This window comes from Microbulbifer halophilus, from assembly GCF_026183675.1.
GTDB lineage: Bacteria > Pseudomonadota > Gammaproteobacteria > Pseudomonadales > Cellvibrionaceae > Microbulbifer > Microbulbifer halophilus.
In genome coordinates this window covers 55,940-113,610 of record NZ_JAPIVK010000013.1, presented here as the reverse complement: position 1 = coordinate 113,610, position 57,671 = coordinate 55,940, and the positions used below count along the sequence as shown (strand labels likewise).

Annotated in this window: 46 protein-coding genes (2 of these 46 running past the window's edge); 17 read left to right on the top strand and 29 right to left on the bottom strand. The window is 64.6% G+C overall.

Going from position 1 to position 57,671, the window contains the following annotated elements; genetic code table 11:
* Both tsaE and OQE62_RS08935 read right to left on the bottom strand, forming a co-directional pair.
* Positions 1-345, bottom strand: the 5' portion of a protein-coding gene (tsaE, locus tag OQE62_RS08940) for a tRNA (adenosine(37)-N6)-threonylcarbamoyltransferase complex ATPase subunit type 1 TsaE (protein WP_265721678.1). It extends 159 nt beyond the left edge of the window; 345 of the gene's 504 nt are visible here — the first part of the coding sequence; the start codon lies at positions 343-345; the stop codon falls past the left edge of the window.
* Complete coding sequence (locus tag OQE62_RS08935) at positions 342-1,823, bottom strand: NAD(P)H-hydrate dehydratase (protein ID WP_265721677.1); 1,482 nt, start codon at positions 1,821-1,823, stop codon at positions 342-344. The genes tsaE and OQE62_RS08935 overlap by 4 nt, the downstream gene beginning before the upstream one ends.
* A gap of 162 nt (positions 1,824-1,985) precedes the next feature.
* Between OQE62_RS08935 and queG the strand changes: the two genes are divergently transcribed.
* Positions 1,986-3,089, top strand: coding sequence for a tRNA epoxyqueuosine(34) reductase QueG (queG, locus tag OQE62_RS08930; RefSeq protein WP_265721676.1), 1,104 nt, complete (start codon positions 1,986-1,988; stop codon positions 3,087-3,089).
* A gap of 52 nt (positions 3,090-3,141) precedes the next feature.
* On the opposite strand, the gene orn is transcribed toward queG, so the two are convergent.
* Positions 3,142-3,681, bottom strand: a complete 540-nt coding sequence (gene orn / locus OQE62_RS08925; RefSeq protein WP_265721675.1) for an oligoribonuclease — start codon at positions 3,679-3,681, stop codon at positions 3,142-3,144.
* Positions 3,682-3,771: 90 nt separating this feature from the next.
* On the opposite strand from orn, the gene rsgA reads away from it, so the two are divergent.
* The 5 genes from rsgA to OQE62_RS08900 all read left to right on the top strand — a co-directional run bounded on the left by rsgA (position 3,772) and on the right by OQE62_RS08900 (position 7,993).
* The gene (gene rsgA / locus OQE62_RS08920) at positions 3,772-4,800 is read left to right on the top strand and encodes a small ribosomal subunit biogenesis GTPase RsgA (protein WP_265721674.1); all 1,029 of its coding nucleotides are present in this window, start codon (positions 3,772-3,774) and stop codon (positions 4,798-4,800) included.
* Between the two features lie 3 nt (positions 4,801-4,803).
* Positions 4,804-5,598 carry a sulfurtransferase gene (locus OQE62_RS08915; RefSeq protein ID WP_265721673.1) on the top strand — a complete coding sequence of 265 codons (795 nt, stop codon included), beginning with the start codon at positions 4,804-4,806 and terminating at the stop codon, positions 5,596-5,598.
* 251 nt (positions 5,599-5,849) lie between these two features.
* On the top strand, positions 5,850-6,701 hold the full coding sequence (asd, locus tag OQE62_RS08910; RefSeq protein WP_265721672.1) for an archaetidylserine decarboxylase: 852 nt from the start codon (positions 5,850-5,852) through the stop codon (positions 6,699-6,701).
* Positions 6,702-6,788: 87 nt separating this feature from the next.
* A complete protein-coding gene (locus OQE62_RS08905) occupies positions 6,789-7,037 on the top strand; it encodes a hypothetical protein (RefSeq protein ID WP_265721671.1) in 249 nt (82 codons plus the stop codon).
* Positions 6,986-7,993: an MFS transporter gene (locus OQE62_RS08900; protein ID WP_265721670.1), complete on the top strand. Its 1,008-nt coding sequence runs from the start codon at positions 6,986-6,988 to the stop codon at positions 7,991-7,993. Before OQE62_RS08905 ends, OQE62_RS08900 begins: the two co-directional genes overlap by 52 nt.
* On the opposite strand, the gene OQE62_RS08895 is transcribed toward OQE62_RS08900, so the two are convergent.
* The 11 genes from OQE62_RS08895 to OQE62_RS08845 form a co-directional block, all read right to left on the bottom strand.
* Entirely contained in the window at positions 7,990-9,393 is a 1,404-nt protein-coding gene (locus OQE62_RS08895; protein WP_265721669.1) for an HD-GYP domain-containing protein, read from the bottom strand. The genes OQE62_RS08900 and OQE62_RS08895 overlap by 4 nt on opposite strands.
* A gap of 138 nt (positions 9,394-9,531) precedes the next feature.
* Positions 9,532-10,611, bottom strand: a complete 1,080-nt coding sequence (gene hemE, locus OQE62_RS08890; RefSeq protein ID WP_265721668.1) for a uroporphyrinogen decarboxylase — start codon at positions 10,609-10,611, stop codon at positions 9,532-9,534.
* 398 nt (positions 10,612-11,009) lie between these two features.
* Positions 11,010-12,428, bottom strand: a complete 1,419-nt coding sequence (locus OQE62_RS08885) for an FAD-dependent oxidoreductase (protein WP_265721667.1) — start codon at positions 12,426-12,428, stop codon at positions 11,010-11,012.
* 14 nt (positions 12,429-12,442) lie between these two features.
* Positions 12,443-16,894: a glutamate synthase large subunit gene (gene gltB, locus OQE62_RS08880; RefSeq protein WP_265721666.1), complete on the bottom strand. Its 4,452-nt coding sequence runs from the start codon at positions 16,892-16,894 to the stop codon at positions 12,443-12,445.
* Between the two features lie 295 nt (positions 16,895-17,189).
* Positions 17,190-18,275, bottom strand: a complete 1,086-nt coding sequence (gene aroB, locus OQE62_RS08875) for a 3-dehydroquinate synthase (RefSeq protein ID WP_265721665.1) — start codon at positions 18,273-18,275, stop codon at positions 17,190-17,192.
* Positions 18,276-18,354: 79 nt separating this feature from the next.
* Positions 18,355-18,882: a shikimate kinase AroK gene (aroK, locus tag OQE62_RS08870; RefSeq protein ID WP_265721664.1), complete on the bottom strand. Its 528-nt coding sequence runs from the start codon at positions 18,880-18,882 to the stop codon at positions 18,355-18,357.
* Entirely contained in the window at positions 18,879-21,143 is a 2,265-nt protein-coding gene (pilQ, locus tag OQE62_RS08865) for a type IV pilus secretin PilQ (protein WP_265721663.1), read from the bottom strand. Before pilQ ends, aroK begins: the two co-directional genes overlap by 4 nt.
* Before the next feature lie 3 nt (positions 21,144-21,146).
* Positions 21,147-21,674, bottom strand: a complete 528-nt coding sequence (locus tag OQE62_RS08860) for a pilus assembly protein PilP (protein WP_265721662.1) — start codon at positions 21,672-21,674, stop codon at positions 21,147-21,149.
* Positions 21,671-22,291 (bottom strand): type IV pilus inner membrane component PilO, encoded by a 621-nt coding sequence (locus OQE62_RS08855; RefSeq protein ID WP_265721661.1) that lies wholly within the window; start codon positions 22,289-22,291, stop codon positions 21,671-21,673. The genes OQE62_RS08860 and OQE62_RS08855 overlap by 4 nt, the downstream gene beginning before the upstream one ends.
* A 15-nt stretch (positions 22,292-22,306) precedes the next feature.
* Positions 22,307-22,885 carry a PilN domain-containing protein gene (locus tag OQE62_RS08850; protein ID WP_265721660.1) on the bottom strand — a complete coding sequence of 193 codons (579 nt, stop codon included), beginning with the start codon at positions 22,883-22,885 and terminating at the stop codon, positions 22,307-22,309.
* A gap of 2 nt (positions 22,886-22,887) precedes the next feature.
* Positions 22,888-23,964 carry a pilus assembly protein PilM gene (locus tag OQE62_RS08845; RefSeq protein ID WP_265721659.1) on the bottom strand — a complete coding sequence of 359 codons (1,077 nt, stop codon included), beginning with the start codon at positions 23,962-23,964 and terminating at the stop codon, positions 22,888-22,890.
* A gap of 252 nt (positions 23,965-24,216) precedes the next feature.
* Here OQE62_RS08845 and OQE62_RS08840 point away from each other — a divergent pair, with 252 nt between their 5' ends.
* The gene (locus OQE62_RS08840; protein WP_265721658.1) at positions 24,217-26,880 is read left to right on the top strand and encodes a penicillin-binding protein 1A; all 2,664 of its coding nucleotides are present in this window, start codon (positions 24,217-24,219) and stop codon (positions 26,878-26,880) included.
* A 124-nt stretch (positions 26,881-27,004) separates the two neighbouring features.
* On the opposite strand, the gene OQE62_RS08835 is transcribed toward OQE62_RS08840, so the two are convergent.
* From OQE62_RS08835 to pilG, 6 genes are all read right to left on the bottom strand, one after another.
* Positions 27,005-27,487: a chemotaxis protein CheW gene (locus tag OQE62_RS08835; RefSeq protein WP_265721657.1), complete on the bottom strand. Its 483-nt coding sequence runs from the start codon at positions 27,485-27,487 to the stop codon at positions 27,005-27,007.
* Positions 27,488-27,557: 70 nt separating this feature from the next.
* Positions 27,558-33,728, bottom strand: coding sequence for a hybrid sensor histidine kinase/response regulator (locus tag OQE62_RS08830; protein WP_265721656.1), 6,171 nt, complete (start codon positions 33,726-33,728; stop codon positions 27,558-27,560).
* A gap of 157 nt (positions 33,729-33,885) precedes the next feature.
* Positions 33,886-36,030: a methyl-accepting chemotaxis protein gene (locus OQE62_RS08825; protein ID WP_265721655.1), complete on the bottom strand. Its 2,145-nt coding sequence runs from the start codon at positions 36,028-36,030 to the stop codon at positions 33,886-33,888.
* Positions 36,031-36,205: 175 nt separating this feature from the next.
* The gene (locus tag OQE62_RS08820) at positions 36,206-36,748 is read right to left on the bottom strand and encodes a chemotaxis protein CheW (protein ID WP_265721654.1); all 543 of its coding nucleotides are present in this window, start codon (positions 36,746-36,748) and stop codon (positions 36,206-36,208) included.
* A gap of 16 nt (positions 36,749-36,764) precedes the next feature.
* Positions 36,765-37,127 carry a twitching motility response regulator PilH gene (gene pilH, locus OQE62_RS08815; RefSeq protein WP_265721653.1) on the bottom strand — a complete coding sequence of 121 codons (363 nt, stop codon included), beginning with the start codon at positions 37,125-37,127 and terminating at the stop codon, positions 36,765-36,767.
* A 284-nt stretch (positions 37,128-37,411) separates the two neighbouring features.
* Positions 37,412-37,807 (bottom strand): twitching motility response regulator PilG, encoded by a 396-nt coding sequence (gene pilG, locus OQE62_RS08810; RefSeq protein ID WP_265721652.1) that lies wholly within the window; start codon positions 37,805-37,807, stop codon positions 37,412-37,414.
* A gap of 348 nt (positions 37,808-38,155) precedes the next feature.
* Between pilG and gshB the strand changes: the two genes are divergently transcribed.
* From gshB to OQE62_RS08770, 8 genes are all read left to right on the top strand, one after another.
* Entirely contained in the window at positions 38,156-39,112 is a 957-nt protein-coding gene (gene gshB, locus OQE62_RS08805; RefSeq protein ID WP_265721651.1) for a glutathione synthase, read from the top strand.
* Between the two features lie 69 nt (positions 39,113-39,181).
* Positions 39,182-40,090: an energy transducer TonB gene (locus tag OQE62_RS08800; RefSeq protein WP_265721650.1), complete on the top strand. Its 909-nt coding sequence runs from the start codon at positions 39,182-39,184 to the stop codon at positions 40,088-40,090.
* A gap of 42 nt (positions 40,091-40,132) precedes the next feature.
* The gene (locus OQE62_RS08795; protein WP_265721649.1) at positions 40,133-40,717 is read left to right on the top strand and encodes a YqgE/AlgH family protein; all 585 of its coding nucleotides are present in this window, start codon (positions 40,133-40,135) and stop codon (positions 40,715-40,717) included.
* A 167-nt stretch (positions 40,718-40,884) separates the two neighbouring features.
* Positions 40,885-41,337: a Holliday junction resolvase RuvX gene (gene ruvX, locus OQE62_RS08790; RefSeq protein WP_265721648.1), complete on the top strand. Its 453-nt coding sequence runs from the start codon at positions 40,885-40,887 to the stop codon at positions 41,335-41,337.
* A gap of 78 nt (positions 41,338-41,415) precedes the next feature.
* Positions 41,416-42,333, top strand: a complete 918-nt coding sequence (hemC, locus tag OQE62_RS08785; protein WP_265721647.1) for a hydroxymethylbilane synthase — start codon at positions 41,416-41,418, stop codon at positions 42,331-42,333.
* A 3-nt stretch (positions 42,334-42,336) separates the two neighbouring features.
* Complete coding sequence (locus OQE62_RS08780; protein WP_265721646.1) at positions 42,337-43,110, top strand: uroporphyrinogen-III synthase; 774 nt, start codon at positions 42,337-42,339, stop codon at positions 43,108-43,110.
* 128 nt (positions 43,111-43,238) lie between these two features.
* Entirely contained in the window at positions 43,239-44,606 is a 1,368-nt protein-coding gene (locus OQE62_RS08775; protein ID WP_265721645.1) for a uroporphyrinogen-III C-methyltransferase, read from the top strand.
* The gene (locus OQE62_RS08770) at positions 44,603-45,844 is read left to right on the top strand and encodes a heme biosynthesis HemY N-terminal domain-containing protein (RefSeq protein WP_265721644.1); all 1,242 of its coding nucleotides are present in this window, start codon (positions 44,603-44,605) and stop codon (positions 45,842-45,844) included. The genes OQE62_RS08775 and OQE62_RS08770 overlap by 4 nt, the downstream gene beginning before the upstream one ends.
* A gap of 3 nt (positions 45,845-45,847) precedes the next feature.
* Here the strand turns inward: OQE62_RS08770 and OQE62_RS08765 are convergent, their stop codons facing one another.
* Positions 45,848-46,030, bottom strand: coding sequence for a DUF4177 domain-containing protein (locus OQE62_RS08765; protein WP_265721643.1), 183 nt, complete (start codon positions 46,028-46,030; stop codon positions 45,848-45,850).
* A gap of 217 nt (positions 46,031-46,247) precedes the next feature.
* On the opposite strand from OQE62_RS08765, the gene OQE62_RS08760 reads away from it, so the two are divergent.
* Positions 46,248-47,258: an alpha/beta fold hydrolase gene (locus OQE62_RS08760; RefSeq protein WP_265721642.1), complete on the top strand. Its 1,011-nt coding sequence runs from the start codon at positions 46,248-46,250 to the stop codon at positions 47,256-47,258.
* Positions 47,259-47,282: 24 nt separating this feature from the next.
* Here OQE62_RS08760 and OQE62_RS08755 read toward each other — a convergent pair whose 3' ends face one another.
* Positions 47,283-49,145 carry a serine hydrolase domain-containing protein gene (locus OQE62_RS08755; RefSeq protein ID WP_265721641.1) on the bottom strand — a complete coding sequence of 621 codons (1,863 nt, stop codon included), beginning with the start codon at positions 49,143-49,145 and terminating at the stop codon, positions 47,283-47,285.
* A 176-nt stretch (positions 49,146-49,321) separates the two neighbouring features.
* Between OQE62_RS08755 and OQE62_RS08750 the strand changes: the two genes are divergently transcribed.
* Positions 49,322-51,385: a winged helix-turn-helix domain-containing protein gene (locus OQE62_RS08750; RefSeq protein ID WP_265721640.1), complete on the top strand. Its 2,064-nt coding sequence runs from the start codon at positions 49,322-49,324 to the stop codon at positions 51,383-51,385.
* Here OQE62_RS08750 and OQE62_RS08745 read toward each other — a convergent pair.
* The 7 genes from OQE62_RS08745 to rdgB form a co-directional block, all read right to left on the bottom strand.
* On the bottom strand, positions 51,382-51,867 hold the full coding sequence (locus tag OQE62_RS08745; protein ID WP_265721639.1) for a GNAT family N-acetyltransferase: 486 nt from the start codon (positions 51,865-51,867) through the stop codon (positions 51,382-51,384). The two genes, OQE62_RS08750 and OQE62_RS08745, sit on opposite strands and share 4 nt — an antisense overlap.
* Positions 51,868-51,906: 39 nt before the next feature.
* Positions 51,907-53,373: a 4-hydroxy-3-polyprenylbenzoate decarboxylase gene (gene ubiD, locus OQE62_RS08740; protein ID WP_265721638.1), complete on the bottom strand. Its 1,467-nt coding sequence runs from the start codon at positions 53,371-53,373 to the stop codon at positions 51,907-51,909.
* Positions 53,374-53,517: 144 nt separating this feature from the next.
* Complete coding sequence (locus OQE62_RS08735) at positions 53,518-53,787, bottom strand: RNA recognition motif domain-containing protein (protein WP_265721637.1); 270 nt, start codon at positions 53,785-53,787, stop codon at positions 53,518-53,520.
* A gap of 232 nt (positions 53,788-54,019) precedes the next feature.
* Complete coding sequence (rho, locus tag OQE62_RS08730) at positions 54,020-55,279, bottom strand: transcription termination factor Rho (protein ID WP_265721636.1); 1,260 nt, start codon at positions 55,277-55,279, stop codon at positions 54,020-54,022.
* 374 nt (positions 55,280-55,653) lie between these two features.
* Entirely contained in the window at positions 55,654-55,977 is a 324-nt protein-coding gene (trxA, locus tag OQE62_RS08725; protein ID WP_265721635.1) for a thioredoxin TrxA, read from the bottom strand.
* 159 nt (positions 55,978-56,136) lie between these two features.
* Positions 56,137-57,396, bottom strand: coding sequence for a radical SAM family heme chaperone HemW (gene hemW / locus OQE62_RS08720; protein WP_322746567.1), 1,260 nt, complete (start codon positions 57,394-57,396; stop codon positions 56,137-56,139).
* Positions 57,389-57,671, bottom strand: the 3' portion of a protein-coding gene (gene rdgB / locus OQE62_RS08715; protein ID WP_265721634.1) for an RdgB/HAM1 family non-canonical purine NTP pyrophosphatase. 338 nt of this gene lie beyond the right edge of the window; the window shows 283 of its 621 coding nt (coding positions 339-621); its start codon lies off the right edge, out of view — the gene reads right to left on this strand; its stop codon occupies positions 57,389-57,391. The genes hemW and rdgB overlap by 8 nt, the downstream gene beginning before the upstream one ends.

Sequence of the window (57,671 nt, the reverse complement as noted above, 5' to 3'; positions counted from 1 at the left end):
GCTGCGGGGCGCGAAGTAATCCCGCACCCCCATGAATTCCAGTTCCTCCGCATCGCCGAGGCGATACAGATCGAAGTGAAACACCCGCTGCCCCCCCCCTCCGGAAAGGGAAAAGTCGTAGGGCTCCACCAGCGTGTAGGTGGGGCTCTTGACCGCACCCTCGTGGCCGAAGGCCCGCAGCACACCGCGGCAGAAGGTGGTCTTGCCGGCGCCCAACTGGCCGTGCAGGTAGAGCGTCAGCCCCTCCGCCAACCCCGTCGCCAGGCAGGCGCGGCCCAGTGTTTCACCGGCGGCAACGGTGGCGGCTTCGTCGGCCAGCGCCAGTGTCAGTTCGCTCGCAGTCAATCCACCAGTCTCCGTATATGCGGCAGCAGGTCCGTGGCCAGCAGGCCGCGCTGGCCGTCCTCCGCAGCGCGATTGCCGGCCTCGCCGTGCAGCCACACCGCCAGCCGCGCTGCCTCCAGCGGCGACAGGTGCTGGCCGATCAGCGCGGCGATGACACCGGTGAGCAGATCGCCCATACCGCCGGAGGCCATGCCCGGGTTGCCGCTGTTGATCAGGTCGACACCGCCGTCGTGGGCGATCAGGGTGCCGGCTCCTTTAAGTACCACCACGCCGCTGAATTTCTGCTGAACCGCTGTGGCGGCGGCGCGGGGATCGGCCAGCACTTCGGCGCTATCCCAGTCCAGCAGGCGCGCCGCTTCACCCACGTGGGGTGTGAGTACCCAGTCGTCGCGCCTGAGGCCGGCCAGCACGCGGCCGCCGGCGAGAATATTCAGCGCGTCCGCATCCAGCACCAGCGGCGTTTCCGCGCGGCCGGCGCGGGCCAGCAGCTGTTCGCCCCAGGGGGCGCGGCCGAGGCCGGGCCCCACGGCAATCACGTCCGGCCCCTCCAGCAGGGGTTCCAGCTCCTGGCCGGAGATCACCGGGTGGGCCATCACCTCGGGGCAGCGGGTCAGCGCCGCGGGCAGGTGCTGCGGGTGGGTGGCCAGGGAGATCAGGCCGGCGCCGCTGCGCGCGGCGGATTCCGAGGCCATCAGTGCGGCGCCACCGAAACCGCTGTCGCCGCCGACGACCAGCACACGGCCGAACTGGTTCTTGTAGCTGTCCGCGGCGCGGGGCGGCAGGCGCTTGATACTGGTTTCCGTAAAGCGCTTCGCCAGCGGCGCCAGCCCGTTGTGCACTTCCGCCGGCGCACCCAGATCCTCGAAAATTACCTCGCCACACAGCGCCGGGCCGCGCCCGCAGTAGAGGCCGAGCTTGCGGCCGATAAAGGTCACCGTGGCATCGGCGCGCACGACCTCGGCCGCGGCGCCGGTATCGGCGCTCAGCCCCGAGGGAATATCCACCGCCAGTACCGGAGCGGGCGCCCTGTTGATACACCCCACCGCGTGATCCATGGGCTCGCGCAGTTCGCCCCGGAAACCGGTGCCCAGCAGCGCATCGACCAGCACCGTATCGCCATCGGCATCGTCCAGCGCGGTCGGGGAGGTCACTATCTGCACGCCCTCGCGGCGGGCGTAGTGACAGGCCTCCAGCGCGTCGCCCTTCAGTTTTTGCGGATCGACACAGGCGCAGACGGTCACCGGGATCTGTTTCTGCGCCGCCAGCGCGGCGATCACATAGCCGTCACCGCCGTTGTTGCCGCCACCGCAGAACACCTGGATGCGCCGCACGTCCGGCCAGCGCCGCAGCAACTGGTTGAAGGCGGCACGACCGGCGCGTTTCATCAGCGCGATGGAGGGGATTTTCAGGGCCGCAATGGTGCGGCTGTCCAGCTCGCGGACCGATTCGGCACTGTAGAGGGGTTGAGGCGTGTCCATTCGACTCCCGCGATACGCTCAGAATTAATGGTCAAAATTTAATCTGTGGCAGAATGGGCGGCCTGAAGCTTTTCAATTCGGCCGCAGCCATTGCCGGTTGAGACACCACAGTATACCGTCCCGGGCGCCCATTTTGCTCCCGCGGCGCAGACCCGAATCGCCATGACCGAAAACAACCTCGCCGAGCTGGCGGACCAGATCAGGATCTGGGGCCGCGAGCTGGGCTTCCAACAGATCGGTATCACCGACTGCCAGCTGGAACAGCACGGCGAGCGCCTGCGCGCCTGGCTGGAGGCCGGCTACAACGGCGATATGGAGTGGATGGCCGCCCACGGCGAAAAGCGCTGGCGCCCGGATCTGCTGCAACCGGGGACGCTGCGCGCGATCAGTGCGCGCCTCGACTACCTGCCGCCGGACACGGAACCGGTGCGGGTGCTGAAAGATTCCTCCAAGGCCTACGTATCCCGCTACGCCACAGGCCGCGACTACCACAAGCTGATCCGCAAGCGCCTGGCGCAGCTGGCGCGGAAGATCGACGCCTGGTGCGACGAACAGGGCATCGAGTCCTCCGGGCGCGCCTTTACCGACAGCGCGCCGGTGATGGAGCGCGCGCTGGCAGAGAAGGCCGGGCTGGGCTGGATCGGCAAGAACTGCATGGTGATCAACTCCGGCGCCGGCTCCTGGTTTTTCCTCGGCGAGATCTACACCAACCTGGCGCTGCCGGTGGACGAGCCGGAAGAGACGAATCAGTGCGGCGACTGCAGCGCCTGCCTGAAAGTCTGCCCCACGGATGCCTTCGTCGGCCCCCACCAACTGGATGCACGCCGCTGCATTTCCTACCTGACCATCGAGAACAAGGGCCCCATCCCGGAGGAATTCCGCGAGCCCATGGGCAACCGGGTGTTCGGCTGCGACGACTGCCAGATCATCTGCCCCTGGAACAAGTTCGCCAGCCCCACCGCGGAAAAAGATTTCCACCCGCGCCACGGGCTCGACGACGGCGAACTGCTGACGCTGTTCGGCTGGAGCGAACAGGAGTTTCTGGACAAGACCGCCGGTTCCGCGATCCGGCGCATCGGCTACGAGCGCTGGCGGCGGAATCTGGCGGTGGCACTGGGGAACGGTGCGGCAGAGCCGGAGGTGATTGCAGCGCTGGAGAGAGCACTGGCGGATGCGACACCGCTGGTGGCGGAGCATATCGAGTGGGCGTTGGGGCGGTTGCGCAGTGGGCGGCGGCGGAAGCGCAAAATTAAACGGCAGGTGTAGGGGCGAACTTTGTGTTCAGCCGGCGCGGAGCTGGAGCTCCGCGCTCCCGGGATTACAACCGGAAAAAATGCTTCCGGTAGTGAATCAACTCGTTGATGGAATCGCGGATATCGTCCAGCGCCAGGTGACTGCTCTCCTTTTTCACGCCGTCCAGCACATCCGGCCGCCAGCGGCGCGCCAGTTCCTTGACCGAGCTGACGTCCAGGTTGCGATAGTGGAAGTAGGCCTCTAACTTCGGCATGTACTTGACCAGGAAGCGGCGGTCCTGGCCGATGGAGTTGCCGCACATGGGCGAGGCGCCCCCGGGCACCCACTGCTGCAGGAACTCGATCGTCTCGCGCTCGGCATCCCGCTCGCTGAGCGTCGACTCCCGCACCCGTTTGACCAGCCCGGAGCCGCCGTGCTGTTCGGTGTTCCAGTCGTCCATCGCATTCAACAGCGTGTCGCTCTGGTGGACCGCCATGGTCGGTCCCTCGGCGAGGATATTGAGTTTCGAGTCGGTGATAATGGTTGCGATCTCGATGATGCGCTCTTTCTCCGGATCGAGACCGGTCATCTCCAGGTCGATCCAGATCAGGTTGTTCTGATCCACTTCGGCTCGTCTCCTTTGGGTTTGCGGGCAAGTTACCGCAACAACCCATCAATAGCTATAATCCGCGGCGAATTGCCCTAGAGCCGCCACATGAGCAAACGCAGACTGAACCGCCGCCAGCAGTGGCGTATCGACAAGATCCAGCGGGAGCGCGAGGCGCGTGCGCGCAAGCGGGCCGCCTCCGCCGAGCAGGCGCTGGACGAGGACAACCTGGGTCCGGAACAGACCGGGCTGGTGATCGCCCACTACGGCACCCAGGTACTGGTGGAGAGCGACGCCGACGCATCGCTGCGCCAGCGCTGCCATCTGCGCGCCAATATCGATCCCCTGGTGACCGGCGATCGCGTCGCCTGGCGCCCGTGTACCGGCGGCGGCAGTGGCGGCTACGGCGTGGTGGGCGCGCGGCTGGAGCGCCGCTCGGAACTGCGGCGCCCGGACCGCTACGGCGACCTCAAGACCGTCGCCGCCAATATCGACCGCATCCTGATCGTGATCGCGCCCTACCCGGAGCCCTTCGCCAACGCCATCGATCGCTACCTGGTGGCCGCCGAGACCACCGGCATCGCGCCGCTGCTGTTGCTGAACAAGACAGACCGCATCGACGACGCCAACCGCGAGGCGCTCGAGGAGCTGCTGGCGCCCTACCCGGGGCTCGGCTATCCGGTGCTGCGCCTGTCCACCCAAACCGGCGAGGGCCTGCCGGCACTGCTGGAGACACTCGCCGAGGGCACCAGCGTGTTCGTGGGCCAGTCCGGCGTGGGCAAATCATCGCTGGTCAACGCGCTGCTGCCGTCCGCCGGCGCGCGCACGGGGGAGCTGTCCGGGGCCTCCCAGAAAGGCACCCACACCACCACCGCGGCGGAACTCTTTCACCTGCCCGCGGGCGGCGATCTGATAGACTCCCCCGGCATTCGCGAGTTCGGCCTCTGGCATATGGACGAACAATCGCTGCTGGAAGGCTTCGTCGAGTTCCGCCCCTTTATCGGCCACTGCCGCTTTCGCGACTGCCGCCACCAGGGCGAACCCGGCTGCGCCATCGCCGGCGCACTGGCCCGCGGCGATATCAGCGAGCGGCGCATGAACAGTTTCCTGCACCTGCGCAACAGCCTGGAGAGTTAAAACTTGGACCTGATTGTCGAACCGGAAGAGCTGGCCCCGCAGCTTGATCGCGAGGACCTGCTGATCGTGGACCTGAGCACACCGCAGAACTACCACAGCGGCCATATTCCCGGCGCCGTGCACCTGCCCTTCCAGGCGCTGATGGCGGGCACCCCGCCGGCGCCGGGCAAGCTGCCCGACGCCGAACGGCTGACAAGGGTGTTCCGCGCCATCGGCCTGAAACCGGAACATCATATCATCGCCTGCGACGACGAGGGCGGCGGCTGGGCCGGACGCTTTCTGTGGACCCTGGAAGTGATCGGCCACAAAAATTACAGCTACCTGAACGGCGGCATGCACGCCTGGCGCGCCGCGGACCTGCCGCTGTCCACCGAGGAAGTGAAGCCCGAGCCGAGCGGGATCGAGGTTTCCATCGATCCGGCGCCGGCGATGGAAGCGGACGAAATCCGGCAGCACCTGGACGACGACAGCCTTCTCGTCTGGGATGCGCGCTCACCGCGGGAGTACAGTGGTGAACAGGTTACGGCGATGAAGGCCGGGCATATTCCCGGCGCCATCAACTGCGAGTGGACACAACTGATGGACCCACAGCGGGGGTTGCGTATCCGCAGCGACGCGCGCGAATTCCTCGCCAAGCTCGGCATCGACGACCAACACAAGATCGTCACCCACTGCCAGAGCCACCACCGCTCCGGTTTTACCTGGTTGGTGGGGAAATCCCTCGGTTTCGATATCGCCGCCTATCCCGGTTCCTGGAGTGAGTGGGGGAATCTGCCGGATACGCCGGTGGAGCAGTAATCGGAACCCGGGATTCGCGTAGGGTGCGCCGTGCGCACCGACCAATCAATGGTGCGCCCCCCGGGACGACGGCCATGCAGATCACCGGGAGGCGTCACTGGATCCCGGGTCAAGCCCGAGATGACGAGCCAAAGCACTTGCACTGAAACAGAGTATCTGCAGCTTTAAAAAGAGTACCGAAGCTGAATGCAAAGGCCCTGCCGCCCAGCCCCCCTTAAAGGCACTAACGCCAACGAATAAGAAGTCATTCTATGCACCCAAAATTATTTGCCGCCCTGCAATACCTCACTCCCCAGCGAGCCCTGTCCCGCGCCGCCGGCTGGCTGGCTGAAACGCGTATCAAGTGGATCAAGGATCGATTCACCCGCTGGTTCGTGGACCAGTACGATGTCGACATGACAGAGGCGGAAGAGCCCGACTGCACCGCCTATGCCAGCTTCAACGATTTCTTTACCCGCGCGCTGAAAACGGACGCGCGACCCATCGTCGAGGGAGACGGGGCCATCGCCTGCCCCGCCGATGGCGCCGTCAGCCAGCTTGGGGAAATCCACAACGGCAGGATCTTCCAGGCCAAGGGCCACGACTTCAGCCTGCTGGAGCTGGTGGGCGGCGACCCGAAAACCGCCGCGCAGTTTACCGGCGGCCACTTCGCCACCGTCTACCTGTCGCCGAAGGACTACCACCGGGTGCACATGCCCGTATCCGGCACCCTGAAAAGCATGACCTATGTGCCGGGGCAACTCTTCTCGGTCAACGACGTCACCACACAGACAGTGCCGCGACTCTTTTCCCGCAACGAACGCGTAGTCTGCACCTTCGACACCGCCGCGGGTCCCATGGCAATGGTCCTGGTGGGCGCCATGATCGTGGCCAGTATCGAGACCGTCTGGGCGGGGCTGGTGACACCGCACAAGCGCCGCGTGCGCACCACCGATTACCGGGACAATCAGCCGATCCGGCTGGAAAAGGGCGAGGAAATGGGCCGCTTCAAACTCGGCTCCACGGTGGTGATGCTGTTCGGGGCAGACAAGGTTCGCTGGGCGGAATCGCTCGCGGCCGAGAGTGATGTGAAGATGGGGGCGCACTTTGGTGATCTGAGATAAGGCGCCGGCTTTTGTCGGGTCGCCCCATGCTGGACTTCGCTGCGCTCAGTCCAACCTACACATACCAGTAATGACCAGCCACAGCCCATGCTCCCCGGATTTATTCGCTCCAACGCCCATCTCGCTTTCTTCTCGCTCGTTGCCGTCGCCGCCTCCGGCTTCGGGCAGACATTTTTTGTATCGGTTTTCGGCGGCGCCATTCGCGCGGAGTTCGATCTCAGCAACGCCGCCTACGGCGCCACCTACAGCGGCGCCACATTGCTGTCGGCGCTGGCGCTACTGATATGCGGGGCCTGGTGGATCGCTGGCCGCTGCGGCGCAGCGCACTGCTGGTGAGCCTGGCACTGGCGGGCGCCTGTCTGGTAATGGCCGCCGCGCCCGGCGCCTGGGCACTGCTGATCGGCTTCTTCCTGTTGCGCCTTACCGGCCAGGGCTTTATGACGCACCTGGGCATGACCACCGCCGGGCGCTATTTCAGCGACAACCGCGGCAAGGTGATCGCGCTGGCGGCGCTGGGTTTTCCCCTGGCCGAGGCGCTGCTGCCCACCGGCGGCGCAGCGCTGATTCACTGGACCGGCTGGCGCAGCGCCTGGCTGGCGTCCGCGGCGGTGCTGTTGCTGCTGGTATTGCCGGCACTCCTGGTGCTGTCGAAAACCGGCGAGAGGCAATCCGATACGACGGCGGGACAGTTCGGCAGCGACAGCGATTTCACCCGCGCCCAGGTGCTGCGGGATCCCGGCTTCTACATGCTTCTACCGGCGGCGCTGATGACGCCGTTCATCGTCACCGCGATACTGTTTCACCAGGGCGCCATCGGCGAGAGTCGCGACTGGTCGCTGCCGCTGATGGCCGGCGCTTTCGGCGGCTACGCCGCCGGCCACCTGCTGATGCTGTTTGTCGCCGGCGGGCTGGTGGACCGCTTCGGTGCCCGGCGCAGTCTGCCACTGGCACTGCTGCCGATGATCGCCGGCCTGTTGTTGCTGAGCTGGTTCGACGGCCACTGGGTGCCCTACGCCTACCTGACACTGATCGGCATCACCCAGGCCGGTACCGGCACCGCGGCCGGAGCCATGTGGCCGGAGCGCTACGGCAGCCGCCACCTGGGCGCCATCCGCTCGCTGTCGCAGGCGGCGATGGTGTTATCGACGGCGGCTTCGCCGCTGCTGGCGGGTTTTCTGCTGGATGGGGGCGCGAGCGTCGCTGCGCTGGCGGGCGGGCTGGCGGCGCTGGTGCTGATATCGGGGCTACTGGCTATGACAGCGAAGCCGCTGGAAAGGGAGCGGACGGCTTAGCGCTTCAGCAGTCGCGACAAGAGGGCCGGGAAGCGCTTGCGGCTGAACAGGTAATCGTCGCGCACCGCGGCCACATTCACCTGCGGGAAGCGGCCGGGCTCCACGTCTTTGAGAATGGTGAGCTTGTCGCCGGGGGCGAGCTTGCCGCGCCGGATCAGTTTGTCCCTGCGGTCGTCGTCGGCGGCCATATCCAGCAGGCGTGGCTTCGTCAGCAACTGCTTGTCGCGATCCAGTACCACCATCACCCGCGGTTTCAGGCGCCGCCGGTGGGTCTGCTCCACCACCACGCCCACCTCGCCGGTGGACAGCTCCACCTGGGTGCCGGTGGGATAGAGGCCGATGGACTGGATAAACTCCACCGCCAGTTGCTCCTGGAAGCTGATACCGCGCAGGTCGTACAGCTGCGCCACCGCTTGCGACGGCGCCACCGGATAGGTGACACCGCGGGGATTGGTGGCTTCGTCGTAGAAGGTGACAATACCGCACATGCGCGCCAGCACCGGAATCCTGTCGCCGCGCAGGCCCCGCGGATAACCGCTGCCGTCGTGCATTTCGCGGTGGCAGTGGACGATCTCCACCACACGGGGATCCATCTGCGGATCCGCCGCCAGCAGCCGCACACTGTGATCGACAAACCGGCGGTACTCCATCTCCCGACGCGGATCGCGCCTGTGGGCCCTCAGTACCTCGTCCGGCAGCATCATCTTGCCCACATCCTTGAGCAGGGTCGCCACCCCCAGCCGGACCAGGTCGTGGCGGCGCAGTCCGATATGGCGCCCGAACATCACCGCCCAGATACTGGCGCGGATGGAGTGGCTGTAGGTATGCTCGTCTTTCTCGCGCACCCGAGCCAGCCAGGCGAAGGCGTCCGGGCTGCGCAGTATGCTCTCCACCAGGTTTTCCACCACCTGGCCCACCTGCTGCATCGGCAGAGGGCGATCGCTGCGGATCTGCACCAGCACCTCATGCATACCCTGCACGATCCGGCGATGCAGTTTGCGCGCCTGGCCGGCTTCGCGGCGGGCGGGCAGGGGCGCGGGGTAGGCGTCGCGGGAAATCTGTACCGGTCGGCAGGGGATGGCGACGGGAACGCGGCCGGTGCGAGATCGCCGCCCGGGGCCGGCGGCGGAGCTACCGCCAGCGGTTCGGGTGATACGGCGCAGCTTGACGCCGATATCCCCGACGGACTTGACCACGTCCACATAGACATAGCGACAGTGCTTCTGCAGTTGACGGATCTCCTCCAGATCGCGGATATAGAAGCCCTGCAGCGCGAAGGGGGTCCGCGTCCAGGGCCTGTCGAGCCGGGACACAAACATGCCGCGCTGTAGATCCTCTACCAGGATTTTTGCCTGCTCTATCGCCACGCTGGAATCGCCAAATCGTTCTGGTTGGAGCACTGCCGTACCGGCCGGTGGAACCACGGACGGAAGCGTTCTTTTATAGCACGCGAGTCTACCCTTTGGTACACAGGCATTTTGTGACGAAATTCACGGTAATCGTGTAAGGCCGTGTAATGTGACGGCCGCGATGAATGCTCAATCGTGGTATTGCGGTGACAGCTCCACGACCGCCTCGATCATCGCCCGCGCGTGCTCCGGATCCACTTTCGGGGTGATGCCGTGGCCCAAGTTGAAGATATGGCCGCCGCCGCGCCCGTAGGATTCCAGCACCGCCGCCACCTCGGCGTGGATGCGCTCCGGCGAGGCGTAGAGCACCGCCGGGTCCAGGTTGCCCTGCAGGGCCACCCTGTCGCCGACGCGGGCGCGGGCGGCGCCCAGATCGGTGGTCCAGTCGAGCCCCAGGGCGCTGGCGCCGCTGTCCGCCATGGCCTCCAGCCACTGGCCACCGCCCTTGGTAAACAGGATCGCCGGCACCGGGCGGCCGTCCGCCTCCTTGATCAGGCCATCGACGATACGCGCCATGTATTGCAGGGAGAATTCACGGTAGGCGCCGTGGCTCAGTGCACCGCCCCAGGTATCGAAAATCTGCACCGCCTGGGCGCCGGCGCGGATCTGCGCATTCAGGTAGTCGGTCACCGAGTCCGCCAGCACTGTCAGCAGCTGGTGCATCACTTCGGGCCGGTTGTAGATCAGCTCCTTGCAGCGGGCGAAATCGCGGCTGGGACCGCCCTCGACCATGTAGGTGGCCAGGGTCCAAGGGCTGCCGGAGAAGCCGATCAACGGCACGCGGCCGTTCAGCTCTCGGCGGACGGCGGACACCACATTCATCACGTAATCCAGCTCCCGCTCGCTGTCGACCACTTCCAGCGCCTCGATTTCCGCCGCGGTGCGCACCGGTTTGCGGAATTTGGGCCCTTCGCCCTCTTCGAAATAGAGCCCCAGGCCCATGGCATCGGGGATGGTGAGGATATCCGAGAAGAGGATGGCCGCGTCCAGCGGGTAGCGCTCCAGCGGCTGAAGGGTCACCTCGCAGGCCAGCTCGGTATGGCGACACAGGTCCATAAAGCTGCCAGCTTTGGCCCGCGCAGCGCGGTACTCAGGCAGGTAGCGGCCCGCCTGGCGCATCATCCACACGGGCGTGCGGTCCACCGGCTGGCGGGCCAGGGCGCGCAGGAAGCGATCGTTTTTCAGGGGGGCGAAGGGGGAATCGGACATGATCTGTACCACCTTTTTGGCGGGAGGGGACTGGCTAACTCAAGTTTCGGGGTTCAGTTCAGGGAGCAGGAGCGGGGTGCGCCTTTCTGGGACACGGCTAGGCGCCCCCGCCGAAATACGTCCCTGTAGGCTTGTCCGCGAGGTCCCTCTCGCAGACAGTCCCAGAAAGGTGCACCCCGCTCCTGCTAGTGCCACCCGTAGACACCACGAACTCCGAAAGTTGAGTGGCTAAAAAGGCGGCTATTGTACAGAGGAGGGGGGAGCTAAGACAGGGGACAGTCGATTGGCACGATTTATGGGGGGGATATGCAAAGGGGAAGCTGAACGCTCCCGGAGAATCAAGTCGCCACGAGGCCGATCGCCCCCCCCTCTCCCCAAGGGAGAGGGGGGCTCTTCGATCAAACATCGAGGTAATCAAGGATACCCTCGGCGGCCTCGCGGCCCTCCCAGATGGCGGTCACCACCAGGTCGGAGCCGCGCACCATATCGCCGCCGGCGAAGACCTTTTCGTTGCTGGTCTGGAACTTGAACTCCTGCTCTTCCGGGGCGATGACGCCGCCCCAGTCCCGCACGTCGATCTTGTGCCGATCGAACCACTCCTGGGGATTGGGACGAAAGCCGAAGGCCACCAGTACCACGTCGGCGGGGACTATCTCCTCGGAGCCCTCCACCACCTGCGGGCGGCGGCGGCCGTTTTCGTCCGGCTCGTCCAGTTCGGTGGTGACCACCTTGACGCCGGTCACCTGGCCGTCGCCAACGATTTCCACCGGCTGGCGGTTGAACAGGAATTTCACTCCCTCTTCCTTGGCGTTGGCCACCTCGCGGCGGGAGCCGGGCATGTTTTCCTCGTCGCGACGGTAGGCGCAGGTCACACTTTTGGCGCCCTGGCGGATGGAGGTGCGGTTGCAGTCCATGGCTGTGTCACCGCCGCCGAGCACCACCACGCGCTTGCCCTCGACGGAGATGAATTCGTCCGGATTCTTCTCCCAGCCCATATTGCGGTTCACGTTGCCCACCAGGAACGGCAGTGCGTCGTGTACGCCGGGCAGGTCCTCGCCGGGGAAGCCGCCCTTCATGTAGTTGTAGGTGCCCATGCCCATGAAGATGGCATCGTAATCGTTCACCAGCTCGTCGATGCCGATATCCACACCCACCTCGGTATTGAGGCAGAACTCGACCCCCATCTCGGCAAAGATCTCGCGGCGCTTCTGCATCACGGACTTTTCCAGCTTGAATTCGGGAATACCGAAGGTGATCAGGCCGCCGATCTCGGGATACTTGTCGAACACCACCGGCTGCACGCCGTTGCGCACCAGGATATCGGCGCAGCCGAGGCCGGCGGGGCCGGCACCGATCACGGCGACGCGCTTGTCGGTTTTCACCACATGCGAGAGATCCGGCTTCCAGCCCATGGCGAAGGCGGTATCGGTAATGTATTTTTCCGCGTTGCCGATGGTCACCGCGCCGAAGCCGTCGTTCAGGGTGCAGGCGCCCTCGCACAGGCGGTCCTGCGGGCAGACGCGGCCGCAGACCTCCGGCAGGGTGTTGGTCTGGTGGCAGAGTTCCACCGCCTCCATGATGTTGCCTTCGCTAATCAGCTGCAGCCAGTTGGGGATGTAGTTGTGTACCGGGCAGCCGGTTTCGCAATAGGGATTGCCGCAGTCCAGGCAGCGGTGCGCCTGGTTGGCTACCTGCTTCTCTGTATAGGGCCGGTAGATCTCCACAAACTGGTTGGTGCGGGTGACGATGTCCTTTTTCGGCGGGTCGCTGCGCCCCACATCGATAAACTGGAAATCGTTGCTCAGTCGTTCTTTCATTGCGTTATCACCCCTTATTCACCGCGCTTGCGCACGTCCGCCAGCAGGCCGGCGAGACTCGCCGCCTTGGGTTTCACCAGCCAGAAGCGCCCCAGGTAGTCGTCGAAGTTGTCCAGCAATTCGGCGCCCCAGGCACTGCCGGTCTCCCTGGCGAACTCCTCGATCACGGTGCGCAGGTGGCTCTGGTGCGGCTCCAGCGTCTCGCTGCTGATACGGCGCAGCTCGATCAACTCGTGGTTGCACTTGTCGAAGAAGTTGCGCTCCAGGTCCAGCACATAGGCAAAGCCGCCGGTCATGCCGGCACCGAAGTTGTAACCGGAGGCGCCCAGCACCGCGACCATACCGCCGGTCATATATTCGCAGCAGTGATCGCCGGCGCCCTCCACCACGGCGAAGGCGCCGGAGTTGCGCACACCGAACCGCTCGCCGGCACGGCCGGCGGCGAACAGCTTGCCGCCGGTAGCGCCGTAGAGGCAGGTATTGCCGACGATGCTGGTGTCCTGTGACTCGAAAGCGCTGTTCTGTGGCGGGCGGATCACCAGTTTGCCGCCGGCCATGCCCTTGCCGACATAGTCGTTGGCATCGCCTTCGAGGACCATCTCCAGGCCGCCGGCGTTCCAGACACCGAACGATTGGCCGGCGACACCTTTCAGTTGCAATTTCACCGGCGCATCGGCCATGCCCTGGTTGCCGTGGCGCCTGGCGATCTCGCCGGACAGGCGCGCGCCGATGGAGCGGTCGCAGTTGGTGACCTGGTAGCTGAACTCGCCGCCGGCGAGTTTATCGATGGCCGGCAGCATATCGGCCACCATGCGCTCCGCCAGTTCGCCCTTGTCCCAGGGATCGTTCTGCGGAATCCGGCAGGTCTGCGGCTTGCTGTCGAGCAGTTCGTCTCGGTGCAGCAACGGCGACAGGTCGAGCTTCTTTTGCTTGTCGGTTTCGCCCTCGAGCGCGCGCAGCAGGTCGACGCGACCCACCAGCTCCTCGATGGAGCGCACACCCAGGCCCGCCATCCACTCGCGCACTTCCTCGGCCACGAACTTGAAGAAGTTCATCGCCATTTCCACGGTGCCGATATAGTGCTGGTCGCGCAGGTCCTGGTTCTGGGTGGCGACACCGGTAGCGCAGTTGTTCAGGTGACAGATGCGCAGGTACTTGCAGCCCAGCGCCACCATGGGCGCGGTGCCGAAGCCGAAGCTCTCGGCGCCGAGAATCGCCGCCTTGATTACATCCAGGCCGGACTTGAGACCGCCGTCGGTCTGCACCCGCACCTTGTCGCGCAGGTCGTTGGCGCGCAGGGTCTGGTGCGTCTCCGACAGGCCCAGCTCCCAGGGCGAACCGGCGTAGCGGATCGAGGTGATGGGGCTGGCGGCGGTGCCGCCGTCATAGCCGGAGATGGTGATCAGGTCTGCGTAGGCCTTGGCCACGCCGGCGGCGATGGTGCCGACGCCGGGGCGGGATACCAGCTTTACCGACACCAGTGCGTCCGGGTTGACCTGTTTCAGGTCATAGATCAGCTGCGCCAGGTCCTCAATGGAGTAGATATCGTGGTGCGGCGGCGGCGAGATCAGGGTCACGCCGGGCACCGAGTAGCGCAGCCGCGCAATCAGCTCGTTGACCTTGCCGCCTGGCAACTGGCCACCCTCACCGGGTTTGGCGCCCTGGGCCACCTTGATCTGCAACACATCGGCATTGACCAGGTAGTGGGGTGTGACGCCGAAGCGGCCGGAGGCCACCTGTTTGATCTTGGACACCCGGTCGGTGCCGAAGCGCGCCGGGTCCTCGCCGCCCTCGCCGCTGTTGGAACGACCGCCGAGGCGGTTCATGGCCTGGGCCAGGGACTGGTGGGCCTCCGGCGACAGGGCGCCCAGGGACATGGCGGCGGAGTCGAAGCGGCGCAGGATGTTTTCCGCCGGTTCCACTTCGTCCAGCGGGATCGGTTCCAGATCTTCCCTGAACGCCAGCAGGTCGCGCAGTGTCGCCACCGGGCGTTTGTTGATCAACTCGGCGTAGTCGCGCCAGGCGGAATAGTCGCCCGTGCGCACCGCCTGCTGCAGCGACTTGACCACGTCCGGATTGAAGGCGTGGTACTCCTGGCCGTAGACAAACTTGTGCAGGCCGCCGGGGGAGACCGGCTTGCGAGCCTTCCAGGCGATCTTGGCGCGCGCGGCGCTGTCCGCCTGAAGGTCGGCGAAGCCGGCGCCCTGGATGCGGCTGGCGGCGCCGGGGAAACACAGGTCCACCACGTCGCGATCCAGCCCCACCAACTCGTACAGCAGCGCACCGCGGTAGGAGGTGATGGTGGAAATCCCCATCTTGGAGAGGATTTTCAGCAATCCCTTGATGATGCCGTTGCGGTAGTTTTTCTGCGCCTCGGCGGCGTCCAGCAGCAGTTCGCCGGTGTCGATCAGGTGGTTGATGATGCTGTAGGAGAAATAGGGGTGCACCGCCGTGGCGCCGACACCGATCAGGCAGGCGAGCTGGTGCGCGTCGCGGCTGCTGGCGGTATCGATGACGAGGTTGGAATCACAGCGCAGGCCCGCATTCACCAGGTGGTGGTGCACGGCGCCGGTGGCCAGCAGTGCATCGATGGGCAGCCTGCCCTCGGCGATGTCGCGGTCCGACAGCACCACAATGGCCGCGTCGTCATTGCGCACCGCCGCTTCCACGTCGGCGCAGAGTCTTTCGATGGCCGCACGCAGATCCAGCTCGGCCGGGTCGTAGTTCAGGTCGAAGATCCTCGCCTGGAAGCCCGGGCGATCCAGCTCCAGCAGCGCGGTGTATTTCATGTGCGAGAGCACCGGCGACGACAGGATCACCCGGTCGGCGTGTTCGGCGGTCTCCTCGAACACCGACATCTCGCGGCCCAGGCAGGTCTCCAGTGACATCACCACCGTTTCCCGCAGCGGGTCGATGGGCGGGTTGGTGACCTGGGCAAACTGCTGGCGGAAGTAGTCGTACAGGGAGCGGTTGTGGCGCGAAAGCACCGCCATGGGCGTGTCGTCGCCCATGGAGCCCACGGCTTCCTGGCCGGCTTCGGCCATCGGTCGCACCACGGTGTTGCGCTCCTCCAGCGAGGAGCTGAACAGTTTCTGGTAGACCTTGAACTGCTGGTGGGAGAAATTGTTGTCCACCGGTGCGGTGACCAGGGTGGAGCGGATGCGGCGCGCCTTTTCCTTCAACCAGCGCTTGTAGGGCTGGGAGCGCTTGAGCATCTCGTCGATATCGTCGGTGTGCAGCAACCTGCCCTCGCGGGTATCCACCGACAGCATCTGGCCCGGGCCCAGGCGGCCCTTGGCCACCACGTTTTCCGGCGCGTAGTCGTAGGTGCCGATCTCCGAGGCGACGGTGATCACGTCGTCGTCGGTGATCACCCAGCGGGACGGGCGCAGGCCGTTGCGGTCCAGGGTGCAGACGGCGTAGCGGCCGTCGGTCATCACCAGGCCGGCGGGGCCATCCCAAGGTTCCATATGCATGGAAGTGTATTCGTAGAAGGCGCGCAGATCCGAGTCCATGCTCTCCACGTTCTGCCAGGCCGGCGGCACCAGCATACGCACCGCCCGGTGCAGTTCCATACCGCCGGCGGTCAGCATCTCCAGCATATTGTCGAGGCTGGAGGAGTCGGAGCCCTCGCGGTTGACCAGCGGCGCCAGCTCGGGCAGTTCCGGAATCAGGTCGGTGGCGAATTTGGGCGTGCGCGCCACGGACCAGTTGCGGTTGCCGGTGATGGTGTTGATTTCGCCGTTGTGCGCCAGCAGGCGGAACGGCTGCGCCAGCGGCCAGCGCGGCATGGTGTTGGTGGAGAAGCGCTGGTGGAAGACACAGATGGCGGTCTCCAGGCGCGGATCGGCCAGTTCCGGGAAGAATCGGGGCAGGTCCGCCGGGATCATCAGGCCCTTGTAGGACAGCACGCTGGTGGACAGGCTGGCGATATAGATGCCGTCGCCCAGTTGCTGCTCGGCCTTGCGGCGGGCGACGAACAGGCGCGCGTTGAGTTTCGTCTCGCCCAGCGGCTCTTCGGCATCGTTCACCAGCAGGTGCTCGAAGCGCGGCAGGGTTTCCTTGGCAATGGGGCCCAGGCAGTCGTTGTCGGTGGGCACCGGTCGCCAGCCGGCGACGCGCAGACCCTGGGCGGCCAGCTCCCGCTCGAGGATATCGCGCGCACCCTGCGCCGCGTCCCCGTCGAGCGGCAGCATGATGGAGCCGACGGCGTAGGCATCGGTCAGCTCGGTGCCCAACAGATCCTTCGCCTCGGCACGCAGGAAGGCATCGGGCTTCTGCAGCAACAGGCCGCAGCCGTCGCCGGTCTTGCCGTCGGCGGCGATACCGCCGCGGTGCGTCATGCAGGTCAGCGATTCGATCGCCGTCTGCACGAGCTTGTGACTGGCCTTGCCTTTCAGGTGCGCGATGAGACCAAAGCCACAGTTGTCCTTGAACTCATCCAACCGATACAGACCGCTACCCATAGAATTCCTCATCGTTATCGTTGCTGCTCCCGGGGCCCGGCACTGCCGGTATAACGCTGCCCGGGGTGGAGCTTCCGAACAGACTCCACTGACAAAAAAAGCCCGCGGAGGGGCTTTTTTTATTGTCTCGCTGGTGGTTTTCCCGAGAGGGCGCGCAATATTACTGGCGTACTTCTGGAATTGCAAGATTTACCAGTCTTATCTGCTGTCAAGGGCCAGGGAAACCGACTTATCTTCTCTAATTCGCCTGGCGTGCGATATAGTCCTCAGCCGGTGCAATTTCTTGTGCTGAGAGTCACGGGGCACCACAGCAGTTTAGCGCTTCGACCACCTGTTCGCGGGGGCTGTCGTCGACGATTCGGGCGTCCCCGAGCGCGCTCAGTAGAATCAGGCGCAGGCGGCCATCCAGAACCTTCTTGTCGACCGCCATGGCGTCGAGAAACTGGCCGCTGCCCATACCCTCGGGCGCCGCCACAGGCAGTCCGGCGAGCTCCAGCAGGGTGCGGACCCTCTCCACCAGCGCCGCATCGATATCGCCCCGCAGCCGGGACAGCTCCGCCGCCATCACCATGCCCGCCGCCACCGCCTCGCCGTGCAACCAGTTGCCGTACCCCTGCACCGCCTCGATGGCGTGGCCGAAGGTGTGGCCGAAGTTGAGAATGGCCCTGCGGCCCGATTCCCGTTCGTCCTCCGCCACCACCGCGGCCTTGTCCCGACAGGAGCGTTCCACTGCATGGGCCAGCGCCTGCGGCTCCCGCTCCAGCAGGCGGGGCATGTTCGCCTCCAGCCAGTCGAAAAAGGGCGCGTCGCAGATCAGGCCGTACTTGATCACTTCGGCGAGCCCCGCGGCCAGCTCCCGCTGCGGCAGGGTCGCCAGGGTATCCATATCGGCGATCACCAGGCGCGGCTGGTGAAAGGCGCCGATCATATTCTTGCCCAGCGGGTGATTGACACCGGTCTTGCCGCCCACGGAGGAGTCCACCTGTGCCAGCAGGGTGGTGGGTATCTGGATGAAGTCGACACCGCGCTGGTAGCAGGCGGCGGCGAAGCCGGTCATATCGCCGACCACACCGCCGCCCAGGGCAATGAGGGTGGTGCTGCGGTTGTGGCGCCTTTCCAGCAGCCGGTCGAAAACCCGGTTGACGGTGTCCAGGGTCTTGAAGGCCTCGCCGTCCGGTAGCTCCAGGGTATCCACCCGGTCTAAACCGGACAGCCCATCGAGCAGGCGGGGCAGGTAGAGGGGGGCCACTGTCTCATTGGTGACCACGCAGACCTGCTTGCCGCGGATATGGGGCTGCAGACTCTGCGGGTTGCCGAGCAGGCCCGAACCGATCTCGATGGGATAGCTGCGCTCTCCCAGTTCCACATTGAGGCTGTGCACTTTGCCCTCCGGCAGGTAGGTCAGTCAATGCCGCGACGCCGACGCGGCCGAGGAGGCACTTTAGCACGAAGTGGTTGGATTATTGCCCAGTGGCTCCCGGGGCGACGCGCTCGGCCACCATCAACGCGGCCTGCCTGGGCGTGCAGTAGTCGGTGTCGACGACGATATCCGACACTTCGCGATAGAGGGGATCGCGCTCTTCCACCAGTTCAATAATGCGGGAGCGGGGATCGGCCACCTGCAGCAGTGGGCGGTTGGCATTTTTCGAGGTACGTTCGAGCAGCTGGTCAACACTGGCCTGCAGATAGATCACCAGGCCGTTTTTGCGCAACTGTCGACGATTCTCCGGCGACAGCACTATGCCACCGCCAGTGGCGACCACCCGGGTGGGGCCGGTGCAGAGATCCCGCAGCACTTCGCTCTCGCGGCGGCGGAAGCCCGCCTCGCCCTCGACATCGAAAATCCACGGGATATCGGCGCCGGTACGGTCCTCCAGCACCTTGTCGGAATCGGCAAACGGCAGCTTCAGTTCAGCCGCCAGCAGTTTGCCGATGGTCGACTTGCCGGCCCCCATGGGGCCGACGAGGAAGATAGAGCGATTGGTCACTTTCCGCCGGAGTAGAAGAGTTCGTCTTCCATGATACGTGGCGTGATGAAAACCAGCATTTCGCGCTTGTCATCCTGGCGTACCGTGTTCTTGAACAGGTGCCCCAGATAGGGAATATCACCCAGCAGCGGTATCTTGGTTTCACCGTCTACCATGGTATTTTCAAAGATGCCGCCCAGTACGATGGTCTCGCCGTCGCGCACCAGCACCTTGGTGTCCACCGAATTGATGTTGATTGCCGGGATGCCGGTGGTACCAACCAGCTCGCCCACCGTGTCCTGGCTGATATTCAGGTTCATGATGATGTTGTTGTCGGGCGTGATCTGTGGCGTCACATTCAGCTCCAGTACCGCCTGTCGGAAGGTTACCGATGCGGCGCCGGACGAAGTCGCTTCCAGATAGGGCAGCTCCACGCCGGACTTGATGTTGGCCTCCTGCTTGTCCCCGGTCACAACCTTGGGCTGGGATACGATTTCCGCCCGACCAACATTTTCCAGGGCAGACAGCTCCAGTCCCACAAAGAAATTGTTCTTGAGGATGGAATAGGCAATATTGCCAGCCGGATTGTTGACCCCCAGGTCGGTCAGCAGCGTATCCTGTAGCTCCGGCGCCCAGGCCACCGCCTCAATCGGTTCGCCGTCCGCGTCCACCAGTTTCTCGCCGGTCTGCGGGTCAAACAGCTCCACCTCTTCCCGGTTGTCCTCCAGATGGAAAGAACCGTCCAGTGAGCCGGTGCCCTCGCCAATACCGCCTCCGTCAAGGCCGTGGTGTTCGCCGTAGTTCCAGCGTACCCCCACTTCCTTCAGGAAATCGGTATTGGCATTGACGATACGCGCCTCGATCATCACCTGGCGGATCGGGATATCGATGGCCTCAATCAATTCGCGGAACTGGGCGATCTTGTCCTCAGTATCGGTCAGGATAATGGTGTTGGTACGCTCGTCGACAATTGCATTACCCCGGTCGGACAGAATACTGCGACCTTTCTGGCTCTGCTGGCCGCCGGCAAAATTACCCTGCCCGCCGCCACCGCCGCCGCTCTGTTGACCGGAGAACAGTGTGAACAGCTCGCGCGCGTCGGCGTAGCGCACCTGGATGTATTCAGTACGCAGCGGCGCCAACTCCTGCAACTGTTTTCGGGTTTCCAGTTCCTGGCGTTCGCGCTCGGCGATCTCGGCCGCCGGCGCCACCATGATCACATTGCCTTCCTGGCGCTTGTCCAGGCCCTTGGCCTTGAGAATCAGCTCCAGCGCCTGATCCCAGGGCACACCGTCAAGCCGCAGGGTAATGCGGCCGGATACGGTATCGCTGGCCACCAAGTTGAGGTCGGTGAAGTCGGCAATCAGCTGCAGCACCGAGCGCACTTCGATGTCCTGGAAATTCAGCGACAATTTCTCGCCGGTAAAGCGGAACTCTTTCTTTTTCTCCTCGACCTCGGCCACCGTCAGCGGCTTGACGCTGAGCACATACTCATTGTCCGCCTGATAGGCCAGGTAGTCGTAGTCCGAGTCGCTGGGATCCACAGCAATCACGGTATTGCGGCCATCGTGATCCACGGTGATGGAGCTCACCGGCGTGGCGAAGTCGGTCACATCCAGGCGCTGGCGCAACTCTTCCGGCAGGTCGGCACCGAGGAAGGTCAGCAGAATCTTGCCCTTAGTGCGCTCCACGTCGATATTCACGGCCGGATCTGAGAGGCTGACAATCACCTTGCCCTCACCCTTTTCACCGCGGCGGAAATCTACATTGTCGATGGCGATATTGCTGGCCGCCTCGAAGCGCTGCTCGCTGCCGATCTGAATGCCCTCGCCGCGGGACTGCTCCGCCGGCGCTGCGGTGACAGAGGCAGTGGTGGCGGAGTCGGCGCCGATTTCCAGCAGTACCTGGTTGCCCTGGCGCTCGCTGGTATAGACCGGCAGTTCGTCCAGGTTGACAATCAGGCGGGTGCGGTCATCGCTGGACACCACTACCGCGCTGCGTGCGGCACCGATACCCAGGCTGTATTTCTTTTCCGTCAGGGCGCTCTCGACGCCGGCAAAGTCCATTACGATGCGCGCCGGCTCTTCGATGGTGTACCCGGTGGGTTCCGGCGGCACATCGCTGAAGGTCAGCCGCAGTTGCACGCGGCTACCCGGCAGTTCGGAGAACTGGATGTCGTTGAGCTGGTTGCCCTGCGCCATCAAAACGGCGGGCATCATTGCCAGACCCAGCAACAGCACCCTTGCGGGAGCCAGCACTTTGGCGAGTTGCCTGTTGATCATCTTTTAGTTGTCCTTCTCTTCCAAAGTCAGCGCCCGCGGCCGTTCGATCCAGCCGCCGGTGCCATCCGGTACGATTTCCAGTACGTCGAGTTGCGACTGCGAGGCATTTACCACGCGGCCGTGGTTTTTACCCAGGTAATTGCCCACCGTAATCCGGTGGATGCCGCCCTCGCCATCGTCGATCAGCGCCCATAGCTGGCCGGCACGGGAGAGGGTACCCACCATCGACAGGGCGTCGAAGGGATACCCCTCCAGCAGTTCGCGCTGGCGATTGGTGTCCGGCGCCACATCCAGCTTGCGCCCCACGAGGCGCTGGTCCGACTCCAGCACCGGGCGGGAAAACGGACTGCGCTGTGCTGCAGCGCTGTAGACATAGGGGCTGTAGGGCGTAAACGTCGGTATCGGGTCAATCTGCCCCTTGGGCTTGTGTTCCACCGCCGCCATTTTCTGGTGCAGGTCGCTGTGGTCGCCGTCGAGACTGCAACCGGTCAGCGCCAGCAGGGCCGCGATCGGGGCTGCATATCGGGTCATCCCTCTTCCCCCTGCTCTTTGTAGCGGTAGGTCTTGGCGTTGATCACCATATTCAGCAGCGCGCCGCTTTCTTTGTTGGTTTCGATATTAAAATCGTGCAGAGTCACGATCCGCGGCATCCCGGCAATACCGCTGACAAAAGCGCCGAACTCGTGGTAGCCGCCCTGCACCTCGATGCGGATGGGCAGTTCCACATAGAATTCGCCCACCTGCTCGTCCTCCAGTTCGACCTTCTCGATCGTCAGGCCGCTGCCACGGCCGTACTCGTCGATATCCTCGAGCAGACCGGGCACTTCGGTATCTTTGGGCAGTTGCTGGAGCAGAGTGCCGAAGGTCTCCTCCATTTCTGCCAGCTGTTCCCGGTAGGCATCCAGGTTGGCCGCCTCGAAGGATTTCCTTTCGAACTGGGTAAACAGCTCCTTTTCCTTGTTGGCGGCGAATTCCAGTTGCTGATAGCGGTCACTGATCAGGAAATAGTAAGCACCGCCGACAAGAACAGCGGCGACCAGGATCAGCAGTACCACACGCCCCGCCAGCGGCCAGACGCCGACGCGCGAAAAGTCGATATCGTTGATATCGAGCTGGTTCAGCTGCTTGAGCGTATCCTCCAGTGCCATGTCGGGATCCTTTAATTAACCGGCGTCAGCCTGTTCTTCGTCGTCTTCTTTTTTTCGCCCACTGACTCTTGTGGTCATATTGAAGGCGCTGGCCTGCTCACCGAATTCGGGCCTGGCGGTAACACCGGTCAGGTTCGGCGACTCGTACCAGTCGGACTGGTCCAGGTTGCGCATGAACGAGGATACGCGGTTGTTGGATTCCGCCACGCCGGCAATCTGCACGGTATCGCCACTGCGTTCCAGGCTCGTCAGCCAGAGACCCTCGGGCGTCGAGCTTACCATCTCGTCGAAATAGCGCACCGACAGCGGGCGGTTGCCCTGCAGCTCCTGGATCACCCGCATGCGGTCGATCAGCTCCTGGCGGCGCTTCTTCAGGTCCTTGATCTCGCGCACCTGCTTGTTGAGCGCATTGATCTTGGTCTGCAGAATCTGGTTGCGTTCTTTCTGGTTGTCGATCTGACCGTCGACGGCCTTCATCCACAGGAAGGCCGACACACAGGCGGCAATCACGACCAGAACGGTGACCTGCTGGAACTCTTTCTGTTTCTGCGCGCGGTATTCCTGGCGCCAGGGCAGTAGGTTGATCTTGGCCATCTTCAGAACTCCCGCTCGCGCATCGCCAGGCCCGCGGCAATCATCAGCGATGGCGCCTCATTGGCCAGTGCCTGGCGATTGACCCGCGAAGCGACATTCATGTCGTGAAAGGGGTTGGCCACCACCGTGGGCTTGTTCAGTTTCTCGCTGACCAGGTCGGCGAGCCCGTCCATCGCGGCCACACCGCCACCGAGCAGTATGTAGTCGACGTCGCTGTAGGAGGTAGACGAATAGAAAAACTGCAGCGAGCGGGTTACCTGCTGAATGACCGCGTCGCGGAAGGGCTCCAGCACTTCCGGATAGTAGTCATCGGGCAACCCGCTGCCGCCCTGGCGCTTGGCCAGGCCGGCCTCTTCCGTCGACAGGCCGTAGCGGCGCTGGATTTCATCGGTCAGTTGGCGGCCGCCGAACAGCTGTTCGCGGGTATACACGGTGCGCCCGTCCACCAGCACCGAAAGCGCGCTCATGGTGGCACCGATATCGACCACAGCCACCACCAGCTGCTCCTGGGGGGGGAACTGTCGCTCCAGCAGGGTGTAGGCGCGCTCGATCGCATAGGCCTCGACGTCCACCACGCCGGCACCCAGGTCGGCATCGGAGAGGGCGGACACGCGCTGTTCGATATTCTCGCTGCGGCAGGCGGCCAGCAGTACCTCGACCTGGCCCTCGCCCTTGTCCGACGGCCCCTGCACCTCGAAGTCCAGGTTCACCTCGTCCAGCGGGTAGGGTATGTACTGGTCGGCCTCCAGGGCGATCTGTGCCTCCAGCGCATCGTCGTTCAGATCGGACGGCATCTCCAGTGTCTTGGTGATCACTGCAGAACCGGATACCGCCACGGCTGCCTGGCGCACGCGGGTCTTGGAGCGGCGCACCACCTGGCGGATGGCCTCTGCGGTGGCGCCGACATCGTTGATATTCTTGTCCACAACCGCATTGGGAGGCAGGGGCTCGGCCGCGTAGCATTCCACCCGGTACTTGTCACCGTTGCGACTCAGCTCCAGCAGCTTGACCGCAGTGGAACTGATATCCAGCCCCAGCATGGCCTTTGGGCCTTTGTTCAGAAAAGGGAGCATCCCCATTTTTCTTATCTTTCCGTGGGTTATGAAGAACTGATGTTATAGCACTTTAAATTACCGTCGCAACCGCGAATTGCATAGGTAACAGCGCACATAACTCGTATAATCAGTTGAATACAACTGAATCAGCCCGGGAGAACTCTGTGGGAGCGGGCCTGTGACCGCCACGGATGGCGAAAATACAGATGTTTGCAGGAGCAAAAACCTGCCTCGCAGTGTCACCTGCAGGGCGCGTTCCCACAACAGAAGCAACTCATGACCGATACAACCCGCAATCGCCTACTCACCCTGTTCTGGCTCATCCTGGCCGGGGCCGCCGCCGCCGCAATGGCCTTTTCCAGCATCTTTCTCTACCTCAAGCCGGGCCTGCCGTCGGTGGAAAGCCTGCGCGACATCCGCCTGCAGACACCGCTGCGGGTCTATTCGCGGGATATGCAGCTGATCGGCGAATTCGGCGAGAAGCGGCGCAACCCCATCACCATGGACGAAACGCCGGAGATGTTCGTCAAGGCCGTGCTTGCCGCCGAGGACGCCGGATTTTACTCCCACAACGGCGTTTCCATTAAAGGCCTGATGAGAGCTGCGTCACAAATATTGCAAACAGGTTCGATCCAGTCCGGCGGCAGTACCCTGACCATGCAGGTCGCGCGGAACTTTTTCCTCAGCCGCGAACAGCGCTTCCTGCGCAAGTTCAACGAAATACTGCTGTCGCTGCAGATCGAGCGCGACCTCAACAAAGACGATATTCTCGAGCTGTACATCAACAAAATCTTTCTCGGCAACCGCGCCTACGGCTTCCAGGCCGCCGCACATGTCTACTACGGCCGGGATATCAGCGAGCTGAACCTGGCACAGTGGGCCATGATGGCCGGTCTCCCGAAAGCGCCATCGACCTTCAACCCGATCGCCAACCCGACCCGTGCGCTGGTCCGCCGTAACTGGATCCTGAAGCGGATGCTGGACCTCGGCTACATCGGCCAGGACGATTACAAGAATTCCATTACCGCGCCGGTCACTGCCCGCTATCACGGCCGCGACCTGGATATGAACGCGCCCTACATCGCGGAAATGGCCCGCAAGGAAGCGGTCGACCTGTTCGGCGACGCTGCCTATACCGACGGCTATCAGGTCATCACCAGCGTCGACAGCAAGTTGCAGCGGGCCGCGCGCGAGGCGTTGCAGAACGGCCTGGAAACCTACGATAGCCGCCACGGTTACCGCGGCCCGGAACAGCGCCTGGATCCCGAAATGCTGGAGGACAGCGACCATCTGGTCGACCTGCTGAACGAAATCCCGGTACTCGGCGGCCTGGAACCCGCGGTGGTGACCGCGGTGAAACCCGGGCGGCTGCAGGTACAGCTGCGTGACCGGCGCGTGGTCGAAGTACTGTGGGAGCATGGTCTCGACAAACTGCGCCCTTACATGTCGGAAAATGCACGCGGCGCGCGCCTGGAATCCGCCGAAGAAATGTTTGCCCCCGGCGATGTGATCCGCCTGCGCCGCATCGAAGTGAAACCGGACGGGGCAGAGAATGTCGAGATCGCGGAAGCGGCAGATCCCGAAGCAACCGGCGGCCAGATCCAGAGTGCAGACCCGTTTGCCGACCCCGGTGAGCAGGATACTCCGGAAATCGAGCCGCAGGTGCGCGAGGAGTGGCACCTGGCCCAGGTGCCAAAAGCCCAGGGCGCACTGGTATCACTGAACCCGGACGACGGCGCCATCCGTGCGCTGGTGGGTGGTTACGATTTCCGCCAGAGCCACTTTAACCGCGTCACCCAGGCGGGCCGGCAGCCGGGCTCAAATTTCAAGCCATTCATCTATGCCGCCGCCATCGAAAAGGGCTACACCGCGGCCAGCATCATCAACGATGCCCCGATTATTTTCGAGGAAACCAATCTCCAGGACGTCTGGCGCCCGGAAAACTCCAGCGGCAAGTTTCTCGGCCCCACTCGCCTGCGCAAGGGGCTCTATAAATCCCGCAACCTGGTCTCCATCCGCCTGCTGCAGGCGCTGGGCATCGACAATGCCCTCGACTATGTGGAGAACTTCGGCTTCGAGCGCAGCAAGCTGGTCCGCAACCTGACCATCGCCCTGGGCAGCTCGGCACTGACGCCGTTGGAAGTGGCGCGCGGCTACGCGGCCTTCGCCAACGGCGGCTTCCGTGTCGAACCCTACCTGGTAGAGCGGGTGCTGGACGTAAACGGGGAGACCATCTATCGAGCTCTGCCACTGACCGTCTGTCGCGACTGCACCGAGCCGGGCCGTGAAAGCGACAGGGATGGGGAACCGCTCCGCGAGCCGATGAGCCTGGCGGACGCCCGGATAGAAGCCGATGCCGCAAATCGGACGGAAGAGCCCATCGAGCTGCGCACCCTGCCGGTCAACCCGGTAGGCGACGAACAGGCCCGCCCCCGGGCACCGCGTGCCATGTCCGCCGAGACCAGCTATATCATGGACTCGATCCTGAAGGACGTGATCAAGAAGGGCACCGGCAGAAAAGCCCTGGCAATGAAACGCGGCGATATCGCCGGCAAGACCGGCACCACCAACGGACCTCGGGACGCCTGGTTCTCAGGCTACAGCCCACACCTGGCCACCAGCACCTGGGTCGGCTTCGATTCCAACGCCAAGCTGGGCGTACGGGAGTACGGGGGTTCGGCGGCGCTGCCCATCTGGATCGACTTCATGAGCACGGCACTCGAGGGGCTGCCCGAGCGCCACCTGCCACAACCGGACGGTATTGTCACCGTACGCATCAACCCGCGCACAGGCCTGCGCACCTCCAGCGGCGGCATGTTCGAGATATTCCGCGAAGACCACCTGCCGGGCCGGGAAAGCTACAGCTCCTACCGGAACCGCGATACCGGGGAAGGCGATGAAGAAGAGTCGGACGAATCCCTGCCGGAGGAGCTATTCTAGGACTCAGGACTCGGGCAAATCGTAGGGTGCGCCGTCGAGCGCCGCGGTAAAACTGCCAATAAAAACGGGGCCGATCGGCCCCGTTTTTTACTGGCTTCTCCCGGCGGGTACCGCCTGTCGCGTATCAGCGGCCGTTGCGGTACTCCAGGCAGGCCCGCTCCAACCCGGCCAGATCCGGAATCACCGCTTCCTCTCCGGACAGGGCCACGTGCATCAATTCGCCCGGACTGCAGGCCTGCTCGCGGCCGGCCAGTTCCTCTTCGGTCACGCGCACCAGCCGCGGCGTACCGGCCAGTACCAGGGCGAAGAACGGCAACTCACCGCCGGGATTGCCACTGCTCAGCACCGCGATGCGGCTGCTGTCATCGGTGGTAGACAGCGGCTGACCGCGCATCACCTCGAACGACAGCAGCGGCAGGCGCTGTTCGCGCCAGTTGAGCTCGCCCAGGTACCAGTCCGGCGCGTCGTAGGCGGCCACCGGCGCCTGCACGGCGATCACCTCCGACAGGGTGTCCACCGGCACCAGCAGCTGGCCGTCGGCCAGCGGCAGCAACAGGCTGCTCACTTCCTGGGGCACGTCCGCCGACAGTGCTTCAACTTCGCTCATCGCCTTTCTCTTTACCCGTATCCGTTAATTCGTACCGCGCGCCGGCTCCGGAAACCGAAACCCGACTCCCTCAAACACTGATCATGGCGCCGCCGGTGTACTCGCGAATCGTATCCAGCAGCACCTCTTCCTGGTAGGGCTTGCCCAGGTAGTGGTTGACGCCCAGGGACAGCGCGTGGTCGCGGTGTTTTTTGCCGGTGCGCGAGGTGATCATCACGATCGGGATATCCCGCAGGCGACTGCTGGAACGAATATGTCGCGCCACCTCGAAGCCATCCATACGCGGCATCTCGATATCCAGCAGGATCAGGTCCGGCAGGTTGTCCTGCAACTGGATCACCGCATCCTGGCCGTCCTTGGCGGTGTTGACCAGATAGCCTTCGCGCTCCAGGAAGCGCGTGGTCACTTTGCGCACGGTGACCGAATCGTCCACCACCATCACCATCTGCTGGCGCTCCTGCGGCTCCGCTTCCGGCTCCGGCTCCGGACTCGCCTGCAACTGCGGCCTATCCGGGCGCGCCAACCGCGCGGCCTGGCGGCGCAAGAGTGCGTGCGCGTCGAGAATCACCACCACGGTGCCATCACCGGTGACCGTGGCGCCGGAAACGCCCTGCACGCCGGCAAACTGGGACCCCAGGCTCTTCACCACGATTTCCCGGCTGCCCATGATCGCGTCCACCTGCAGCGCCATGGCGTGGCCCTCCGAGCGCACCAGCAATACCGGCAACTGCATATCTTCGACGTTGAGTTTGGGCCGCGCCTGTGACTGCAGCAGGGTGCCGAAATAGTTCACCTGGTAGGGCTCGCCGGCGTACTCGAAGCGCGCGTCTTCGGTCCGGTAGTAGTGCTCCAGCTCGAACGGACTCAGGCGCACTATCCCCTCGATGGTGTTCAGCGGCAGCGCGAACTGGTCCTCGCCGACCTTCACCATCAGCGCCCGGTTGACCGACACGGTAAACGGCAGACGCACCACGAATTCGGTGCCCTGCCCGGCCTGAGAGTCGATATGTACATTGCCGCCGATCTGTTTGATCTCGGCAGACACCACATCCATCCCCACACCGCGGCCGGAAATCTGGGTGACCTGATCCGCGGTACTGAAACCCGCCTGCAGGATGAATTGCAGGATTTCGCTGTTGGACAGCTCCGCGTCCGGACGCATCAGGCCATTTTCGATGGCCTTCTCCCGCACCTTCATCAGATTGATACCGGCGCCGTCATCGCTGATGTTGATGACCACTTCACTGCCTTCGCGCTCCAGCACCACGTCGATGCGACCTCGCTCCGGCTTGCCGGCCGCGGCGCGCTCCTGTGGCGTCTCGATGCCGTGGTCCACGGCATTGCGCAGCATATGTTCCAGCGGCGCCACCATGCGCTCGAGCATGGACCTGTCCAGCTCGCCCTCGACGTTGGAGAACACCAGGTCCACCTGCTTGCCCAGCTCGGCGCTCACCTGCCGCACGATACGGCGCAGGCGCGGCACCAGACGCGAGAAGGGCACCATGCGGCTGCGCATCAGGCCCTCCTGCAGTTCGGTATTGACCCTCGACTGCTGCAGCAGCAGCGTCTCGGTATCGCGGGTCTTGTTGCCCAGGGTGCTGCGCAACTCCATCAGGTCGGAGGTGGATTCCAGCAGGGAGCGCGACAGTTGCTGGATGGATGAATAGCGGTCCATCTCCAGTGGATCGAAATCCACGTCCTGTTGCGCCAGCTGCTCCTGGCGGAAGAGGATCTGTGCCTCGGTCTCCACATCCAGGCGGCGCAGCTGCTCGTTCAGGCGCGCCAGGGTCGAGTCCATCTCGCCCAGCGCCAGGCCGAACTCGCTCACCTGCTCTTCCAGGCGACCGCGGGAGATGGAGGTTTCGCCGGCCAGGTTGACCAGCTCCTCCAGCAGTTCCGCGGCCACGCGCACCATTTCCTGCGGCTGGCCCCGCGAGGGCGCCCCGGATTCCCGCTCGCGTACCTGGTCCTTGCGGCGCACAAACGGCAGCACATTGCCGCCCGCATGCCGCTTCTTGTCGGCGGCCTCCGCGGCCACCCGGGTCAGTTGTTTAGAGGGTTCCCGGGTCTCCGCGAGCTCCGGGGTATCGGTCGGTTCTGCCGCCGGGACCACCGGCGTGCCGCTCTCCGTACCGGGCCCGGGCTGCCCGGCCCGGTAGTCGACCGGATCCTGCGACACCCGGTTGTCGGCCCAACTGGTGCTGAGCAACTGCGCGAATGCATCCAGCTGGTCGCCGACCATCCAGGCGCGCACCGTCTCCACGCCGGCGGCGACGCGGTCGTAGATCGCGTGGGCATCGGCGAAGAATTCCGCCGGCGGCTCCGCGTCCCCCTGCATTCCCTCGATCACGGTTTCGAAACGGTGCGCCACTTCGCCCAGCCCCATCAGGCCGGCCATGCGCGCACCGCCCTTGAAGGTGTGCAGTACGCGCTTCAGCGCCTCGGCGTAGCTGTTGTCGTCCGGGGCCTGCTCCCAGTTCTGGATCAGCTCTTCCAGCTCGTCGACCAGGTCGCCGGCCTCCTCCATAAATACGTCGACCACATCCGGGTCGATATCCGCCAGCAGCACCTGCAGATCGTCGCCGGCCTCGGCCGCCGGTGGATCGCTTTCCGGTGCGACCGGCGCCTGCGGTTCGGCGGCGTCGGGCTGACCGAGTTCGAGATCGTCCAGGGACAGATCCTCGAAGGCGGGATCCGCGGTGGGTGCGATCGCTTCGGACTCCCGTGTCGCAGGCGGCGACTCTTCGCTTACCGGCGGCTCTGTGACTTGAGTCGGGAATTCCGGCGCCCCAATGGGCGGCTCTTCGTCCACCGGCGCTTGTGCGGCTTCGGCCGGCGCCCCGACCGACTGCTCTGAAGCCACCAGGTCATCGAAGCCCAGATCGCCGTAGTCCTCATGGGAGGCAACAGCGGAGTCGTCGCCCGACGGCGCACCCGGCAGGTCGGCACTGTCGATGCCCAGCTCGGCCCAGTCGTAATCGTCGTCGCCGCTGGAACCACTTTCGTCCTGGGCCAGGTAGCGCAGGGCCTCGCCCACGGCCTCGCTCACTTCGGGCAGATCCTGGGTCGCGGCCACCGCATCCACCAGGTCGAGCAGTTCGTTGTGCCCCTGTTCCAGCGAGGCCCAGAGTGCCGGCTCCTCTTCCAGGGCGCCGCCGATCACCTTGCGGTAGACCTCCAGCAGCAGTTGCGACAGCTCCGCCAGGGTCGGCAGCTGCGCACGGGTCGCGGCGTCCTGCAATACCGCCAGTTCGTCCGCCACCGGCTGCAGCAGCGAGCGGTCATCGGGGTCGGCGCGCCAGCGACTCAGCACCTGGTCAGCGTCCAGCAGCACTTTCATGCCATCGGACATGATCACCGCCAGCAGCTGCGGATCCACCGACTTGGGCTCGTTGGCCTCGCGCTCGCGGATCAGGTGGCCGACGGCGCGCTCCTGCAGCTCGGCGACCCGCGCCAGGAACTGTTCGGACTTGCCGATCACCAGGGTTTCGCCGGCGTGGATCTGCGCCAGCGCGCCGCGTACATAGTCAGCGCCGTCGCTGATCAGTTCGAAGATGTCCTCGTCGATCGGCACCTGGTAGGTCCGCAACTCCTTGACGAAGCGCTCCAGCGGCGCGATCAACTGGGCCACCTGGGTCACTTCCGCCATATGGGCGGACCCCTTCAGGGTGTGCAGCGCCCGGTGCAGCGCATCGGAGGGCACGCCGTAGAGCGGTGCCGCCGCGCGCATCTCGCCGAGGAATTCGGCCACTGTCGCCAGGTGGGTATCCGCTTCCTGGGCGAAGATTTCCCACAGCTGGTCGATGTCTTCGGGGCTGTCGACCGGCTCTTCGACCGCCGGCGCGCTCGGCGCGGCGGCTTGCTGGGACTCGCCCATGTCGGCCGGCACCTGGCCCTGGGAGAGCTGCTGGGCCCAATCTTCCAGCTGCGCGGTGCGCTCCGGCTCCGGGTCGCCGCTGCCGCGGCGGAAACCGTCGATCATCGACGGCAGTTTCTGCCGGACCATCTCCACCAGCTCGGCGTGGGCACGGCTCGGCTTGACCGTCTCGTCGATCACCCGGTTGAGCATGTTCTCCACCGCCCAGGCGAGCTCGCCGACCTCCAGCGCCTCGACCATGCGGCCGGACCCTTTAAGGGTGTGGAAGCCGCGACGGAATTCCACCAAGGCGTCGTGATTGGCAAAATCGGCCGCCCATTCGGGGAAGTACTGGCCGATGGTTTCCATCACCTCGCCCGCCTCTTCGAGGAAGATCTCGACGATCTCGTCGTCGATCAGGCTCTCTTCCTGCTCTTGACCGGACTCGGGCGGCGACGCCGGTGTTGCAACCGCTGGCGCGGGTTCTGCGGGCGCTTCGTCGACGCCCTGCACATCGCTTTCGGCGGCGGCGAACCAGCTCGCCTCTTCCGCTTCCGCGGCGCCGCTGTCGCCGGCCGCCGCTGCGGACTCCTGTTCGATGTCGGCAGCAAACCCGAAGTCGTCCGGGGTCCGCGCTTCGGCGCCTTCAGCCGGTGCGACCGGCGGTTCCGCCTCGGCGGGCGGCTGGCCCCCGCCGATCGCAGCCGGGGCAAACTCTTCCCCACCGCCGTCGGCGACCGCAAAGCCGAGGGTCGCGACGCTGTCCTCGGCCAGCGCCAGCAGCATATCCGCATCCTCGATACCGTCGGCGCGTCGCTCCAGGTAGTACTCGACACTGGTAATGGCGTCGGCGAGGGTGTCCAGCAGTTTCCACTCCGGCTGCTCGGCGGCGTCGATCAGTTGCTCGTTGATATAGTGTTTGCAGGCGCTGACGATCTTACCGGCGCGCTGGTAGCCGACCATATCCAGGCCACCGCAGACTTCCTGCAGGCGCTCGGGCACCAGATTGAGATAGGAGATATCCCAGTGGCTGGCGATATATTCCACCACCGATTCCTTCACCGTCTCGAGCCCCACGCGCGCCTCGCGCAACACCGTCTCGGTGGCATCCCCCATCAGCGGCTGCTGACTGTCCACCCTCTGGTTGCGGGCGACGGTGGAGGCCAGCGCGGAATCCAGTTGCACCAGTGCCCCGGCGGCCTGCAGTAACAGCTCGTCGGGCTGCTCGCTGCGCGAGGCATCGCGCAGGCACTCGTAAATGCCGCGGGCGCGACCGCGCTGGTTTTCCAGCCCCAGCACGCCCAGGGTGTCGGAGAGGCGCTTGGCAATGGCGGCGATATCGCCGAGCGGTGTGGATTCCGCCCCGGCCAGGGTGGGTTCCAGCGCTTCGCGCACCGCGCCCAACTCTTCCCGCAGTGCCGCCACTGCGGTGCCCATGGCCTCCGGGCCCATGGCCAGCGCATCTTCGGTATCCGGCCGCGGTGTGCCCGGCACGGCCCTGTCCAGGGCGTAGTCCCGATACAGCGACGCGCAGCGCTCGCCCTCCGGGCCGGCGAGGTAGACATAGAACAGCAGGTTGCGCACCAGGTCGCGGTCCAGGCCGGCATCCAGCACCGGCGCGCCGCGACCGGCCAGCAGACGAAACTCCACGTCGATGCGGCGCAACAGCTGGCGCAGCGCCGGCATTACCGTAATGCGGTGCTCGCCGATGGCCTCGAACACGCCCAGCAGTATTTCCCACAGGGCTCGGCGCACGCTGCCGCTGTATAGCAGCGACATTTTCTCGGTCACCTTGACCAGGTAGCCGAGGCTCTCAGCGCTGTTCACGTCGCGGATCAGGGAGGCCGCCGCCACGTGGTACATCTTGCGCAGTTTGCCCAACAGCTCGTCGAGCCTGGCCTTGTCGTCCAGCAGCGGCTGGCGATTGCCGGTGGCAATTTCCAGCGGGGAGAGATCCGGGGAGAAAAGCGCGCCCTCGGTGATCAGGCGCTCGCGGCGCACCGCGCGCAGGTCGTTCAGCAGCGGCAACAACAGCACCGCGTTGTCGCGGCGCTGGTAGGCGACCTTTTCCAGGTAGAGCGGCAGCTCCAGCAGTGCGCGCATCAGGAATTCGCGCGTCTCGCCGCTGTTTTCCACTTCACCGGCAGCGAGGGCCTGCACCAGTTGCTCCATCTCTTCGGCGAGCATGGCCGCACCGGTCAGTTCCGCCATGTGCAGACTGCCATGCACCTGGTGGATCAGCTCCAGGCAGGTTTTCAACAGGCCGGCATCCGGCGCGGCATCGGAGGCAAAGGTCTCCAGCTGCTGGCGCGCCTGAGCCAGTGTCTCGTTGATCTCACTCGTCAGCCAGTCCAGGGCCAGGAAATTCGGATTGTCGTGACTCACGGCAAGTCCTCAGTAATTCAGTCTGTACGCCGGCGCAGTGCCTCGAATGCCAAAGCGGTCGGGGCCAGTGTCCGACTGGAATCCGTGTCGTCGCCGGGGCAGGGCCGGAGCCGTCGCGCTCCGCCCCCCATTCTTCCGCCGAACGGCATTTGGCAAATCAGGCCAGAGCCCGGTCTTCGCGGTTGTCCGGCGACTCGGTGTCGTCGCTGTCGAGCAGGGAGAATTCCCCCTCGCCCATCTCCGGCAGCTCCACGTCGTAGAGGTCGCCGCCGTCTTCCGCGGTTTCCTGTTCCGGCAGTTTGAAGCCGGCGACGGAGTCGCGCAGGGTGGATGCGGTCTGCGCCAGGTTACCAATGGACTGGGCGGTGGCCTGGGTACCGGCAGAAGTCTGCGAGGTAATCTCCTGAATCACGTTCATCGTGTTGGAGATGTGGCCGGCGGAGGAGGCCTGCTGACGCGCGGCGTTGGAGATGTTCTGAATCAGCGCGGCCAGGTTGGTGGATACGCCTTCAATTTCCTCCAGTGCAACACCGGCGTCCTGGGCCAGGCGGGCACCGCGTACCACCTCGGTGGTGGTCGCCTCCATCGACACCACCGCCTCGTTGGTGTCCGACTGAATCGCTTTTACCAGGCCTTCGATCTGCTTGGTGGCGGCGGCGGAACGTTCCGCGAGGCGCTGTACCTCGTCCGCAACCACGGCGAAGCCGCGGCCCGCGTCGCCGGCCATACTCGCCTGGATGGCGGCGTTCAGGGCGAGGATGTTGGTCTGGTCGGCAATGTCGTTAATCAGGCTCACGATGTCACCGATTTCCTGCGAGGATTCGCCCAGGCGCTTGATCCGCTTGGAGGTGTCCTGGATCTGCTCGCGGATGGTGTCCATGCCCTTGATGGTGTTCTGTACCACCTTGGCGCCGTTACCGGCAATCTGTACCGAGCGCTCCGCCACCTGGGCCGACTCGGCGGCGTTGGCAGATACCTGGTCGATGGTCACGGCCATTTCGTTCACCGCCGCGGAAGCGCCGGCGATTTCCTGCGCCTGGTGTTCGGAGGCCTCGGCCAGGTGCAGGGCGGTCTGCTGGGTTTCCTGCGACAGGCCGGACACTTCCTGGGCCGCACCATTGATTCGCGACACCAGGATCCGCAGTTGGTCGACGGTGTAGTTGATGGAGTCGGCGATGGCGCCGGTGAAGGCCTCGGTTACCGTGGCGGTGGTGGTCAGGTCACCGTCGGCCAGGTCGGCCAGCTCGTCCAGCAGCTGCATAATCGCCTGCTGGTTGCGCTCGTTGGTGTCGGACTCTTCGCGCAGGCTGCGGCGGGTACCGGAGAAGGCTGCGATCATCATGCCGAAGATCAGCAGTACGAACACGGCGGCGATGATGGCGATGGTCTGGTTGTTCGGCTGGCGCTCGCCGGACAGGTTCACGATGCGGTCGTTGAGCGCATTGAGGGATTCCAGCAGTTGCGGCGAGGAGGCGAGGATACCGTCGGTAGCCTGGCGGGTGGCAAACAGTGCCGGGGTCGCCTCGAAAATCTCGCGCACCGAGGAGCTCACGAACTCGAACAGTTCGGTAATCTCCTCCAGGGACTGGCGGGCCTCGTCGTCGGTCACGCGGGATATCCCCATGACCACGTCGCCACTCTTCATGCCCTCGACGACTTTACCGAACAGGCTGGCGTCGGTGTTGAACTGGTCCGCGGCCTCTTCCGCATTGGCCCCGCCCTGCAGCATCTTATCGATGTTCCGGCCGATACGCTCGGCGCGCCACACCTGCAGCTGCGCCTGCTCCACCTGGTTGGCCGGGGCGTTGTTGGCCAGCAGGATTTCCACGATGTTGTTGTGCTCGGCCTGTAGTTCCGGCAGCGAATCGTTCAGGGTACTCGCCACATCGTTCAGGAAGATGATCGAGTCCTTGTTACCGAGAATGGTATCGGCCTGCTCGCGCAACTGGCGCCACACCTGGCCGTAGGCAGCCAGCTCGTCCTCCATTGCGCGGCGGGTGCCCTCATCGGCGCCCTGCAATTCGCTCCAGGTCTGGCCCATATCGTCGATGACCGTCTCCAGCTCTGCGAAAGCGTCCTCGTCACCGGCAGTGGCTGCCGGCGCGTGGGACACTACCTGGTAGGCCAGTGCGCGCAGCTCCGCGACCTGCTGCAGATACTCTTTATCCTTGTCGCCCTGGGTCTGGACCAGGTAGATACTGACAATCAGCCCCGCCAGTGTGGCGAGTACCAGCAGACCCATAAACAGCGCCGCGGGATTACTGCGCAGCGCGGAAAAGGAACTCTGGGAGCCTGTTTTCATAGTTTACTCCTGGCGGACCTGTACTCCAGGCCAATTCTTTTTTATCACCACTCAATGAACGCTTCGCCCGACGCAGTCCTCGGTGTCACTGTGTCGCTGTGCAACCGGGGTTACACAGCGCATGACTGCGCGGAATTTTTCCCGTAGCGGGAAGTCACAAATGCCGCGGGCACTGTCAGTGCGCCGCGGCATCCATAAACTGAAAGTCGTTGATCAGCGCCAGCATGTCGAACACCAACCAGCGTCCCTGCTGCAACTCGAACTGCCCGTTAACCATCGGGGCAAACGGCTCCAGCAGATCGCCCGGTGCGTGCCGGGCGTACTCGACGGCCAGGTGCTGCATACCGTACAGCTCATCGACGATCAGGCCCACGTAGACCTTTTCGTGCTCGACCACCAGCACCCGGCGCTGCTGGCGCTGGCTGCGCAGGCTGCCGCCGAAGAAGGCCGCCAGATCGAAGATCGGCAGCAGGCGGCCGCGCACATTGGCCACCCCCCGCACCCAGGGCTGGGCGCCGGGTATGAAGGTGTACTGGGGCACTTCCAGCAGCTCCACCACTTCGTCCATCGCGGCGACGAAGCGGTGGCCCAGCAGGGAAAAGCCGATACCGGTCCAGTAGGGTTTGATCTCCTGGCGCCCGGGCAGGCCGGCGGCCTGCGCCTTGGCGCGCCTGGCGATATCGACCAGTGCGAGATAGGGAGTCTGTCTTGACTGCACTGAACTTGCGGCTGGCCTAGGCCAACACCTCCTCGATGGTTCCCAGCAGTTTGCCCTCTTCAATCGGCTTGGTCAGGTAGGCGCGCGCACCCTGGCGCATGCCCCAGACCCGGTCGGTGTCCTGGTCCTTGGTGGTCACGATGATGATCGGGATACCACTGGTCCCGTCGCCCTTGCTCAGCTGGCGGGTCGCCTGGAAGCCGTTCAGGCCGGGCATCACGATATCCATCAGGATCACATCGGGGCGCTGTTCGCGCGCCACGTCGACACCATTTTCCCCGCTGGCCGCGGCGAGCACCGCGTGGCCGTTCTTTTCCAGGATGGTGGTCAGCTTGTGTGTTTCGGTTGGCGAGTCGTCAACAATCAATACTCTTGCCATTTGTCCCCCGCGACATTTCTCCTCCGCAAAGCGCCGCTCGCGGCAAACTGCTACGGACATGGTTGTCTTTTTATCGGCGGGCCGCCGAGCCGAATCGGCAACGCCCGCTCACCCTTGCTTGATTTTCATACCACCCGGCCCGGTGAAGCACAGACAGGCTCTGGATGTTTATCGCGCCGCCACCGGATTGCAGCAACGGGCGCGAACCATTCTACGCCAGTCACCTCGACAAAGTCACAGCACACTGCCCCCACCGGTAGCAAAACACCGACCGGCGTCGGCATTCAGGCCGCGTGGTGCGGCTTGGCGTGCTCGGAAATAGCGCCCAGCAATTCGCTTTTGCTGAACGGCTTGGTCAGATACTGATCACACCCGACCACACGTCCCTTCGCCTTGTCGAACAGGCCGTCCTTGCTCGAGAGCATCACCACCGGCGTGGAGCGGAATTCGCTGTTGTTCTTGATCAGCGCGCAGGTCTGATAGCCGTCGAGACGCGGCATCATGATATCGACGAAGATGATATCCGGGCGCGAATCGGCGATTTTTGCCAGCGCATCGAAACCATCTGTGGCGGTGACGACAGTACAACCGACTTTCTGCAGCAATGTCTCTGCAGTGCGACGAATAGTCTTGCTATCGTCGATCACCATCACCGTCAGGCTTTCCCAGTTGAGCTCCATAGTATTGTTGAATCCCCTGTTTACTTATTTTCGGGCACCGTTTTCCGAAGTGTCAGAAGTGCCCTTTCTGCAACCACTTTCAGGGTCTGGGCGCCTCGGATGACGTCGAGGTCGCACATAAGTACGAACTTTTATCACAGAACCCAAAGTGAATCTACCGAAGGCGGGAAGCGGACTACATTGCTGTACAAATAGTCGCCAAAGTTCGAGGCAACGGATGGGGATGAGGGAAACTGCTCACTATTTCACCGCGCAATTTCACCACCAAACAGTTGCGCAGCCGCGGGGCAACTCTTACCTTACCTGCCTGACATTCCACTTGTTTTTCGACCCAGCACGGAACCCGCCATGAGTTATTCCCTCGGCGTGGTGATGGACCCCATCGCCCGGATACATTTTAAGAAGGACACCACTCTCGCGCTGTTACAGGCCGCACAGCAAAGCGGTTTCGAACTGATTTATTTCGAACAGGGCGACCTCTACCTGTCCGACGGCCGCGCCATGGGGCGCGGCCGCCCGCTGCGGGTGTTCGACGATCCCCAGCACTGGTTCGAGCTGGGCGAGGTGGCGGAAATGCCGCTGGGCGATGTCGACACCCTGCTGATGCGCGTGGACCCACCGTTCGACAACGAGTTTCTCTACTCCACCTACATACTGGAAGCCGCCGAGCGCGACGGTGCACTGGTGGTAAACAAACCCCAATCCCTGCGCGACTGCAACGAAAAACTGTTCGCCACCCAATTCCCCCAGTGCTGCCCGCCGCTGATCGTCAGCCGCGACATGCAGCGACTGCGCGCTTTTCACGGCGAGCACAAAGACGTGATCTTCAAGCCACTGGACGGCATGGGCGGCAGCGGCATCTTCCACTGCAAACCCGACGGCGCCAACCTGGGCGCAATCCTGGAAATGCTCACCGAACGCGGCGGCCGGCAGATCATGGGCCAGCGCTATATCCCCGAGATCAAGGCGGGCGACAAGCGCATCCTGATCGTCGACGGCGAGGCCGTGCCCCACTGCCTGGCGCGGATTCCGGAAGCGGGTGAGACTCGCGGCAACCTGGCCGCCGGCGGCCGCGGCGAGGCGCGCCCGCTGAGCGACCGGGACCGCTGGATCGTCGAACAGGTGGCGCCTTCCCTGAAAGAAAAGGGATTGCTGTTTGTGGGACTCGATGTAATCGGCGACTACCTGACCGAAATCAACGTCACCAGCCCCACCTGCGTACGCGAGATCGACGCCGCCTGCGGCACCGATATCGGCGATCAGCTGATGCGCGCGATCACAGACCGGCTCGAGCAAAGGGGGTAAACTAGGCACAGGATTCAACCGCACTCAGAACGGACGGCGCGGAAGCAGAGAAGTAGCCAATAACGAACAATGAACCCGACCGCCAGCAGCTCACCGCAACAGGCCGCGCAACACGACCGCTTCGTGTTCGCACTGTTTGTCGCCTGCGCCTTTCACGCCATGCTCATTTTCGGCGTGGCCTTCACCGCGCCCGACGACCGGCGGGCGCCACCCACCCTCGAGGTCACCCTGGCCCAGCACCACAGCGCCCGCGCACCGGAAAACGCCGACTACCTGGCGCAGCACAACCAGCAGGCCAGCGGCAGCGCCGAGACACCGAAAGAGCTATCCACCAACCGCCACGCCGAGATCGCCGACACCGCGATACGCGAAATCAATCCACTGCCACAGCAGCGGGCCGCGCGCCCGGCGGACCAGCGCCGCCAACTGGTCACCACCATCGGCGACAGCCCGCAACAGGCGCCGGAACTGCCGGCGGAAGACAAGCCGTCGGAGGAAAAGCGCGGCGACGCCCCCAGCGACCTGCCGCAATCCAACCCGGAAGTGGCCAGCCTGCAGGCACGCCTGGACAAGATCCGCCAGACCATCGCCCAGCGCCCGCGGGTGCGGCGCCTCACCTCGGTGGCCACCAAGGCCTCCGCCGACGCCGCCTACCTGCACGACTGGCGCCAGAAGGTGGAGGCCGTAGGCAACGACAACTTCCCGGAGGAGGCCCTGCAGCGGCAGATCACCGGCAGCCTGCGCCTGATGGTGCGGCTGCTGCCCACCGGTGCGGTGGAAAAGGTGGTGATCCTCGACTCCTCCGGCGAGCGGGTGCTGGACGACGCCGCCCGGCAGATAGTGCGGCTGGCCGCCCCCTTCGCGCCCTTCCCTGCGGAGATACGCAAAGAGGCAGACCGGCTGGAGATCATCCGCACCTGGCGCTTCGAGATGACCGGCTTCTCCACCGCCGCCGGCGAGGCACCCGGTCGCGGCTGAAACCGGGCAGCGAAAAGCCCCGGCGCAAATTAGACTACCGCTATGCAACACCCGAACATCGACAGTGACCTGACCCACACCGGCCTGCGCGGCCAGTTCCTGCTGGCCATGCCCGGCATGGAGGACCCACGCTTCCGGCATACCATCGCCTTCGTCTGTGAACACAGCCCGGAGGGCGCCATGGCGATCGCCATCAACATCCCCAGCAAGGTCCACTGGAAACAGGTTTTCGACCAGCTGTCGCTGGAGGACCTGAGCCTGCGCGGTGACGAGACGGTACTGCTGGGCGGCCCCGTGTCCCCGGAGCAGGGCTTCGTACTGCACGGTGCCGGCGCGCGCTTCGATTCCACCCTGGAAGTGAACGGGGACATCAGCCTCACCGCCTCCCGGGATATCCTCGAGTCCCTGGCCGCCGGCCGCGGCCCCGACGACGTGCTGGTGGCACTGGGCTACTCCGGCTGGGGGCCCGGCCAGCTGGAGGAGGAGCTGGCGGACAACGCCTGGCTGACCCTGCCGGCGGAACCGGAGATCCTCTTCGCCACCCCCTGGCACAAGCGCTGGCAGACCGCCGCCGCCCGCCAGGGTATCGATATGAGCGGGCTGGGTGCTCAGGCGGGACACGCTTAGAGTCGTTTGACTCTCCAGTAGGGCCGGGAGGGTATCGCTTTCCGGGACTGTCGGCGAGAGGGACCTCGCCGACAAGCCTACAGGGAGGTATTTACGGCGTGCTCCAGAAAGCGATACCGGCCCGGACCTGCACCGGACTTTGAAAATCTTCAAACAGGGATTTGGGAGTGCCATTGAGCAGCAATAAACCCACCACCGCCCTCGCCTTCGACTTCGGCACCCGCTCCATCGGCACCGCCTTCGGACAGAGCCTCACCGGCAGCGCCCGCGAACTGCAGCCACTGCCGGCCAAAGACGGCAAACCCGACTGGAATCGGGTGCAGAAACTGCTCGACGAATGGCAGCCCCACACCCTGCTGGTGGGCCTGCCGCTGAACATGGACGGCAGCGAGAGCGAGTTCGGCGCCCGCGCGCGCAAGTTCGGCCGGCGCCTGCACGGCCGCACCGGCCTGCCGGTGGAATATGTCGACGAACGCCTCAGCACCCGCGCCGCCAAGGAGGAGGCCCGCGAGCGGGGCCACCGCGGCAACTACGCCGACGACCCGGTGGATTCCATCGCCGCGCGGATTATCCTCGAGGACTGGCTGCGTTCCCGGAGCCTGGAAACCGGGGACGGATGACAGAAATCCCACCCGGACAAGGCACAGCCAGCCCCCGGTGTTAGAATCCCCCAGCCATTTCCCAATCGACAGAGCCCTATGCCCATCGACCGCATCCGCATCGCCACCCGCCAGAGCTCCCTGGCCCTGTGGCAGGCCAACTACGTCAGGGACCACCTGGAGCGCCTGCATCCGGGCCTGACCGTCGAGCTGCTGCCGCTGACCAGCCGCGGCGACCAGCTGCTGGATATCCCGCTGGCCAAAGTGGGCGGCAAGGGCCTGTTCGTGAAAGAGCTGGAGCGGGCGATGCTGGACGGCGAGGCGGATATCGCCGTGCACTCCATGAAAGACGTACCCATGGAATTCCCCGACGGCCTGCACCTGCCGGTGATCTGCGAGCGCGAAGACCCGCGCGACGCCTTTGTGAGCAATCACTACGCCGACCTGGACGCACTGCCCGCCGGCGCCGTGGTGGGCACCTCCAGCCTGCGCCGGCAGTGCCAGGTGCTGGCGCGGCGCCCGGACCTGGAAGTGAAATTCCTGCGCGGCAACGTCAACACCCGCCTGGCCAAGCTGGACCGCGGCGACTTCGATGCCATCGTGCTCGCCTCCGCCGGCCTGCTGCGCCTGGAGATGCGCGAACGTATCCGCCAGTTCCTGCCCCCGGAAATCCTGCTGCCCGCCGGCGGCCAGGGCGCCGTGGGAATCGAGTGCCGCCGCGACGGGTCACTGGAAGCCCTGCTGCAACCGCTGCACTGCGAGGCCACCGCCGCGCGCCTGCTGGCGGAACGCGCCGTGGTCCGCCGCCTCGACGGCAGCTGCCAGGTGCCCATCGGCTGCTACTCCGAACTGGACAACGGCGAGCTGTGGCTGCGCGGCCTGGTGGGCGACCCGGACGGCAGCACCACGGTGCGCGCCGAACGCCGCGGCCCCGCCGCCGACGGCGAGGCCATGGGCATCGACCTGGCCGAGGAACTGCTGGCCTCCGGCGCCGACAAGATTCTCGCCAGTATCTGAACCGTGTCTGTGCTGGCCGGCAAACGCATTCTCGTCACCCGCCCCGCACAGCGGGCCGGGACCTGGTGCGCACTGCTGCGCGACGCCGGCGCGGCGGTGGACCATATCCCCATGCTGGCCATCGAGCCCATCGACAGCGGCGCGCCGCTGCAGACCATCAAGAAGCGGATCCTCGATTTCGACCAGTTCGATCGCGCCATCTTCGTATCGCAGAACGCCGTGGAGTTCGGCTGTGACTGGCTCGATACCTACTGGCCGCAACTGCCCATCGGCCCCCGCTACTACGCCATCGGCGCCGCCACCGCCCGCGCCCTGGACGAGCGCGGCATCGACTGCGAGCGCGGCGGCGACACCATGGACAGCGAGGCGCTGCTGTCGCTGCCGGAACTGCAAAAGATCGACGGCGAGCGGGCGCTGATCTTCCGCGGCAGCGGCGGCCGCACCCTGATCGGCGACACGCTGCGCGGGCGCGGCGCTCGGGTGGATTACTGCGAACTCTACCGACGCCTCCTGCCCCCAGAGGCGTTGCAGCAACTGCAAGACTACAGCGCCCGGGCGGACGCCATCGCCGTGCACAGCGGCGAAACCCTGGCCAACCTCGCCCACTGCATAGAGCGCAGCGGGCGCACGGCACTGTTCGCCATACCCCTGGCCTGTCCCAGCGAGCGCGTCGCCGAGCGCGCGCGGACACTCGGCTTTGCCCGCCCCCAGGCGGCCCGGAACGCCGGCGACAGCGCCATGCGCGCCGCACTGGAAACGGCGCTCGCGCGATACTAGCCCGGGTCCACGCCGGATTCGCCGCCCGTTAAAGGTAAAATATTTCAAAAGCGCGCCACACATCGTATAAAGCGTGCCGCCAGTCGCTATAATTTGACGACATTTTCTACTCCCTGCCAGCCGCGCCCATGACTGACGATAAATCCAAAGACACCGGCAAATCGCAACAGGCCACCGCCCAGGACAAGGCGGAAGCCAAAAGCAACTTCGCCAAGGCCGCAGAGGAAAAGAGCGGCAAGACCGCGAAGGCGGGCAAGTCGGCGCCGCGGAAAAAAAGAGGCGGCTGGCTGTGGCTCCTGCTGCCGCTCGCCCTGCTGGGAGCCGCCGGCACCTGGGCCTGGTTCCAGTGGCCCCAGGCCCGGGAACTGGCGAACCGCCACCTGGACTTCCTGCCCGGCGTGCCGTCCGAGGAGACAGGGCAACCGGCGCCCCGCCAGACCACAACCGACGCCGGAACCCGCAAACCGGAGACGCCCGCCGCGGAACCGGAAGCGCCCGCGGCCGAAACCCAGCCGCCAACCCCGGAGCCGCAAGCGCCGCAATCCGGCGAACCGCCGACATCGCCCGGCACCGCGGGCGCCCTGGAAGCCCAGGAGCGGGCCAACGCCGCCCTGCGCAACCAGCTCCGCCGGCAAAAGCGCAGCATCGCGCAACTGCAGCAGCAGCTCGCCGAACTGCAGCGGGACGTCACCGCCCAGGGCAACCGCCTGGGCGAACTGGGCAATATCGGCCGCGAGGACTGGCAGCTTGCCGAGGCCGACTACCTGCTGCGGCTGGCCAACCAGCGCCTGCTGATGGAGCGCGACAGCCGCGCCGCACTGGGCCTGCTGGAAGAGGTGGACACCATCGTCCGCCGGGTGGACCTGCCCGATCTCTACGGCGTACGCCGACAACTGGCCCGGGATATCACCGCGCTGAAACTGGTGGACAATATCGACCGCGACGGGATCTACCTGCGCCTGCGCGCCCTCGAGGAGCAGCTGCTGCGCTCCAGCATCCAGCCGGAATTCGACCTGGCCGGCTCCGACGACGGCGCCGGTGATCGCGAGGAAGCCGCGGCCGACGCCAGTCCCTGGCAACGCAGCCTGGACAACTTCAGCGAATTCATGCGCGACGCCGTCCGCATCCGCGACGGCGATATCGACCCGGTGCTGCTGTCGCCCCAGAGCGAGACCCGCTACCGCCAGAGCCTGCGCCTGAATCTGGAGCAGGCCCAACTGGCACTGATGCGCGAGGACACCACCGTCTACAGGGACGCGCTGGAGAGCGCCCGGCGACTGTTACTGGAATACGGCATCGCCAACAACCAGCGCGACGTGCTCGCGCGGGAGCTGCAGGAACTGGAGCAGACCACCATCGAGGCCGACCTGCCCAGCCTGGCCGCCTCCCAGAGCGCCCTGCACAACTATATCGAGCGACTGCACAAAACCGGCGGCGACAGCCCCGAAAACGACGATCCGGACAGCGCAGAGGCGCCGGGGAGTGAATCACCGTGAAACGCTTCCTGTTTGCGGCGCTGGCCTTCCTGCTGTTCGGCGCCTTCCTGGCGGAGATGATCCGCAGCTACCCCGGCTACATGCTGCTGGCCGTGGGCGGCAAGCGCATCGAAATGAATCTCTGGGTGGCGGTCGGCGCACTGGCGGCGGGGCTGCTGCTGTTGTTCGTCGCCATCTGGCTGTTGCGCAGCCTGCTGCGCGGTATCGGCGGCGGCGTCAGCCGCATCCGCTTCGGCCGCCAGCGGGTCGCGCGCCGGCGCCTGACCAGCGGCCTGGTGGAATTCATGGAGGGCAACTGGTCCCGCGCCCGCCGACAGTTGCTGAAAAGCGCCCCGCGCTCCGAGGCGCCGCTGATCAACTACCTGGCCGCAGCGCGCAGCGCCTTCGAACTCGGCTACCGGGACGAGGCCAACGAACTGCTGGCCAAGGCCGAAACCAGCGGCGAAGACACCCGCCTGGCAGTCGCGCTCAGCCAGGCGCGCATGCAACTGCTGGACAAACACTACGAGCAGTGTATCGCCAGCCTCGAGCGCGCCAAGCAGGTGGAGCCCCGACACCCGGCGCTGCTGCAACTGCTGAAACAGGCCTACTACCGCCTGGGCGACTGGAACGGCCTGCGCGAACTCCTGCCGCAACTGGAAAAGCACTCCAATATGCGCCAGGAAGAGTTGCAGCAACTGGAGCTGGAGGTCTACCAGCACCAGCTCCGGGACGCCACCAGCCGGCGCGATGTGGAGAAATTGCGGGAAGTCTGGCAGAGCCTCAGCGGCCGCTGGCAGCGCAACCTGGAGCTGCGCTGCCTCTACGCCGAGCAGCTGCATGAGATCGGCGACGACGGGGAAGCGGAAAAACAGCTCCGCTGGGTACTCAATCGCGAGTGGCGCCCGCAGATGGCGCGCCTCTACGGCTGCCTCACCGGCGCCGACGCCGCCGCCCAGCTGACCGTCGCCGAGGGCTGGCAGAAGGAGTACGGCGAAAACGCCGACCTCCTCACCTGCCTGGGCCGCCTGTGCTTGCAGAACCAGCTGTGGGGCAAGGGGCGGCAGTATTTCGAGAAAAGCCTGCTGCTGCGCTCGGACCCGGCCACCTCCGCCGAACTGGCGCGGCTGTTACACGCGCTGGGCGAGAAGGAGCAGGCGGCGGAACTCTACCGGGAAGGGCTGATCCAGGCCGTGGCCGACCTGCCGCAGCTTCCGCTGCCGGGGCGGGAAAAGCCGCTGCTCAAAACCGGCAGCTGACGGCTACTCGTCGCGCTCGAGCAGCAGGGTGCAGGACATCACCTGGCCGACCAGGTTGGTGTTATTCACCACCTGCTCCACCCGCCAGCCATCGCGGTTCAGCTCGACAATTTTTTCGTTGAGCGCAGTCAGATCCACCTGGCTATGCCAGAAACTGCGTTTGCGGAACTCGACAATCTTCTGCATTGGCACTCCCTTTGCTTGAATCCCTCCGGGTGCGACGGACGCACAGCCATTTGCGATCGGCGCGGTCAATCGCGCGGACCGCTGTTGATACTATCGGGAAGCGCAGAATTCAAGCCACTCTTATTTCCAACTCAAGTTTCGGAGTTCCAAATGCTTTTCGATCCCACAAGCCGAAACTAAACCCCGAAACTTGAGTTTCTAATTTCCGGGAGACACCATGTTGTCAGGTATACGCCGCCTGTTCGCCGCAGGCCTGTTACTGGCGAGCCCCTTCGCCGCCGGCGAAGTCGATATCCAACCGCAGGATGCGATGCTGAGCGACTACCAGTACCCCTACCCGGTACAGCAGTTTCCGCTGCAGTCGCAGCAACAGCACCTGACCATGGCCTATATGGATATCCCGCCGTCCTCGTCGCAGAAACCCCGCGGCACCGTCCTGCTGCTGCACGGCAAGAATTTTTCCGGTGCCTACTGGAAAGACACCGTCGAGGCGCTGGCGGCACAGGGCTATCGCGTGATCGCGCCGGACCAGATCGGTTTCGGCAAATCCAGCAAGCCGGTGCCCTTTCAATACAATTTCCACGCCCTGGCTGCCAATACCAAAGCCCTGCTGGAAGAGCTGGAAATTAACCGTGTCAGCGTTGCCGGCCACTCCATGGGCGGTATGCTGGCGAGCCGCTTCGCGCTGATGTATCCGGACACGGTGGAGAAGCTGGTGCTGGTCAACCCCATCGGCCTGGAAGACTGGAAACGTTTCGTCCCCTACCAGCCTCTGGACGAGACCCTGGCCGGGGAGATGGCGCAGACTCCGGAAAAAGTGAAAAGCTACATGACCCACGCCTATTTCGACGGCGAGTGGCAAGATAAATACGCTCCGCTGCTCGACCTGCAGGCGGGCTGGGCCGCGGGGCCGGACGCCGGGCACATCGCCAGGGTCGACGCCCTGACCTCGGAGATGGTGTTCACCCAGCCGGTACTCTACGAGTTCCCCGATATCGAGGCGCCGACACTGCTGATCATCGGCACCCGCGATCGCACCGCCATCGGCGCCGGCCGTGCACCGGAATCGGTACGCGCAAAACTGGGGCGCTACGACCGGCTGGGCGGGAAAACCGCGGAAGCCATTCCCGACGCGCAGCTGGTAGAGCTGGACGATATCGGCCATGTACCACAATTCGAGGATTTCGACCGCTATATGGCCGCGTTCAACGACTTCCTGCAACAGTAGCGCCGCGACATCCGCGCCGGGCCTTCAGGCCCAGAGCCGGATGCCGATCACACCGTAAGAGAGCAGGTACAACCCCACCAGCAGGTTGAGCAGGATCAGGACCGTGGAGTGATATTTCACGAAGCGGTTCATCCGGCTCGACCGGTAGCGAAACCACACCCACAGACTCCACAGGGCGCAGACGAAAAAGGCGATGCTGCCGGCGAACACCAGTAGCGTCGGCAGGCTGAGGCGGCCAGCCAGCGCATAGGGCACGGGGCTGGCCATGGCCATTTTCACCCCCAGCAGCGCCGCGAGCAGGCCCGACAGGGTCAGCAGCGGCCAGGCCCGCATTGCGATGGCACCGCCCGGGCGGATTTTGCCGAGCCAGTAGCGCGGCAGCCAGATCGGCAGGAACCCCAGTCCGACGACGGCGCAGACGAACCAGGAAACGGCCAACAGCGGCGGCCCGTAGGCCCCGACGGCACCGACCTTTTCCAGCGCCTGCGGGCCGTAGTGCAGCAGCTCACCCGCTGCGGGATCCCGCACCCGCACCAGCGCCACCCTGCCGGTGCTCTCCTGCAGAAAACCGCCGCCCGCTGCAGGCACCAGTTTGCGGGGCGGCATTCCCAACAGCGGTCCGATGGTGGCACTGTCGCCGCGCACATTCACCGTCCAGGGCACCAGGTCGGCGAGGAATTCCGCAGACTGCATCGCCGGGTTGGCGACGCGGTAGTGGCCACTCAGGGACCGGTCGCCCCCGGTAATTTTTCGCTCCGCAGCGACCGGCTCCACGGTATGATTGCGGGTCACAAAATCGGCCAGCAAGCGGTGTATTTCCGCCGCCACCGGACCGCTGCCGTTCGCCAGCACGATATGGGCAATGCCCATTTGCGGCTGGTAGGCGAGCAGCGCACTGGCCCCCGGCAGGCCACCCTCGTGGCCGCGAAACACCACGCCGTTGCGGTGGAAGGAATTGTTGCCGAGTCCCTGGGACACCTGCAGCCCCGCTTTCGCGGCGAGCGTCTGTGTCGGCGTTTCGCCGCGCCGGATGGATTCCGCGGACAGCAGCCGCGTCCCGCCGATGCGCCCACGATCCAGCAGCATGCGCGCGAAGCGCTGCATATCGTTCAGGCTGCTGTGCATTCCCCCGGCCGCGCGGTTATTGAGATGCCAGTAGGGCAGCTCGCGGCCGCCGTGATACTGCCCGGCCGCATTGCTGCGGTAGTCGTCGCTGTAATAGTAGCCGCTCGCTTCCATTCCCAGCGGTTCGAAAAACTGCTCCCGCACGTAATCCTCGTAACTGTCCGCACCGGATACTTTCTCGACGATATAGGCGGCCACCAGCGGCCCGGTATTGTTGTAGGCGGTGCGACTGCCCGGCGCCCAGCGGGACCGGCGCGAGTGCGGATGCAGCGCCAGCGCCTCGCGGATGGATAGCGGCCTGCCGTCACTGCCGATCTGCTCGGCGAAATGCGGCGCATCCCAGCCACTGCTGTGATTCAGCAGGTGTACCAGGCGCAGGGGGTGATTCGACTCCCAGGGATTGTCGAATTCGATTTCCGGGGCCAGGGCCGCGACCCTGTCGTCCAGGCTGAGCCGCCCCTGCTCCTGTAATCGCAACACCGCGAGGCTGACGAACATCTTCGAGATGGAGGCGATGCGAAAGCGGGTGTCCACCGTGACCGACCGTTGCACATCGATATCCGCCATCCCGGCGGTGTGTTGCCAGACTTCGCCGCCGGGTTTCAGCAGTGCCACGGCGACTCCGGGCGCTCCCCGCCGCTCCCTCACCCCGTCGATGGCCGCCGCCAGTTGCGACAGGCTTTCAACCGGTGGCGTCGGAGCGGGCCGGGCCGAGACGGGCAGTGCAAAGAGCAATACCAACAGTGGGATCAGTCGACGCATTTCGGGTTCCTTCTCAATATCGAATGGATAGGTCGCTGCCGCTGGAACAGCGCCTGTGTTTTAATAACCCGGAATATCGCGCCGCCGGCCGGCGGGCAAAGAAAGCTTTGTGAAGAACTGTGACGGGTGCCTGTGATTCCCTGTTCACAGGCGACCATATGAACTAACGCATTGATGTGAAAGAGAAAAATAAAAAGGCCCGGGAAGGCTCGCCCCCTTTCCGCATCGGCGAATTCCTGTTCGATCCGACATCCGGCCGGCTCTGGAATAGCGGCAGCGACACGGCGACCCGGCTGGAACCCCAGGTGGTCGAGTTCCTGGCGCTGCTGGTCCGCCACGCCGGTGAAGTGGTCGGTCGCGAGCAGATCGACCGGGAGATCTGGCCCGATCGCGTGGTCGGCGACGACGCCGTGCGGGCCATGGTCCGGAAGCTGCGCGACGCACTCGGGGACGATGCCCGCAATCCGCGCTATATCAGAACCCTGCCGCTGAAGGGATACGCGATGATCGCTCCCTGCCGGGAAACGCGCCCAAGTCGCTATCGCGGCCCGCGCCGCGGAGTAGTCGCTGCAGCCGCCCTGGTGGCGGCGCTGCTCACAGCTGCCGGCCTGCTGTGGGGCCGGTTTGCCGAAGAACCCGGCTCCCCCGCCACCGTCGAGCCCCTGACCCAGCTGTCCGGCTCCGAGCTCAGCCCCGATTTCAATTCCGTCACCCGCAGGCTGCTGTTTTCACACCGGGCCAACAAGGACGATCTGCTGCAGCTCTATACCAAGAATCTCGACAGCGGTCGGGTGCAGCGACTGACCTGGGACGCTGCCAACTACGCCAACGCCCACTGGTCGCCGGACGGCGACGAGCTGGTCTACACCCGCAGCGTTGCCGGGGAAAGACAGCACTTCCTCGCCCGCTTCGATCCGCGGACGGGCATCCGGGCCCCGCAAACCCTGCCGACCGCCGCCACCGCCGACAAGTACCTGCTCGGCTGGTCCAGGGCAGAGCGCGCCGTTTACCTGAAGGACGAATACCGCCCGCAACTGCCCCAGGGTATCTGGCGGCTGCAGTTGGACACCGGCGATATCGAGCAGCTCACTGCACCCAATGTCGGCGGCGTGGGCGATTTCTTCGCCCGGGAATCCGGGGACGGCGCTATGCTGGCGCTGCTGCGCGGTGTGGAACCGGGAAAACGGGAGCTGCTGATCGTCGACAATCCCACCGGTAGCCTGCTGCACAGCCGCATATTGCCGGGGCATCCCGACAGGCTCGCCTGGCGTGCGGATGGCGGGAGCCTGGTGCTGTCCAGCTTCGACGGCGAGCTGCTGGCATATCACCTGGCGGAAGACGACTTCACGGCCCTGAATAACCCCAGCCGCACTATCAACGACGCCTTCTTCCAGTGCGGTCCCGACTGCTATCTGATGCGGCGACACAACGGCAACTTCCTCGACCTGCAGGAAGCACCCGATCCGTTCGACGGCGGGCCACTGATGTCCACCGATCACTTCGACCTGCCCGGCGCCGAGGACTTTCCGCTCTACAGCGCCGACGGCGAGAGCCTGTATTTCGTCTCGCGCCGGGAGGATGCGGTGCTGCTGCAGCGACAGAGTGACAAGGCGGGCACGGAGACGACTCTGTCCCTGCCGGCGGCGGCCAGGGTCCGATCACTCGCCATAGACCCGGACGACACCTACCTGACCGGGCTTGTCGACAAACGCGTTTTCCTGTTCGATCTCGCGGCGCGGCAACTGCGCTACCTGACGACGGAGATGGACCTCGCCGGCCCGCCCGGCTGGAGTGCCGACGGTACCGCCGTCCTCTACTCGAAAAGCGAAAAGGGAAAACCCACCCTCTACCGCCACGAGATCGCGGGCGACCGGCAGACAGCGCTGATTGCCGGCTATACCGCCGCACAGGCAGTGGCGGGCTCGCAGATGCTGGCGGTGGACACCGAGCGCCGCGCCTGGCTGATCGACAGGGGCGCGGCGGTGCGCCAGGTCGCCACCCTGCCTTCCGCAATCCCCAACCGCTGGCAGGTGCACCGGGGCTGGCTCTACTACACGGAACACAGCGGCAACGACGCCTATATGACCAGGGTGCATCTACAGAGTGGTGAAACGCAGCGGAAACTGCTGGCGAAGAACCGCTTCCGCCTCAATTTCGATTTGCACCCGGACGGCGCGCGCATGCTCGCCGTGCGCTCACTGCTGGCGGAGAGCAACCTGGTCCGGGTCTCTTTCGATTAATCCGCCGCGGCCAGATCCCGCAGCGCCTGCCCGGTCAGGCGATAGCCGATCCACTCGCTCTGCGGCTCCGCCCCCAGGGATTCGTAGAAATCGATCGCCGGCCGGTTCCAATCCAGCACGCTCCACTCGAAACGGCCGCAGTCCCGCTCCACGGCGATCTTTGCCAATTGCCTGAGCAAAGCCTTGCCGGCGCCGGAGCCCCGCGCGTCGGGAGTCACGTAGAGATCCTCCAGGTAGAGGCCGTTTTTCCCCAGCCAGGTGGAGTAGTTGAAGAAGTAGACCGCGAAGCCGATCGGCTCGCCATCGCGCTCGCAGATCAGCGCATGGGTAGTGGAAGTCTCGCCGACAATGGACTCGGCGATCATCTGCTCCGTGGCCCGGACTTCGTGTTCGGCCTTCTCGTAGACCGCCAGCTCCCTGACAAAGCGCAGGATCAGTGCTGCGTCTGCGACATTTGCTTCCCGTATGGATAACTCCGACATAAATACTCCCACAGAACCGGCGGCTACAATTGACACCTGTTACTCCAGACCCAACTCGGGCCAGAGGTCGTCGATACGCTTGACCACCTCCGGGTCCCGTTCGATGGGCCGACCCCACTCGCGGCTGGTCTCGCCCGGCCATTTGTTGGTGGCATCCAGGCCCATTTTGGAACCCAGGCCGGACACCGGCGAGGCGAAGTCCAGGTAGTCGATGGGGGTATTTTCCACCGTCACCGTGTCGCGCACCGGGTCCATGCGAGTGGTCATGGCCCAGATCACATCCTTCCAGTCACGCGCGTTGACGTCGTCGTCGGCGACGATCACGAACTTGGTGTACATGAACTGGCGCAGGAAGGACCAGACCCCCATCATCACCCGCTTGGCGTGGCCCGGGTACTGCTTTTTCATGGTGACCACGGCCAGGCGGTAGGAGCAGCCCTCCGGCGGCAGGTAGAAGTCGACGATTTCCGGAAACTGCTTTTTCAGGATGGGCACGAAGACTTCGTTCAGCGCCTCGCCCAGTACCGCCGGCTCGTCCGGCGGGCGTCCGGTGTAGGTGCTGTGGTAGATGGGGTCTTTGCGGTGGGTGATCTTTTCCACGGTGAACACCGGGAAGTGTTCCACCTCGTTGTAGTAGCCGGTGTGATCGCCGTAGGGCCCCTCTGCGGCGGTGTCGTCCGGATGGATAAAGCCCTCCAGTACATACTCGGCACTGGCCGGTACCTGCAGGTCGCTGAGGGTGGCATCCGCGACTTCCGTCTTGTCGCCGCGCAGCAGGCCGGCGAAGGCGTATTCCGACAGGGTATCCGGCACCGGTGTCACGGCGCCGAGAATCGTGGCTGGGTCGGCCCCCAGGGCCACGGCCACCGGGCAGGGTTTGCCCGGATTCTCGCGGCACCAGTCGCGGAAATCCAGGGCCCCGCCGCGGTGGGACAGCCAGCGCATGATCAGCCGGTTGCGGCCGATCAGTTGCATCCGGTAAATACCCAGGTTCTGTCGCTTCTTCTCCGGCCCGCGGGTGACCACCAACGGCCAGGTAACCAGGGGCGCGGCATCGCCGGGCCAGCAGGTCTGGATCGGCAGCCGGTTCAGGTCCACGTTGTCGCCGGTGATTTCCACCTGCTGGCAGGGCGCCGCACCGACCACCTTCGGCCCCATATTCAGCACCTGCCTGAACACCGGCAGCTTCTCCCAGGCGTCGCGCAGGTTCTCCGGCGGCTGCGGCTCCTTGAGGAAGGCGAGCAGCTCGCCCACTTCGCGCAGCTCACCGACACTCTCGCGACCCATGCCCAGGGCTACCCGTTCCGGGGTACCGAAGAGGTTGGCGAGTACCGGGGTCGCGGAACCCACCGGGTTTTCAAACAGCAGCGCCGGGCCGCCGGTGCGCAACACGCGGTCGGCGATCTCGGTCATTTCCAGGTTCGGGTCTACGGGCTGGGAGATGCGCTTTAACAGGCCTCGCTTTTCCAGCAGCCGGATAAAATCGCGCAGGTCTTTGTATTTCATACGGGCACAGGGTCAGGGAATCAGTGCGCAGTGTAAAAGACAAAACGGGGAATGGCACCCCGGATCGGGGAGCAGAGGGGGAGGCGGTTTGTAAAACGGCTGCGGCGGGTGCCGCAGCCGTTAAATTCTCAAGCTGCCGGCAGCTTAGAAACGGGGGCGACGCGGACGATCTTCGCGCGGCTTGGCTTCGTTAACACGGATGTTACGGCCAGACAGCGGCTTGTCGTTCATTTCTTCGATCGCCTGACGCGCTTCGTCGTCATTCGGCATTTCTACGAAACCGAAGCCTTTAGAGCGGCCAGTCTCACGGTCGGTGATTACGGTAGCCCGAGAGATTTCTCCGAATTCGCCGAATGCTTCGTGCAGTTCGTCGGAGGTTACCGCGTAGGCCAGATTTCCAATATAGATATTCACAAAAAGTTCTCACTAGATACGTGGGCTGTCGTGCAGTCACAAATGGATAACCAGCTCCACCAGATCATCCACCTGAGATTGGCCCCTCGCGGGAAAACCCTGGGCCAATTCGGTCGGGCGTCGTCTGTACACATCCGGCGCCACAATGTGGAACTTTATATGCCGAAAGACTCGCCTTTGCAACGGAATTCGACGCAAAACCGACAATTCCGCCGCCATTACAAAATGGAATTTATTTCCGTTTCATGGACAGGAAGAATTCGTCGTTGGTCTTGAAGCCCTTCAGCTTGTCGATCAGGAACTCGGTCGCGGCCATATCTTCCATATCGTGCAGCAGCTTGCGCAGGATCCAGACCCGCTGCAGTTCGCCCTCCGGCATCAGCAGCTCCTCGCGGCGGGTGCCGGAGCGGCGCACGTTGATGGCCGGGTAGATACGCTTCTCGGCGATCTTGCGGTCCAGTTGCAGCTCCATGTTGCCGGTGCCCTTGAACTCCTCGAAGATCACCTCGTCCATCTTCGAGCCGGTGTCCACCAGCGCGGTGGCGATGATGGACAGGCTGCCACCCTCCTCGATGTTGCGCGCCGCGCCGAAGAAGCGCTTGGGGCGCTCCAGCGCATGGGCGTCCACACCGCCGGTCAGCACCTTGCCGGAGCTGGGCACGGTGGTGTTGTAGGCGCGCGCCAGGCGGGTGATGGAGTCCAGCAGGATCACCACGTCCTTCTTGTGCTCCACCAGGCGCTTGGCCTTCTCGATCACCATCTCCGCCACCTGTACGTGGCGCGCCGGCGGCTCATCGAAGGTGGAGGCCACCACCTCGCCGCGCACGGAGCGCTGCATCTCGGTAACCTCTTCCGGGCGTTCGTCGATCAGCAGCACGATCAGGTGGCACTCGGGATTGTTGCGGGTGATGGCCTGGGCCATGTTCTGCAACATGATGGTCTTGCCCGCCTTGGGTGGCGCCACGATCAGGCCGCGCTGGCCCTTGCCGATGGGGGCCACCAGGTCGATGATGCGGCCGATCAGGTCTTCGGAGGAGCCGTTGCCACATTCGAGGGCCAGGCGATCGTTGGGGAAGAGGGGGGTGAGGTTTTCGAAGAGGATCTTGCTGCGCGCGTTTTCGGGCTTGTCGAAATTGATCTCGGCGACTTTCAGCAACGCGAAGTAGCGTTCGCCCTCCTTCGGTGGCCGGATCTTGCCGGCAATGGAGTCACCGGTGCGCAGGTTGAAGCGCCGGATCTGGCTGGGCGAGACGTAGATATCATCCGGGCCCGCCAGGTAGGAGGAGTCGGCGGATCGCAAAAAACCAAAACCGTCCTGGAGAATTTCGAGAACGCCGTCACCGTAGATGTCTTCACCGCTTTTGGCGTGGCGCTTGAGGATATTGAAGATGATGTCCTGCTTGCGCGAGCGGGCCAGGTTCTCGAGGCCCATGCCTTTGGCGATTTCAATCAGTTCTTCAATGGGTTTGGTTTTTAATTCGGAGAGATTCATACCAATTGCTTTATTGAGGTTTCGTTGTCAATTGGCGCGGACGCGCCGAAACATTTGAGGAGGGGTTGGAAATATGACAAAAATCGCTTTTCCGCCGTGACGGTTACCGCAATGCCGGCTCCTCCCGTTTGCACAACGCTCATGGGAGCTCACAAACCGCGCTGTGCCAGCCATCAGCTGGGCAGCTCTGAAGCGGAAAGTTCAACTCGAGGAGTTTGCGCGCCGGGGATGGTCAATGACCGTGCGGAGGGGCGTCTTCAGTCAGCTCGTCGTCGCTAGTTTGATATCCGACTCGTCTGAATAGTTTCAAGATATCAGGCAGTATAACGGCAGTTCGCCATCCTGCAAAGGAAAATCGCAGGATGGCGACGACTTTACAGCTGGCTGTCGATGAACTCGGTCAGTTGGGCACGGGACAGAGCGCCCACCTTGGTACCTTCTACATTGCCGCCCTTGAACAGCAGCAGGGTCGGGATACCGCGGACATTGAACTTGGCCGGGGTTTCCTTGTTGGCATCCACGTCCACTTTGACGATTTTCAGCTTGTCGCCGTATTGACCCGCCAGATCCTGCAGCACCGGAGCGATCATCTTGCAGGGGCCGCACCACTGCGCCCAGAAGTCCACCAGTACCGGACCTTCGGCCTTCAGGACCTCGGCTTCGAATTCGGCGTCAGTTACGTTGACGATCTCGCTCATATTGCTTTCCTGTTCTCTGGTTACTCTAGGTTGCCCGCGATCGCGGACCGGGCGGGCGTATCGCGACATCATAAGGACAGCCGCTCCCCGCCCGCAAGGGCGTTTCCCGGTAAATGGGGCCGCTTGCGACGGCTTTCAAGGCCCGCCGATCACCGCACTTCAGGGCTGCTCCAGGAATCGCTGCAGTATCTCGTCGATATAGTCGAAGCCGAAGGGCGTGGCCGCGATCCGCTCCGCCAGCGGCTGCACCAGTTCCATCGCCTCCAGCGCCGGCCAGTGCCGCCGGAGCGGGTCCAGCGGCAGACCGGTGTGGCGACCGAAAGCCGCCAGCGGCACGCCGTCCACCAGCCGCAGGGCATTCATCAGGAATTCCAGCGGCCGTTCCCGGCGCTCGATATCCTCGGTATGCGGTGGCACCAGCTCGCTGTGGATCAGTCCCGCGCCTTTCTCCGCGACCCCGAGATAGTGGCGCGGCGCGCGGGTGCGTCGGCTGCGCATTATCCGCGCCGTTCCGTCCGCTGAGGGCTCCGAAAGCAGCGTGACCTTGCCGTGGGCCCCGGCGCCGATACCCAGGTAGTCGCCAAAGGACCAGTAGTTCACATTGTGCCGGGATTCCAGGCCGGCGGGACTGTAGGCGGACACCTCGTAGCGGGCGTACCCCTGCGCCGCCAGGTAATCGCGGCCGTGGTCCTGCATGGCGGCGACCAGTGCCGAACCGGGGGTAACCGGCGGCGCGTTGTAGAAAGCGGTATTGGGCTCGATGGTGAGCTGGTACCAGGAGAGGTGCTCCGGGCCCAGCGCCACCGCCCGCTGCAGGTCCTCCAGCGCCTCGTCCTCAGTCTGCCCGGGCAGGCCGTGCATCAGGTCCAGGTTGATATTGTCGAAACCGGCGCGGCGCGCCATCTGCAGGGCGCCGGCGGCCTCGTCGCCGCTGTGGATGCGGCCCAGGTTCTGCAGCTGGCGTGGGTCGAAGCTCTGTACGCCGATGGACAGGCGATTGACCCCGGCCGCGCGGTAGCCGGCGAACTTCTCCTGTTCGAAGGTGCCGGGGTTGGCCTCCAGGGTGATCTCGATATCCGGCGCGAAGCCCACCAGCCGCTCCGCCGCCTCCAGGATCGCGCCGATGGCCGCCGGCGAAAACAGGCTCGGCGTGCCGCCGCCGAAAAAGATCGATTCCAGCCTGCGACCCTGCACCCAGGGCAACTGGCTGCGCAGGTCGCGGCACAACTGATCGACGTACTCCCGCTCCGGCAGACCGTACTCCGCCGGCCCCGCACCCACCGAATCGTGGGAGGCTGCGTGAGCGCCCGCTGCGACTTGGTGAGAATTGAAGTCGCAATAGGGACACTTGCGCACACACCAGGGGATATGCACATAGAGCCCCAGCGGTGGCAGCGCCATCGCCGCGACGTCAGTCAAGGTCCGTTCCGCCCTGCATCTGCTCGCGCCACAGCCCGGAGAACTGCTGCACCGCCCGGGCGCGGTGGCTGATCCGGTTCTTTACTTCCCGCGACAGTTGCGCCGAGGTCATGCCTTGGGACTCGATATAGAACAGCGGGTCGTAACCGAAGCCCCGCTCTCCGGCGGGCTCGCGCAGGATGCGGCCGCTCCAGCGGGCGCTGCATACCAGCGGCACCGGATCCACGGCACTGCGCACGAACGCCAGCGCGCAGTGAAAACTGGCGCCGCGCCGG

What these genes read in the sequence shown, in the direction of transcription:
- asd (WP_265721672.1), top strand. Translation starts at nt 5,850, where the DNA reads ATGCACCCAAAATTATTTGCCGCCCTGCAATACCTCACTCCCCAGCGA.
- OQE62_RS08835 (WP_265721657.1), bottom strand. Translation starts at nt 27,487, where the DNA reads ATGAGCGAAGTTGAAGCACTGTCGGCGGACGTGCCCCAGGAAGTGAGC.
- OQE62_RS08745 (WP_265721639.1), bottom strand. Translation starts at nt 51,867, where the DNA reads ATGTCGGAGTTATCCATACGGGAAGCAAATGTCGCAGACGCAGCACTG.
- OQE62_RS08845 (WP_265721659.1), bottom strand. Translation starts at nt 23,964, where the DNA reads ATGGGGATGCTCCCTTTTCTGAACAAAGGCCCAAAGGCCATGCTGGGG.
- OQE62_RS08860 (WP_265721662.1), bottom strand. Translation starts at nt 21,674, where the DNA reads ATGACCCGATATGCAGCCCCGATCGCGGCCCTGCTGGCGCTGACCGGT.
- ubiD (WP_265721638.1), bottom strand. Translation starts at nt 53,373, where the DNA reads ATGAAATACAAAGACCTGCGCGATTTTATCCGGCTGCTGGAAAAGCGA.
- hemC (WP_265721647.1), top strand. Translation starts at nt 41,416, where the DNA reads ATGCCCATCGACCGCATCCGCATCGCCACCCGCCAGAGCTCCCTGGCC.
- OQE62_RS08855 (WP_265721661.1), bottom strand. Translation starts at nt 22,291, where the DNA reads ATGGCACTGGAGGATACGCTCAAGCAGCTGAACCAGCTCGATATCAAC.
- OQE62_RS08905 (WP_265721671.1), top strand. Translation starts at nt 6,789, where the DNA reads ATGCTCCCCGGATTTATTCGCTCCAACGCCCATCTCGCTTTCTTCTCG.
- hemE (WP_265721668.1), bottom strand. Translation starts at nt 10,611, where the DNA reads ATGTCCGATTCCCCCTTCGCCCCCCTGAAAAACGATCGCTTCCTGCGC.
- OQE62_RS08885 (WP_265721667.1), bottom strand. Translation starts at nt 12,428, where the DNA reads ATGAAAGAACGACTGAGCAACGATTTCCAGTTTATCGATGTGGGGCGC.
- OQE62_RS08900 (WP_265721670.1), top strand. Translation starts at nt 6,986, where the DNA reads ATGCGGGGCCTGGTGGATCGCTGGCCGCTGCGGCGCAGCGCACTGCTG.
- OQE62_RS08795 (WP_265721649.1), top strand. Translation starts at nt 40,133, where the DNA reads ATGCAACACCCGAACATCGACAGTGACCTGACCCACACCGGCCTGCGC.
- queG (WP_265721676.1), top strand. Translation starts at nt 1,986, where the DNA reads ATGACCGAAAACAACCTCGCCGAGCTGGCGGACCAGATCAGGATCTGG.
- rsgA (WP_265721674.1), top strand. Translation starts at nt 3,772, where the DNA reads ATGAGCAAACGCAGACTGAACCGCCGCCAGCAGTGGCGTATCGACAAG.
- gltB (WP_265721666.1), bottom strand. Translation starts at nt 16,894, where the DNA reads ATGGGTAGCGGTCTGTATCGGTTGGATGAGTTCAAGGACAACTGTGGC.
- OQE62_RS08800 (WP_265721650.1), top strand. Translation starts at nt 39,182, where the DNA reads ATGAACCCGACCGCCAGCAGCTCACCGCAACAGGCCGCGCAACACGAC.
- OQE62_RS08765 (WP_265721643.1), bottom strand. Translation starts at nt 46,030, where the DNA reads ATGCAGAAGATTGTCGAGTTCCGCAAACGCAGTTTCTGGCATAGCCAG.
- trxA (WP_265721635.1), bottom strand. Translation starts at nt 55,977, where the DNA reads ATGAGCGAGATCGTCAACGTAACTGACGCCGAATTCGAAGCCGAGGTC.
- OQE62_RS08755 (WP_265721641.1), bottom strand. Translation starts at nt 49,145, where the DNA reads ATGCGTCGACTGATCCCACTGTTGGTATTGCTCTTTGCACTGCCCGTC.
- gshB (WP_265721651.1), top strand. Translation starts at nt 38,156, where the DNA reads ATGAGTTATTCCCTCGGCGTGGTGATGGACCCCATCGCCCGGATACAT.
- pilH (WP_265721653.1), bottom strand. Translation starts at nt 37,127, where the DNA reads ATGGCAAGAGTATTGATTGTTGACGACTCGCCAACCGAAACACACAAG.
- OQE62_RS08850 (WP_265721660.1), bottom strand. Translation starts at nt 22,885, where the DNA reads ATGGCCAAGATCAACCTACTGCCCTGGCGCCAGGAATACCGCGCGCAG.
- pilQ (WP_265721663.1), bottom strand. Translation starts at nt 21,143, where the DNA reads ATGATCAACAGGCAACTCGCCAAAGTGCTGGCTCCCGCAAGGGTGCTG.
- OQE62_RS08935 (WP_265721677.1), bottom strand. Translation starts at nt 1,823, where the DNA reads ATGGACACGCCTCAACCCCTCTACAGTGCCGAATCGGTCCGCGAGCTG.
- OQE62_RS08825 (WP_265721655.1), bottom strand. Translation starts at nt 36,030, where the DNA reads ATGAAAACAGGCTCCCAGAGTTCCTTTTCCGCGCTGCGCAGTAATCCC.
- OQE62_RS08760 (WP_265721642.1), top strand. Translation starts at nt 46,248, where the DNA reads ATGTTGTCAGGTATACGCCGCCTGTTCGCCGCAGGCCTGTTACTGGCG.
- rho (WP_265721636.1), bottom strand. Translation starts at nt 55,279, where the DNA reads ATGAATCTCTCCGAATTAAAAACCAAACCCATTGAAGAACTGATTGAA.
- OQE62_RS08775 (WP_265721645.1), top strand. Translation starts at nt 43,239, where the DNA reads ATGACTGACGATAAATCCAAAGACACCGGCAAATCGCAACAGGCCACC.
- OQE62_RS08840 (WP_265721658.1), top strand. Translation starts at nt 24,217, where the DNA reads ATGACCGATACAACCCGCAATCGCCTACTCACCCTGTTCTGGCTCATC.
- pilG (WP_265721652.1), bottom strand. Translation starts at nt 37,807, where the DNA reads ATGGAGCTCAACTGGGAAAGCCTGACGGTGATGGTGATCGACGATAGC.